The sequence below is a fragment of the Streptococcus infantis genome (assembly GCF_047463275.1).
Lineage (GTDB): Bacteria > Bacillota > Bacilli > Lactobacillales > Streptococcaceae > Streptococcus > Streptococcus infantis_AF.
In genome coordinates, this window is sequence record NZ_JASHEE010000003.1 from 286,659 (window position 1) to 344,329 (window position 57,671).

At 39.9% G+C, this 57,671-nt stretch carries 51 protein-coding genes (2 of these 51 cut by a window edge); 45 read left to right on the forward strand and 6 right to left on the reverse strand.

What is annotated here, in order from left to right; genetic code table 11:
• From QM923_RS06090 to QM923_RS06145, 12 genes are all read left to right on the forward strand, one after another.
• Positions 1–206 carry the end of a shikimate kinase gene (locus tag QM923_RS06090; RefSeq protein WP_414291227.1) on the forward strand. Its footprint begins 271 nt before the window's first position, so the window shows 206 of its 477 coding nt (coding positions 272–477); its start codon lies beyond the left edge, outside the window; its stop codon occupies positions 204–206.
• The gene (gene pheA, locus QM923_RS06095) at positions 203–1,051 is read left to right on the forward strand and encodes a prephenate dehydratase (protein ID WP_414291228.1); all 849 of its coding nucleotides are present in this window, start codon (positions 203–205) and stop codon (positions 1,049–1,051) included. The genes QM923_RS06090 and pheA overlap by 4 nt, the downstream gene beginning before the upstream one ends.
• Positions 1,048–2,367 carry an LCP family protein gene (locus QM923_RS06100; protein ID WP_414291229.1) on the forward strand — a complete coding sequence of 440 codons (1,320 nt, stop codon included), beginning with the start codon at positions 1,048–1,050 and terminating at the stop codon, positions 2,365–2,367. Before pheA ends, QM923_RS06100 begins: the two co-directional genes overlap by 4 nt.
• A 167-nt stretch (positions 2,368–2,534) precedes the next feature.
• Positions 2,535–2,939 carry a DUF1310 family protein gene (locus QM923_RS06105; RefSeq protein ID WP_414291230.1) on the forward strand — a complete coding sequence of 135 codons (405 nt, stop codon included), beginning with the start codon at positions 2,535–2,537 and terminating at the stop codon, positions 2,937–2,939.
• The gene (locus QM923_RS06110) at positions 2,932–4,155 is read left to right on the forward strand and encodes an alpha/beta hydrolase family protein (RefSeq protein ID WP_414291231.1); all 1,224 of its coding nucleotides are present in this window, start codon (positions 2,932–2,934) and stop codon (positions 4,153–4,155) included. Before QM923_RS06105 ends, QM923_RS06110 begins: the two co-directional genes overlap by 8 nt.
• Complete coding sequence (locus QM923_RS06115; RefSeq protein WP_414291232.1) at positions 4,137–4,547, forward strand: hypothetical protein; 411 nt, start codon at positions 4,137–4,139, stop codon at positions 4,545–4,547. The genes QM923_RS06110 and QM923_RS06115 overlap by 19 nt, the downstream gene beginning before the upstream one ends.
• Positions 4,548–4,550: 3 nt before the next feature.
• On the forward strand, positions 4,551–4,847 hold the full coding sequence (locus QM923_RS06120; RefSeq protein ID WP_414291233.1) for a hypothetical protein: 297 nt from the start codon (positions 4,551–4,553) through the stop codon (positions 4,845–4,847).
• 170 nt (positions 4,848–5,017) lie between these two features.
• The gene (locus QM923_RS06125) at positions 5,018–5,863 is read left to right on the forward strand and encodes a LicD family protein (RefSeq protein ID WP_414291234.1); all 846 of its coding nucleotides are present in this window, start codon (positions 5,018–5,020) and stop codon (positions 5,861–5,863) included.
• Positions 5,847–6,815: a glycosyltransferase family 2 protein gene (locus tag QM923_RS06130; protein ID WP_414291235.1), complete on the forward strand. Its 969-nt coding sequence runs from the start codon at positions 5,847–5,849 to the stop codon at positions 6,813–6,815. The genes QM923_RS06125 and QM923_RS06130 overlap by 17 nt, the downstream gene beginning before the upstream one ends.
• A 20-nt stretch (positions 6,816–6,835) precedes the next feature.
• On the forward strand, positions 6,836–8,989 hold the full coding sequence (locus tag QM923_RS06135) for a LicD family protein (RefSeq protein WP_414291236.1): 2,154 nt from the start codon (positions 6,836–6,838) through the stop codon (positions 8,987–8,989).
• Positions 8,990–9,038: 49 nt separating this feature from the next.
• Complete coding sequence (locus tag QM923_RS06140) at positions 9,039–9,851, forward strand: LicD family protein (RefSeq protein ID WP_414291237.1); 813 nt, start codon at positions 9,039–9,041, stop codon at positions 9,849–9,851.
• 39 nt (positions 9,852–9,890) lie between these two features.
• On the forward strand, positions 9,891–12,440 hold the full coding sequence (locus QM923_RS06145) for an MBL fold metallo-hydrolase (RefSeq protein ID WP_414291238.1): 2,550 nt from the start codon (positions 9,891–9,893) through the stop codon (positions 12,438–12,440).
• A 74-nt stretch (positions 12,441–12,514) separates the two neighbouring features.
• Here QM923_RS06145 and QM923_RS06150 read toward each other — a convergent pair whose 3' ends face one another.
• Positions 12,515–13,993, reverse strand: a complete 1,479-nt coding sequence (locus tag QM923_RS06150) for an oligosaccharide flippase family protein (protein WP_414291239.1) — start codon at positions 13,991–13,993, stop codon at positions 12,515–12,517.
• 124 nt (positions 13,994–14,117) lie between these two features.
• On the opposite strand from QM923_RS06150, the gene mecA reads away from it, so the two are divergent.
• The 9 genes from mecA to QM923_RS06195 all read left to right on the forward strand — a co-directional run bounded on the left by mecA (position 14,118) and on the right by QM923_RS06195 (position 22,262).
• A complete protein-coding gene (mecA, locus tag QM923_RS06155; protein WP_006148076.1) occupies positions 14,118–14,855 on the forward strand; it encodes an adaptor protein MecA in 738 nt (245 codons plus the stop codon).
• 147 nt (positions 14,856–15,002) lie between these two features.
• On the forward strand, positions 15,003–15,566 hold the full coding sequence (locus QM923_RS06160; protein ID WP_016466630.1) for a TIGR01440 family protein: 564 nt from the start codon (positions 15,003–15,005) through the stop codon (positions 15,564–15,566).
• 165 nt (positions 15,567–15,731) lie between these two features.
• Complete coding sequence (locus QM923_RS06165; protein ID WP_414291240.1) at positions 15,732–16,292, forward strand: redoxin family protein; 561 nt, start codon at positions 15,732–15,734, stop codon at positions 16,290–16,292.
• A gap of 9 nt (positions 16,293–16,301) precedes the next feature.
• The gene (gene msrB / locus QM923_RS06170; RefSeq protein WP_414291241.1) at positions 16,302–17,417 is read left to right on the forward strand and encodes a peptide-methionine (R)-S-oxide reductase MsrB; all 1,116 of its coding nucleotides are present in this window, start codon (positions 16,302–16,304) and stop codon (positions 17,415–17,417) included.
• 72 nt (positions 17,418–17,489) lie between these two features.
• Positions 17,490–19,211, forward strand: coding sequence for an aminodeoxychorismate synthase component I (gene pabB / locus QM923_RS06175; protein ID WP_414291242.1), 1,722 nt, complete (start codon positions 17,490–17,492; stop codon positions 19,209–19,211).
• On the forward strand, positions 19,212–19,829 hold the full coding sequence (locus QM923_RS06180; protein ID WP_414291243.1) for an alpha/beta fold hydrolase: 618 nt from the start codon (positions 19,212–19,214) through the stop codon (positions 19,827–19,829). It begins immediately after the preceding gene.
• 48 nt (positions 19,830–19,877) lie between these two features.
• Entirely contained in the window at positions 19,878–20,837 is a 960-nt protein-coding gene (locus QM923_RS06185) for an ROK family glucokinase (protein WP_004252294.1), read from the forward strand.
• Between the two features lie 97 nt (positions 20,838–20,934).
• A complete protein-coding gene (locus QM923_RS06190) occupies positions 20,935–21,369 on the forward strand; it encodes an HD domain-containing protein (protein ID WP_247912660.1) in 435 nt (144 codons plus the stop codon).
• A gap of 53 nt (positions 21,370–21,422) precedes the next feature.
• Complete coding sequence (locus QM923_RS06195) at positions 21,423–22,262, forward strand: thymidylate synthase (protein ID WP_247912659.1); 840 nt, start codon at positions 21,423–21,425, stop codon at positions 22,260–22,262.
• Between the two features lie 199 nt (positions 22,263–22,461).
• On the opposite strand, the gene QM923_RS06200 is transcribed toward QM923_RS06195, so the two are convergent.
• Positions 22,462–22,632, reverse strand: a complete 171-nt coding sequence (locus tag QM923_RS06200) for a DUF3042 family protein (RefSeq protein ID WP_001051780.1) — start codon at positions 22,630–22,632, stop codon at positions 22,462–22,464.
• A gap of 122 nt (positions 22,633–22,754) precedes the next feature.
• Here QM923_RS06200 and miaA point away from each other — a divergent pair, with 122 nt between their 5' ends.
• The 20 genes from miaA (at position 22,755) to pyrE (ending at position 50,274) form a co-directional block, all read left to right on the forward strand.
• On the forward strand, positions 22,755–23,639 hold the full coding sequence (gene miaA, locus QM923_RS06205) for a tRNA (adenosine(37)-N6)-dimethylallyltransferase MiaA (RefSeq protein WP_414291244.1): 885 nt from the start codon (positions 22,755–22,757) through the stop codon (positions 23,637–23,639).
• Positions 23,632–24,870: a GTPase HflX gene (gene hflX, locus QM923_RS06210; protein WP_414291245.1), complete on the forward strand. Its 1,239-nt coding sequence runs from the start codon at positions 23,632–23,634 to the stop codon at positions 24,868–24,870. Before miaA ends, hflX begins: the two co-directional genes overlap by 8 nt.
• Positions 24,863–25,486 (forward strand): cystathionine beta-lyase, encoded by a 624-nt coding sequence (locus tag QM923_RS06215; RefSeq protein ID WP_414291246.1) that lies wholly within the window; start codon positions 24,863–24,865, stop codon positions 25,484–25,486. The genes hflX and QM923_RS06215 overlap by 8 nt, the downstream gene beginning before the upstream one ends.
• 14 nt (positions 25,487–25,500) lie before the next feature.
• Complete coding sequence (rnz, locus tag QM923_RS06220) at positions 25,501–26,430, forward strand: ribonuclease Z (RefSeq protein ID WP_414291247.1); 930 nt, start codon at positions 25,501–25,503, stop codon at positions 26,428–26,430.
• Positions 26,431–26,450: 20 nt separating this feature from the next.
• On the forward strand, positions 26,451–27,206 hold the full coding sequence (locus QM923_RS06225; RefSeq protein ID WP_414291248.1) for an SDR family NAD(P)-dependent oxidoreductase: 756 nt from the start codon (positions 26,451–26,453) through the stop codon (positions 27,204–27,206).
• A 201-nt stretch (positions 27,207–27,407) separates the two neighbouring features.
• On the forward strand, positions 27,408–27,977 hold the full coding sequence (locus QM923_RS06230) for an SMI1/KNR4 family protein (protein ID WP_414291249.1): 570 nt from the start codon (positions 27,408–27,410) through the stop codon (positions 27,975–27,977).
• 18 nt (positions 27,978–27,995) lie between these two features.
• Positions 27,996–28,433 (forward strand): hypothetical protein, encoded by a 438-nt coding sequence (locus tag QM923_RS06235; RefSeq protein ID WP_414291250.1) that lies wholly within the window; start codon positions 27,996–27,998, stop codon positions 28,431–28,433.
• 2 nt (positions 28,434–28,435) lie between these two features.
• Positions 28,436–29,500 (forward strand): ankyrin repeat domain-containing protein, encoded by a 1,065-nt coding sequence (locus tag QM923_RS06240; protein WP_414291251.1) that lies wholly within the window; start codon positions 28,436–28,438, stop codon positions 29,498–29,500.
• Positions 29,501–29,544: 44 nt separating this feature from the next.
• Positions 29,545–30,132, forward strand: coding sequence for an SMI1/KNR4 family protein (locus QM923_RS06245; protein ID WP_414291283.1), 588 nt, complete (start codon positions 29,545–29,547; stop codon positions 30,130–30,132).
• Positions 30,129–30,878, forward strand: a complete 750-nt coding sequence (locus QM923_RS06250) for a hypothetical protein (RefSeq protein WP_414291252.1) — start codon at positions 30,129–30,131, stop codon at positions 30,876–30,878. Before QM923_RS06245 ends, QM923_RS06250 begins: the two co-directional genes overlap by 4 nt.
• A gap of 170 nt (positions 30,879–31,048) precedes the next feature.
• Positions 31,049–32,005, forward strand: a complete 957-nt coding sequence (locus QM923_RS06255; RefSeq protein WP_414291253.1) for a hypothetical protein — start codon at positions 31,049–31,051, stop codon at positions 32,003–32,005.
• A gap of 164 nt (positions 32,006–32,169) precedes the next feature.
• Positions 32,170–33,918 (forward strand): glycoside hydrolase family 13 protein, encoded by a 1,749-nt coding sequence (locus QM923_RS06260; RefSeq protein WP_414291254.1) that lies wholly within the window; start codon positions 32,170–32,172, stop codon positions 33,916–33,918.
• Between the two features lie 297 nt (positions 33,919–34,215).
• A complete protein-coding gene (locus tag QM923_RS06265) occupies positions 34,216–41,310 on the forward strand; it encodes an SIALI-17 repeat-containing surface protein (protein WP_414291255.1) in 7,095 nt (2,364 codons plus the stop codon).
• A 198-nt stretch (positions 41,311–41,508) separates the two neighbouring features.
• On the forward strand, positions 41,509–42,210 hold the full coding sequence (locus QM923_RS06270; RefSeq protein ID WP_414291256.1) for an ABC transporter ATP-binding protein: 702 nt from the start codon (positions 41,509–41,511) through the stop codon (positions 42,208–42,210).
• A 1-nt stretch (position 42,211) separates the two neighbouring features.
• Positions 42,212–44,917 (forward strand): ABC transporter permease, encoded by a 2,706-nt coding sequence (locus tag QM923_RS06275; RefSeq protein WP_414291257.1) that lies wholly within the window; start codon positions 42,212–42,214, stop codon positions 44,915–44,917.
• Between the two features lie 96 nt (positions 44,918–45,013).
• Positions 45,014–46,366, forward strand: coding sequence for a UDP-N-acetylmuramoyl-L-alanine--D-glutamate ligase (gene murD, locus QM923_RS06280; RefSeq protein WP_414291258.1), 1,353 nt, complete (start codon positions 45,014–45,016; stop codon positions 46,364–46,366).
• A gap of 1 nt (position 46,367) precedes the next feature.
• Positions 46,368–47,426 (forward strand): UDP-N-acetylglucosamine--N-acetylmuramyl-(pentapeptide) pyrophosphoryl-undecaprenol N-acetylglucosamine transferase, encoded by a 1,059-nt coding sequence (locus tag QM923_RS06285; RefSeq protein WP_414291259.1) that lies wholly within the window; start codon positions 46,368–46,370, stop codon positions 47,424–47,426.
• Positions 47,427–47,435: 9 nt separating this feature from the next.
• Positions 47,436–48,701, forward strand: a complete 1,266-nt coding sequence (locus QM923_RS06290; RefSeq protein WP_414291260.1) for a cell division protein FtsQ/DivIB — start codon at positions 47,436–47,438, stop codon at positions 48,699–48,701.
• 207 nt (positions 48,702–48,908) lie between these two features.
• On the forward strand, positions 48,909–49,610 hold the full coding sequence (gene pyrF / locus QM923_RS06295) for an orotidine-5'-phosphate decarboxylase (RefSeq protein WP_414291261.1): 702 nt from the start codon (positions 48,909–48,911) through the stop codon (positions 49,608–49,610).
• A 31-nt stretch (positions 49,611–49,641) separates the two neighbouring features.
• Complete coding sequence (pyrE, locus tag QM923_RS06300) at positions 49,642–50,274, forward strand: orotate phosphoribosyltransferase (RefSeq protein WP_036755409.1); 633 nt, start codon at positions 49,642–49,644, stop codon at positions 50,272–50,274.
• A gap of 63 nt (positions 50,275–50,337) precedes the next feature.
• On the opposite strand, the gene QM923_RS06305 is transcribed toward pyrE, so the two are convergent.
• Genes QM923_RS06305 through QM923_RS06320 form a run of 4 tightly spaced genes read right to left on the reverse strand, consistent with a single transcriptional unit; the run spans position 50,338 to position 53,299 of the window.
• Positions 50,338–51,204, reverse strand: coding sequence for a cysteine ABC transporter substrate-binding protein (locus tag QM923_RS06305; RefSeq protein ID WP_004252332.1), 867 nt, complete (start codon positions 51,202–51,204; stop codon positions 50,338–50,340).
• A gap of 18 nt (positions 51,205–51,222) precedes the next feature.
• Entirely contained in the window at positions 51,223–51,981 is a 759-nt protein-coding gene (locus tag QM923_RS06310) for an amino acid ABC transporter ATP-binding protein (protein ID WP_004252334.1), read from the reverse strand.
• Complete coding sequence (locus tag QM923_RS06315; protein ID WP_414291262.1) at positions 51,982–52,659, reverse strand: amino acid ABC transporter permease; 678 nt, start codon at positions 52,657–52,659, stop codon at positions 51,982–51,984.
• A complete protein-coding gene (locus QM923_RS06320) occupies positions 52,652–53,299 on the reverse strand; it encodes an amino acid ABC transporter permease (RefSeq protein WP_414291263.1) in 648 nt (215 codons plus the stop codon). Before QM923_RS06320 ends, QM923_RS06315 begins: the two co-directional genes overlap by 8 nt.
• A 207-nt stretch (positions 53,300–53,506) precedes the next feature.
• On the opposite strand from QM923_RS06320, the gene QM923_RS06325 reads away from it, so the two are divergent.
• The 4 genes from QM923_RS06325 to spxB form a co-directional block, all read left to right on the forward strand.
• On the forward strand, positions 53,507–53,902 hold the full coding sequence (locus QM923_RS06325) for a CopY/TcrY family copper transport repressor (RefSeq protein WP_414291264.1): 396 nt from the start codon (positions 53,507–53,509) through the stop codon (positions 53,900–53,902).
• A 10-nt stretch (positions 53,903–53,912) separates the two neighbouring features.
• Positions 53,913–54,284: a cupredoxin domain-containing protein gene (locus QM923_RS06330; protein ID WP_049549376.1), complete on the forward strand. Its 372-nt coding sequence runs from the start codon at positions 53,913–53,915 to the stop codon at positions 54,282–54,284.
• Positions 54,285–54,293: 9 nt separating this feature from the next.
• A complete protein-coding gene (locus tag QM923_RS06335; protein WP_414291265.1) occupies positions 54,294–56,516 on the forward strand; it encodes a heavy metal translocating P-type ATPase in 2,223 nt (740 codons plus the stop codon).
• Positions 56,517–56,847: 331 nt separating this feature from the next.
• Positions 56,848–57,671, forward strand: the 5' end (the start) of a protein-coding gene (spxB, locus tag QM923_RS06340) for a pyruvate oxidase (protein ID WP_281137907.1). Its footprint extends 952 nt past the window's final position; only the first 824 of its 1,776 coding nucleotides appear in the window; its start codon is at positions 56,848–56,850; its stop codon lies off the right edge, out of view.

Genomic DNA, 57,671 nt, shown 5'->3' on the forward strand with positions numbered 1-57,671 from the left:
ACATCTACCTAAAAACTGATTTTGAGACTCTTTACCAGCGAATTTCAGCTGATAAGGATAATCAACGTCCACTATTTTTAAAGAATAGCAAGGAAGAATTGCTTGCAATTTTTAACGAAAGACAGGATTGGTATGAGGAAGTAGCTAGTCAGATTGTAGATGTATCAAGTTTAAACCCAGAAGAAATTATAGAGGAACTGAGATGAAAATTGCCTATCTAGGCCCCAAAGGATCTTTTTCGCACCATGTGGTGCAGACGGCTTTTCCTCATGAGGAACTAGAGCCTTTTTCAAATATTACAGACGTTATCAAGGCCTATGAACAGGGATTGGTAGACTATTCGGTAGTGCCAGTTGAAAATTCTATAGAAGGTAGTGTTCATGAGACCTTGGATTATCTCTTCCACCAGGCTCGAATTCAAGCTGTGGCGGAGATTGTGCAACCAATTCATCAACAGTTGATGGCTGTGTCAGGGCAAGTTAAAATTGAGAAAATCTTTTCTCATCCGCAGGCCTTGGCTCAAGGGAAGAAATTTATCGACGAACATTTCCCGAATGCTCAATTAGAAGTCACTGCCAGTACAGCATACGCTGCGCGCTATGTTTCCGAGCATCCAGATCAGCCTTTTGCGGCCATTGCCCCCAAAAGTTCGGCTGGAGAATATGGTTTGGAATTAATTGCTCAAGATATTCAAGAAATGGAAGCCAATTTCACTCGTTTTTGGGTTTTGGGGCCTAATTTGCCACAAATCCCCTTGAATGCAGATTCTGAAAAGATGAGCCTAGCCTTGACCTTGCCAGATAATCTTCCGGGGGCATTATACAAGGCACTTTCTACCTTTGCTTGGCGTGGGATTGACTTGACGAAGATTGAGAGTCGCCCTCTAAAAACAGCTTTGGGGGAATACTTTTTTATCATTGATGTGGACTATGCTGATAAAGAACTGGTCCATTTTGCTCAAAAAGAACTAGAAACGATTGGGATCAACTATAAAGTACTAGGAGCTTACCCTATCTATACCATACAGGATAAAGGGAAGGAGAAGGAATGACTAGAGAGAATCCTCTGACACACCATGAAAAATTACGTTATGACTATCTATTAAAAAATATCCACTATCTAAATGATAAAGAAAAGAGAGAGTTTGCTTTTTTACAAGCGAAGCTGGATGGTCAACAAGAAGCACGCTCCGTTGTCCAAGAGGAAGTAGAAAATCAAGAATACACTGAAATGAATACAGGTCTTCCGAGTTATACGAATCGAAGCCGGGCTAGTCGACGTAGTAGTCTACCTCAACCAAAAGCTAAGATTCCTAAGCAGAGGGAACCAAAGAAAAAAAGAGTCTTTCATTTTAAGCGCATCCTTGCTTGGCTAGGAATGCTGTTGCTTTGTGCTGCAGTAGGAATGATTTTCATGTTCTTGAAAGGTTTCCAGTCAGCCAATCCGAATGGCTCAAGCGGGTCGAAAGATGCCAAGGCTGCCCAAGTTGAAGTTTTCAATGGTCAGGATACAAGAGATGGGGTCAATATTCTTATCTTAGGGACAGACGGCCGTATTGGACAGAATAGTTCAGAAACACGAACGGATTCTATTATGGTTCTAAATGTAAGTGGTAAGGATAAAAAGCTTAAGCTTGTAAGTTTTATGCGTGATAACCTAGTATACATTGATGGCTACAGTCAGGTTGTTGATGGTCAAAAACAAGCCGACCATAAGTTGAACTTGGCCTACGAATTGGGGGAACAAGAAGGAAAACAAGGGGCTGAAATGGTACGTAAGGTCCTTAAAGATAATTTTGACCTAGATATCAAATACTATGCTCTTGTAGATTTCCAAGCTTTTGCGACTGCCATTGACACCCTTTTCCCTGATGGGGTGACCATTGATGCTCAATTTTCAACTCTAAATGGTGTTCCGGTTACAGAAGCGACAGTTGGTGATGACTTGCATGCGACAGAAACAGAATCACCTACACAAACTATTAAAGTCGGAACACAACAAATGAATGGTTCTACTCTCCTTAACTATGCACGTTTCCGTGATGATGATGAAGGGGACTATGGCCGTACTCGTAGACAGCAACAAGTCATGACTGCTGTTTTACAGCAAATTAAGGACCCTACAAAACTATTCACAGGTTCAGAAGCACTTGGTAAAGTATTCGCCATGACATCTACAAACCTTCCTTATACCTTCTTATTGACCAACGGTTTATCCGTCCTCGAAGGAGGTCAGAACGGTATTGAGAGACTTACAGTACCGGAACTTGGAGACTGGGTAGATGACTATGACGTCTATGGAGGCCAAGCCCTTCGAGTGGATCAAAAAGCTTACCAGAATAAGCTAGCCCAAATGGGATTTAGATGATAAAAACATTAAAATCAAAGCTTGAAACATTTTATTAAATGGATGTCTCAGGCTTTGATTTTTTATCTATTCAGAAGTTTGTGTAATAATTTTAATGATTAAACTTATGCTATACTATAAGTAAATCAGTACATGATATATTTGTAAAATAACATAAAGGAGACATTATGAAGTCATTAAAAATTGTAGGAATTATATTAGCTAGTTTGTTGGTTATCGTTGGATTAAGCGTAGGAGGATATAAAGTGATGAAACAAGCAGAACATGATGAGATGGTTAGGATTGTCAAGGGTGAGGAAGCGAAGCAAATTTTTAGAAATAGATTAAAGCGAATAGATCCTAAAGCATTTGAACCAGACGGAGTTATTAAAACTTATGCGATTAATTATGACTCTATTGCTTCCAATCCAATGGGAGGTATTATGGTTTCCATATATGTCAATGACAATAAGGATTATATTTTTAGTTTCACTCTAAATAAAAACTTTAATACGAAGAAGCTTACTAGTGAAGGTGGAGTAAATGATCCTACCATAATGAAAAAAGTAGAAGAGAGAGATAAAAATGACTGATACATATACTGACTATGAGAGATTTCAAATAGCAAAAAAAGAGTATGATAAAGAGCTTGCAGTTGATAAGCCTGTTGAAATTGGTGATAAAGATAACGCTAAACCCATCGGTACAGTCCGTCAGGTGATCGAAAACGAGACAGGAATAAAGGTTTTCGTAGTTGAGAGTCCAGACCATTCTGAAGTGTCTGTTCTCTATGAAGGTTCTAAAGCGCCATTTGACGAAGGATGGGAAGTGGATTGGTTTGAAAATGATATTCCCATGGCTCATAGCATTTTGACAGGCGAAAAAGGGACAACCTCTCAATTGAAGGTATCGGCAGATATTTTAAACGACGTTTTAGTAAGATATCCAAACGCTAAAATCTCAGTTTATGGTCACTCTCTCGGCTCCATGGATGCGCAATACGCCCTAGCTAATGTTAGGGACATTTCTCGTATTTCAGGAGCTTATATCTACCAAGGGCCGAACATCTATCCGGTCTTGACGGAAGAACAGCGGAAACGAGTAGATGCGATGAAGTATCGTATTCATAATTACGTTGATGATAAGGATATGGTTCCTATAGGTTATCCTAAAAATAGAATGGATAGTGTCGGTGTTGTAGGGATTATGCATCATGTAGATTCGAAACAACAGATAGATTTTATATATTCTCAACACTTGTGGGGTGGTTATGTCTTTAATGAAGATGGTAGCCTTAAAATTAAGAATGATCGTTCATCTTTTGAAAAACGTTATTCATCTGGTCTAGATAAGGTTTACAGTGGCTTGTATAACTATGCAAAGGCTAAAGAGGCATTGGCTTCAGGAGGTTACACAAGTAATGAGGAAATCTTTTTAGACTCCGAACATGCCTTAACGATTTCATCGGGATTGCATGAAGTCGCAAATGCTGGTCATGAAGAGATTCGCTCCATAGTTCGTAAAGCTCACCAAAAAGCAGAGAAAATAGTAGCGAGTACCTATCAAGTCCCTTTTGGTTTTATTTTGTCACCTACAGAGGTGGCGACAGCCTATTCTGACGGAGGAGTATCTCGTACGACAATCGTAGATGACCTTGATCATTATTTCTATCCAAAAATAAAAAAATCAGAAAAATTGGCCGAAGATTTTCAAAGTTTAGAAAAGCAAATAGCAGATGGTGTCCAAAAGAAATTGGAAGATGATAAAGAGTTAGCAGGGAATTTTAAAGAATGGATGAAAATCAAGTAATATGGCAGGAATTAAGAACAAAGCAAAATCATTTAGATTTATTAGATGAACGGAATCGTTCTATTCGCCAACAAAGAGAAAAACAATTTGAAGACCTTCAGCAAAAACGTGACCAATTGTTGCATATGATGGAAAGCAAGCATCAGATGATGCAGCATTACCTAGGACAAGTGGACGTGGATACTACTGAGGAAAGAGCACAGCTAAACAGAATAGCTTCTCACTTTAGTCAATCGGTGTCCATGGGATTTACAAGAAATCAACGTACCTTGGAACAAAGAATTGAAAATGAAGAGATTGAGTATAGACGAGAACGACGAAAATTGGAAGATGATATAGATACATTACATCGTCAAAAGATGAAACTTGAACAAGAAAAAAGGAAGGGATAGCCCGTGTTTGAAGAAATGATTAATGACTTCTTCTCAGGTGTGAACAATAATATGACTGAGATTGAGAAGGGACTAGAACGTTTACTAATCAGCCATATTTATGCGCCAATCAAATTGAATGAGCGTAACAATTTGATGTCAGATGGTGATTTCAAAATTAAAACAGAAGCGCTAGCAACAAAGACAGCATTGGGATTGATTTCTAGTCAAATTGATACAACGATGAAAGGAGCATACTCTACAAAAGTTGTTAAAACACTCGAATCAAAAGAAAAAGAGTATGAAACAATTGTGGAATAAGCTAGCCCAAATGGGATTCAGATAAAAAAATTAATTAAAATCAAAGCTTGAAACATCTAACTAAATGGGTGTCTTAGGCTTTGATTTTTCTTAGTATCTGATGGATTTTTAGGGCTTTTTTATGGTATAATAAAACGATATAACTCGTTATTGGACAGAAGAGGAGAGACATGAGTGATTTGAAAGCGATTCAGGCTCGTAGTCTGGAAATGGCTGAATATTTCGTCGCATTTTGTAAAGAACATGATTTGTTGTGCTATCTCTGTGGTGGAGGAGCCATTGGCGCCCTTCGTAATAAGGGCTTCATCCCTTGGGATGATGATTTGGACTTCTTTATGCCACGAAAGGACTATGAAAAACTAGCAGAGTTATGGCCTCTATATGCGGATAAGCGTTACTTCCTATCAAAGAGTTCTAAAGACTATGTAGACCGTAACCTCTTTATCACCATTCGTGATAAGGAGACGACTTGTATCAAGCCTTATCAACAAGATTTGGATCTTCCCCACGGCTTGGCTTTGGATGTTCTTCCCTTGGACTACTACCCTAAAAATCCAGCAGAGCGCAAGAAACAAGTCCGCTGGGCTTTGATTTATTCTCTATTTTGTGCACAAACCATTCCAGAAAAACATGGAGCTCTCATGAAGTGGGGTAGTACCATTTTACTAGGGTTGACTCCTAAATCGCTTCGCTATCGTATCTGGAAAAAGGCTGAGAAAGAAATGACCAAGTATGGACCAGCCGAAAGTGATGGCATTACAGAATTATGTTCAGGGCCAGGATACATGAAGAAAAAGTATCCAATTCAGGCTTTTGAAGATAACATTTTCCTACCATTTGAAGGAACTCAAATGCCAATTCCGGTCGGCTATGATGCTTATCTTAGCACAGCTTTTGGTGACTATATGACGCCACCTCCAGCTGACAAGCAAGTCCCTCACCACGATGCCATCATAGCAGATATGGATAAGAGCTATACAGAATATAAGGGAGAATACAATGCAAGAAAAAATTAGTATCATTGTTCCTGTATACAACGTAGAAAATTATCTTGAACGATGTGTTGAGTCGATTTTAAAGCAGACTTATACCAATTTTGAATTGCTACTTATCAATGATGGTTCAACAGACCAGAGTGGTGACTTGTGTGATCAGCTGGCTTCTAAAAATGAGAATATCAAGGTTTTTCATCTTGAGAATGCTGGAGTCTCCAATGCTAGAAATGTAGGTATTCAAAACTCAACCGGAGAATGGATAACTTTTGTTGATAGTGATGATTTTATTACGCCAGATTATTTGGAAACTTTGATAAGCGCAGTAAAATCAGATATTTCTGTTGGTTTCTCAGTTGCTCGTGTGCATCATGTAAAAAATGGACAAGTGACAGATTTGCCTGAGTTTTCAGGTCAAGAGTCAATATGGTCTGCTGAGCAAACCATGAAAGAATTATTGATGACTACTCGAACTTCTTTTTTTCCTGTTGCAAAATTATTTAAAAAGGAATTAATTGAAGATTTTACATTTAGTACAGATTATCATTTAGCAGAAGATGCTCTATTCTTAACAGAAGTTATACTTGAAACAAAATGTACTAGTGTTTTTATAGACAAACCAATATACTATTATGATCATAGAGAGGGAAGTGCAACTACATCTGTGAATAGTCATGTTTTTGATACTATAGAAGTATATAAAATCATTATTCCTAAAGTTTATCAATGTTTCCCTCAATTAAAACCCGAATTAGTAAATAGAGAATCTTGGTCTTATATTACAGTGTACGATAAAATAATCTTCACAGATTCGACAGAATATAAAAAAGAGAAAACTCAATTGAGAAAGTGGATACTTAGTCATTTCTCGGAAATATTGAGAGATCCTTATTTTACTAGTTTTCGGAAAATAGCCATTTTGTTACTAGGAATTTCTCCATGGATTTATAGACAAATTGTAGGCTTGAATAAATAATGTTATTAAAGGAGTTGAAGATGAATTTTTCAAAAATGAATGAATGCTTTGAAAAATCAAAATTGTGGATTTCATATCTTTTTGTTTTCATTTCGATTTTAAGCATGAGTTCGTTAATTTATAAAGTCACCAATCCGATTTATAAGGGGCTTTCAGCAGTTGTTGTTCTGTCAATTTGTTTAACTTTATTTTTTAATTGGAAACGAATAGAGATAGATAAGAAGTTTCTTACCCTATTTGGTCTTTTAGTGGGAAGTCACTTTTTATCAGCGCTCATTAATAGATCTGGGCACCTGCTCGGAAATATGGTTGAAATTTTCTTTATGCTGGCTTATGTTTTATTATTTACCATGGTAAAACCTAATCAGCTAAGGAAGTTATTAGGTATGATTGCAGGAACCATACAGATTGTCTCATTTGGTTCGGCTATATTTGCTTTTGCTTTATTACTTTCAAGAGTTTTAATTCTATTTCAGATTGGAGAGAACTCTTATTATTACGGAGTAATGAATGGCCGATTATGGGGACTTGTTAACCCTAACGCCAGTGCGATTTTCTCATACATTAGTATAGTTTTTGCTATGTATTTAATACATAAGGGAAGCAAATACTCTGTTTATCTTAAAATTAATAATGTCGTTCAGTTAGTTTATTTTGCAACCATGCAAAGTAGAGGAGCTCTTTTATCAGTTCTTCTAATGCTAGTATTCTATTGTATTTTTGTTACTAGAGGAAAATTTGCCAAAAAATGGCTAACTTTTTTAGTAGCTAGTATCTTACTAACAGGTAGCAATATTGGTATTAGTTATTTAACTTCAGTATATATTTCAGCAGCCAAGGCAACTGTAATTGACTTAAATAAAGGTGAATCTTATTCTGAAACTGATTCAGATGTTGCTAAGAAAAATGGGGAGCTTCACTTGATTGAAACGACTCCAAGTGGTCGTACATATATTTGGAAAAATGCAATCAAAATGGGGAGTGCAAAACCGTTATTTGGCTATGGTGTTCGAAATGTTACCGATTATTATACAGAGTACTTTAGTAAATTCGAAATTCAGAACTCACTGATTGGTGGGAATTTCCACAATATCTTTGTTACGATTTTTGTGAGTTCCGGATTCTTGGGTCTAATTTCTTTCGTACTCATCATTGCTTATGTTGGTTTCCGATTTGTTTCTTACATGGTTAAATCAAAGAAAAATAGTGAAAAACTGGTCATGATTCTATTCTTTGGAATTTTATTTGGTCAGCTGTTTGAAAGTCAAATTATGTATTCGACTAACTTCATCAACATCATTTTTTGGTTAGTTGTGGGATATGGTCTAATGATCTGTGAGAAAGAAAAAAATGTCCGTTACGAGGAAGTAACAGATGTTTCTGAAATTCAACAAATGGAGTTAGGAATCATGGAGTATATCCATGAAGTGTGTCATAAAATTGGTGTCCAATACTTCTTGTCCTATGGCAGTTTAATTGGGGCTGTTCGTCATAAAGGTTTTATTCCTTGGGACGATGACATGGATATTTGTATGCTTCGTGAGGATTATGAAAAGCTGCAAGATTATATGATTGCACATCCAGACGAGCGCTATGAATTAATGTCTTATAAAAATAATATCAACTATGTCTATCCATTCATGAAAGTTCAAGACAATCATACCTATTTGGTTGAAGAGGATGTTCGAATTGATTCAGATATGGGAATTTATGTCGATATTTTCCCTGTTGACGGGTATGAAGATGATCAGGCATTTAAAGATAAGATGACAAAGATTATTAAAAAGCGTCAATTAAGTTGTTACACTTTTAAAGGAATTACGAATACTAAAAGTGTAGTAAATTCAATTATCCGCTATATTTCTGTTATTATCTTTTATTTCACTAATACAAATAAGTATGTTGCCCAAATTGATGAGCTTGCTAAATCTAGAAAAGTAGAAGATTATGAACTTGTAGACTATGTTATCTATAAGGATATGAATAAGCCTGTTTGGAAACGTGAATGGTTAGAACAAGTTGAAGCTGGTAGCTTTGAAGGTAAGGAATTTATGATTCCAAAACATTATCATGAAATTCTAACTTCAGATTATGGAGATTATATGCAGCTACCTCCAGTTGAGCAGAGAGTATCTCACCATGATTTCAAATTGTGGAAGATTATAGGGAAGTAATAGATTTTTGTTTAGATAAAAAAGAAGTAAAGATTAGGAGTGACAAATAATGTCAGAAAGAATCTTAAGCCTTGAAGAAATCAAGCAAATTGAGCTTGGAATTCTAGAATACTTACACCAAGTTTGTGAAAAACATGATATCAAATATTTTATCGATTTTGGAACTTTATTAGGAGCAGTTCGTCACAAAGGTTTTATTCCTTGGGATGATGATACAGACATTTCTTTAGCTAGAGATGAATTTGAAAAGTTATACGCAGTTCTAAAAAACGATAACCACCCATACTATAAGCTGATTTCTTTTAGAGAAACGAAGGGTTATCCATATAGTTATATGCGTGTTTACGATATTCGAACACGGAGAGATTCGAATCTTTTAGATCCAAGTGTTGTGCTTGGAACTTGCGTAGATGTCTTCCCGTACGATGGTCTTGTTACAGACGAACAAGATCGTAAGAAAATGAAACTCTATAAACAATTAATTCGTCTATCGTCTTTGAACTTTAAAGGAATTAAATACGAAAACGGAGGGATTAAAAATCTTCCTCGTTATATCGCGTCAGCAATATTCAGATTTACATCTCCTCAATTCTGGAATCAAAAGCTAGAACAACTTGCCTTAAAATACAGTGTTGAAAATTCTACAGACTTAGTTTGTTCAACTTATGACTCATACTATCCAGCTGGTATTAAAAAAGAATGGTTGTATGATACAATTGATATGGCATATGAAAATCTAATCCTAAAGGTACCAAGAAGATACCACGAAGTTCTTGTCTATGAATTTGGGGAAGATTATATGACTCCACCTCCTGTTGACCAACAGATACCAGGAAATGAGAAGAATTATTGGATTGATTAACGAAAGAGTATAGAATTAGTAGAGAAAGCTGAATGCCTTATGAAAAGTTTAAAAAAATCAATATTACTTAGTGCCTTGCTTCTATCTGCAACAATAATTCATGCACAAACAGTAAATGCAGATACTATCTCAGCAGGTGCAGGGAATCGAATCCATTTTATCAATACCAAAGCTAACTCTGGAAGTGATGCTATTTTACTAGAAAGTAATGGTCACTATGCTTTGATTGATATGGGAGAGGATTATGACTTTCCGGATGGAACGGATACACGTTATCCAAATCGATGGGGAATTTCTACTAACAATTATCAAGTATTAGAAGATCGTTTAATTCGTCATCTTGATCAGTTAGGAGTAAAGAAATTAGACTTTATACTAGGGACTCATGTTCATAGTGATCACATAGGTGGAGCAGATGAAATTCTTAATCGCTATCAAGTCGATAAGTTCTATTTGAAAAAATATTCGGATCAACGAATTACAAGCACTTGGGGATTGTGGGATAATCTTTTCAATTACGATAATGCTCTTCGTGCTGCACAGAATAAGGGTGTTACATTAATTCAAGATATCAAAGATCAGGATAGTCATTTCAAATTTGGTGACATGGATATTCAGCTTTATAATTATAAAAATGAATATGATTCTGATGGGAACTTAAAAAGGGTTCTTGATGATAATTCCAATTCCATTGTTGCAGTAGTAACTGTAGCAGGAAAAAGAATTTATCTTGGTGGTGACTTAGATAATGCTGAAGGAGCAGAAGATAAGTTAGGTCCTGTGATTGGCAAAGTAGATATGATGAAATGGAATCACCACTACGATGCCAAGATTTCTAATACAATTGGTTTCATAGATCACCTTTCTCCTAGTATGGTCATTCAAACGACTGGAGGTGACATTAACGTTGCTTCAACGAGAGATTATCTCCAAAAGAAAAATATTCAAGTGATTCATGCATCAAGTAAAACTCAGGATGCAACTGTATTTGATATTAGTGATAAAGGCTTTACAAATGTTTCAGGAGATTTTCCGAATATTCCTACTGTTGATGAGAAATGGTATCAAGAAGATGGTCATTGGAAATATCGCTTGAAAGATGGTCAGATGGCTATTGGTTGGCAAGATATTGCTGGTGCTACATATTTCTTTAACGGAAAAGGTCAAATGCAGAGTGGTCGTTGGCTCCGTATCACTGACGAATGGAACGGAGAACCAAAATTTAATGACTACTACCTAAACAATAATGGCAAAATGCAGACGGGTGGATGGTTCTATCATGATAATACTTGGTACTATATCCAGTCAAACGGTGCAAGACGTTACAATGAACTAGCTGAAATTGGTGGTCAAAAATATCTCTTTGATAAAGATGGTAAAATGCTGACTGGCTTACAAGTCTTTAATGGCAAGAAGATGCTCTTTGCAAGTAGTGGCGCTCTTCAAACAGAAGGTAGCGCATCTAGTTGGCAAAAGCAAGGTTCAAGCTGGTATTATTATGATGAAGATGGTATTCGAACAGTTGGTAAAAAGAATATCAACGGCACTACCTATTACTTTAATCAAAATGGTATCATGCAAACTGGTTGGGCCTTAATTGAGGGTCATTGGAACTATTTTGCTAGTTCCGGAGCTATGAAAACTGGCTGGGTCAAGGATAAAGATACTTGGTACTACTTAGATAAAGAAGGTGTGATGTTAACAGGCCTTCAAGAGATTAATGGTTCTCGCTATTATCTCAATGCAAGTGGCGCTATGCAGACTGGTTGGAAATGGCTCGATAACCATTATTACTACTTCGTAAGCAGTGGAGCCATGAAGACAGGTTGGCTCAAAGATAAGGACATCTGGTATTATCTAGATAAAGACGGTGTCATGTTAACAGGCCTTCAAGAGATTAATGGTTCTCGTTATTATCTCAATGCAAGCGGAGCTATGCAGACCGGTTGGAAATGGCTAGATAACCATTATTATTACTTCACAAGCAGTGGAGCGATGAAGACTGGCTGGTTAAAAGATAAGGACACGTGGTACTATCTAGATAAAGAAGGTGTGATGCTAACAGGCCTTCAAGAGATTGATGATTCCCGTTATTACCTTAACACAAGCGGAGCTATGCAAACTGGTTGGAAATGGTTCAATAACCATTATTACTACTTCACAGGAAGTGGTGCCATGAAGACTGGTTGGTTCAAAGACAAAGGTCTTTGGTACTATCTCGACAAGGAAGGTATTATGCTAACAGGCCTTCAAGAGATAAATGGAGCCCGCTATTATCTCAATGCAAGTGGTGCTATGGAAACTGGTTGGCAACAACTGAATGGTAACTGGTACTATTTCCAAACAAATGGTTCTCTATTGAGAAATGGTACAACACCTGATGGCTATAAGGTTAATAGAGATGGAATTTGGACGACTGCTACAACCGAGGAAACAACTCAGGAACATACGGTAGCAAATAGTCAGGGGAATATTTTCGAAACAACAGAAGTAGAGAGAACTCAACAAACAGAAAGCTCATCTGTTACGTCTGAGGAAAAAAATCAATCTACTGAACCTAAGACACAAACGATCCAAGAAAAGAATTAAGTTTCTAAATGAATTTTAATTAAAATTTTCTATAATAAAAACACCTATAAAGCTTAAGCTTTATAGGTGTTTTGTTAACTTCGTTTGATTTTAGCGCGAACTAGATCTATTGCATAGTGAAGGGTTTTATCCTTAATGATAAAGAGAGCGAAAGCATAGTAGATAGCACAACCGGCAATTGTAGATACCACCATACTGAGCATAGCCATATTCACTGTGTATGAATGAACTTGGAAGAGCATTTTACAGATATAGTAAATTGGGATAAACCCTAATGAAACAATTGTGTAGCGAGCTAATGTTTCAAAGATTTCTTTCAAATCCAAGAGTTTATGTTTCTGAATAAAGCGGATTTCAAGTAGAACTACGATTGCCTCGGCAATAATCGTTGTTCCGATGTAGTAGGCAGGTGTAAAGATGTTGTTGAAAAGGAGTAGAGAGTTTAGGATGACATTGACACCGCCACCGATAAAGTAGAAAGCTGTTAATCGGTTTTCGTGGTCATTGATAAAGATAATTTGCTTTCCAAGGATTAATTCGATAGCCCAAATAATGGTTCGAAAGGCAAAGACACTTGTTACAATTCCTGCTTCTAAGTATTTCTCAGAAGAGTAGATAACAGTCGCATAGGTTCCTAAAATCATAATCCCGATGCTAGTTGGAATCATGAGGAAGAAAAAGAGAGATGCACCTTGATTGACCAGATATTTATATGAAGTGTAATCTTTTTTTCCTAAGTAGTAACCAAGTCGAGGAATGCTGACATTGATAGCTCCACTCAGGACACTAGCAATCAGCATAACAATACTTGAAGCAATAGTGTAGTAGGAGATGTAATTCTCATCAGGTCCTTTGGTAATGAACATACGGTCTAGCAAGGTGTAAAGCATATTGGCATTTGCTAGAAGCAGCATGGTCAGAAGAGGCTTAGATGCTTTGATGAGTTCAATGACTTCAATCTTGACAAAGGAAACCTCTCGTTTAATCCATAGGAAGCTGAGTAGATAGTTGATAATGGTTGTTGCACTCATGATTGTAGCATAGGGAACAATATCATCAGGTGTCTTAACGAAGGCGAAGATAGCTACTAACATTCCAATACGGATAACCAGTGTTTTATATAGGATGAAAGAATAATTCTCATAGGCTTCATTCATCCATTCAATATTGAGAAATTGGAAGAGCGCCTGGATTCCGAGGATATAGTAAAGGATTTTCAGATTGACAATACTGGTGTCGAAATAAATAAAGAGGAAGTAGATACCAGTTGTTAGAACTGAAGTAATTACTGAGATATAGAACAACTTAGAAAAGACATAATTGATCTTATTCTTATCATCCTTAACCTTACTGATAGCTCGAATCCCATAATTGTAAATCCCAAAGGCAGCAAGTGGAATGACAAAGCTCGCCCAGGTGTTAGCTGTATTAAAGTAACCATAATTTGATTTACTAAGAATCCGCGTTAGATAGGGATTGGTAATCAGGGGAAAAACGATGTTTAAAATATTGACCAGCAAGCTAGCCAAAGCATTAACTTTTATATTTTTCATGAAACTTTCTTTCTTACATTCTAAAATAGATACTAGTATTATATCACATTCCAACGCCATTCTTTTGATAAAATCATTTAAATCTTGTATAATAGATAGAACTGAAAGTATGAGGTTACGAACTATGAAAATGAAACAAATCAGTGATACGACTTTAAAAATCACGATGTCTTTAGAAGATTTGATGGATCGTGGAATGGAAATCGCAGACTTTCTCGTTCCACAAGAAAAAACAGAAGAGTTCTTCTATGCCATTCTGGATGAGTTAGAGATGCCAGACAGTTTCCTGGATACAGGTATGCTTAGCTTCCGAGTGACACCGAAGCCTGATAAGGTTGATGTCTTTGTAACCAAGTCTAAGATTGACCAAAATTTGGATTTTGAGGATCTGGCAGACCTTCCTGACATGGATGAACTAGCAAAAATGTCTCCAGATGAGTTCTTGAAAACATTGGAAAAAACCATGGCAGAGAAAACTAAAGAAGACATTGAAGCTATTCAATCTCTAGAGCAGGTTGAAAAAGAAGAGGAAGCAGCGATTGATGAAATTGCTGAGGTGGATGAAGGGAAAAGAGAACCTTATATCTACTACATCCTACGCTTTGACGACTTAACTAGTTTGGTTTCTTTTGCGAAAACAGTTGATTACCAAATGGAGACTTCAGAACTTTACAAAATGAACGACCAATACTATCTAACAGTTTTGGTTGATGTAGAAGATCATCCAAGTCTTTATCCAGCGTGGTTATTGGCTCGCATGCGTGAATTTGCCGATGATAGTGATATCAGCCGTTCAGTTCTCCAAGAATACGGTCAAGTTATCATTAATCATGATGCTGTTCAAGGACTCCAAAAAGTATAATGATGGTTATAAATGAGACAGAGATAGAAATTCTCTGTCTTTTTTGATTTAGAAAATATAAACAGTCGTTTGGAAGCGAAACTATGTTCCCAGCTTGATAAAATGATGAAAAAACGATATCATAGAAGGAAATAAGCGAGGTAAAGTATGGACCAAGGACATTTACAAAAAGAGGTAGAGGAAATCCTAGAAGATGTATTAGCAAAAGCTTCTCTCCATGAGGGAGCTCTCTTTGTTTTGGGCTTATCTTCTAGTGAGGTGATAGGAGGACACATCGGGAAAGATTCTAGTCAAGAAATTGGGGAATTAATTGTTCAAAAGATCTTAGAAATCTTGTCAGCGAGAGGAATTCATCTAGCAGTTCAGGGATGTGAACATGTCAATCGGGCCTTGGTAGTAGAACGAGAGGTTGCAATCAAATACAATCTTGAGATTGTTAGTGTTCTTCCGACACTGAACGCTGGAGGATCAGGGCAATTGGCGGCCTTTCGCTATATGAAAGACCCAGTTGAGGTCGAATTTATCAAGGCAGATGCAGGACTCGATATTGGAGATACGGCTATAGGGATGCATATCAAACATGTTCAAGTACCGATACGTCCAGTTTTGAGATCAATCGGCCAAGCCCATGTAACTGCCCTCGCTAGTCGTCCGAAACTGATTGGAGGGGCGCGTGCTCAATATCCTCAAGATTTTATAAGAAAAATATAGATAAAAAGTTGAAAGCTCTCGTCTGCTAAGCAGGTGGGAGTTTTTTGTGTCCCAAAAGATGCCTTATTTTCCAAACAGATTTCAAGTATTTTTAGGGTGATAGGTATATAATAGAGCTATAATACAATATCTATATTCATATGATGAGTGAGAAAGGTGATGAAAATGAAGAAATGGCAAGCAACTGTATTGGTCTGCGCTAGTCTACTCTGTCTGTCAGCTTGTAAAAATCAGATGGGGAACCAGGCTGATAAGCAAAATGAAGACAAACAAGCGCAAGTTAGTTCTCAGGTAACAAAAAAAGGAGAAGAAGTTCCAAACTTTGAACTCACGGGAGTTGATGGTAAAACGTATCGTCTATCAGATTACAAAGGCAAAAAAGTCTATCTCAAATTTTGGGCATCTTGGTGCTCTATTTGTCTAGCCAGCCTCCCTGATACTGATGAACTGGCAAAAGAAGCTGGTGATGACTATGTCGTTTTGACAGTCGTTTCTCCTGGTCAAAAAGGGGAGCAGTCAGAAGAAGCCTTTAAAAAATGGTATCAGGGTTTGGACTATAAAAATCTCCCTGTTCTTCTAGACCCGTCAGGACAACTTTTAGCGAGTTACGGAGTTCGTTCTTATCCGACTCAGGCCTTTATTGATAAAGAAGGTAAACTAGTTAAGACCCAGCCAGGCTTTATGGACAAGGAAATTATTTTAGAGAATTTAAAGACTATGAATTAGAGGCTACTCATGAATGATAAATTAAAAACAATACTCTTAATTGGAGTGATCATTTGCATCATCATCGGAGTTTTGTTTCTTTTGGAAAAAAGAAGTGCTAGCTACACTGATACCACTCAAATCGAGAAGGCAGCAGTTAGTCAAGGACAAAAGGCCAAGAAAAAAACTGAGCCAAGTAAAGATGCTGACCTACATGAAATTTATCTAGCGGGAGGCTGTTTCTGGGGAGTTGAAGAGTATTTTTCAAGAGTAGCAGGTGTGACAGATGCTGTTTCTGGCTATGCGAATGGTAGAGGAGAAACAACCCAGTATGAATTGATCGGCCAAACAGGCCATGCTGAGACAGTTCATGTGACCTACGATGCCAATCAAATTTCTTTAAAAGAAATCTTGCTCCATTATTTCCGCATTATCAATCCAACTAGTAAAAATAAGCAGGGAAATGATGTGGGGACTCAGTACAGAACGGGAGTCTACTATAAGGACGATCAGGACCTAGAAGTCATCAATCAAGTCTTTGAGCAAGTTGCTCAAAAGTATGACCAGCCTCTAGCGGTTGAAAAGGAAGCCTTAAGAAATTTTATCGTGGCTGAGGACTATCACCAAGATTATCTCCAGAAAAATCCAAATGGATATTGCCATATCAATGTCAATCAAGCTGCCTATCCTGTCATTGATGCCAGTAAATATCCAAAACCGAGTGACGATGAATTGAAAAAACTTCTCTCTCCTGAGGAGTATGCAGTGACTCAAAACGGTCAAACAGAACGCGCCTTTTCAAATCGTTACTGGGATAAATTTGAAGCAGGTATTTATGTGGATGTAGCAACTGGTGAACCACTCTTTTCTTCGAAAGATAAATTTGAATCAGGTTGTGGTTGGCCAAGCTTTACCCAGCCTATCAGTCCAGATGTTGCGACCTACAAGGAAGACAAGTCTTATAATATGGTCAGAACAGAAGTCAGAAGCCGAACTGGTGATTCCCACTTAGGACATGTCTTTACAGACGGACCTCAGGACAAGGGAGGGCTTCGCTATTGTATTAACAGCCTGTCTATCCGTTTTATTCCAAAGGATCAAATGGAAGAAAAGGGTTATGGTTATTTGTTAGATTATGTTGAGTAAGTTTTCTCAACCATATTAGTTAAAAAGCCAGATCTCCTGTTTGGGGTCTGGTTTTTATGGTATACTTAGGATATGCATAGAAAAACAGTGATTGATTTTAGAGCTTTGGGCGAGAGATACACCTTTACCCAGCCTATTAAAGAGTTAAAAACCAGAGATTTAGCAGAAGTAGCAGACTTGCTGGCACAAGTGGAAAGCTACCAAGAACAGGGCTATTATGTAGTTGGTTATGTTAGTTATGAAGCAGCACCTGCTTTTGAGGAAAAATTAGCGGTTCACGAGGGTCCCTTGTTAGGAGAGTATCTCCTCTATTTCACTATTCATGACAGCGTTGAAACATCCAGCATTCCTCTGACTTATGAGGAGGTGGATTTGCCATCAAACTGGCAGGAAGTAACATCTGCTGAGGACTATGAAAAGGCGATTGCCCAAATTCACCATCATTTAAGACAAGGAGATACCTATCAGGTCAATTATACTGTCCAACTCAAGCAGGACTTGTCTGCCAATCCTTTTGCTATCTATAATCGTATGGTGGTGGAGCAGGAAGCGGGCTATAATGCTTACGTAGAGCATGATGATATGGCAGTGATTTCCATGAGTCCAGAACTCTTTTTTGAACAAAATGATCGTGAATTGACGACTCGCCCTATGAAGGGCACAACTAAACGTGGTTTGAATAACGATGACGACTTGAAAGAGGCGGCTTGGTTGGAACAGGATCCCAAAAATCGTTCAGAAAACATGATGATAGTGGACCTCTTGCGAAATGACATGAATCGTATTTCTGAGGTTGGTAGTGAGCATGTGGAGCGTTTATGCCAAGTAGAGCAGTATTCTACAGTTTGGCAGATGACTTCGACTATCAAGAGTCAGTTACGACCAGATGTTGATTTAGAAGAAATCTTCCGTTCACTCTTTCCATGTGGCTCCATCACAGGAGCTCCCAAGATAGCGACCATGGAAATTATCAAGAACTTGGAACCACAAGCTAGAGGAGTTTACTGTGGAACTGTTGGCCTCTTACTTCCCAATGGACGACGAATTTTCAATGTGGCTATTCGAACCATTCAACTGCATGGAGGGCAAGCCATCTATGGTGTCGGAGGTGGCATCACTTGGGATAGTACTTGGGAGTCAGAATACCGTGAAGTCCAGCAAAAAGCAGCGGTTCTTTACCGCAAACAGCCTCGTTTTCAGCTGATTACGACAGGGAAAATCAGCCAGAAAAAATTGCTCTTTGAAAAGCAACATCTAGAAAGATTGCGAAAGGCTAGTCGTTATTTTGCCTTTCCATTTGACCAAGAAGTTTTAAGACAAAAGTTAGAGAAGGAGTGCCAGGCTTGTGACCTTCATCAAGACTACCGTTTGCGAATCAGTCTCAGCAAATCTGGAGAGATTGAAATTGAACGACAAGTATTGACACCACTTAGCTCTAACTTTTGTCAGGCCAAACTTTGTCTACAGGAAGCGGATTTGGAGCAGTCCTTTACCTACTTTAAGACGACATACCGACCACATTTGACAGTGGGAGAGCAGGAAATCATCTATCACACTGCTGATGGGAAATTGCTTGAAACCTCTATTGGGAATCTGGTCTTAAAAATGAATAGCAAGCTCTATACACCTCCTAGTCAGCTAGGCCTGTTACCAGGGATTTATCGCCAGCATTTACTTGAAATCGGGCAGGTAGAAGAGAAGGTCTTAACCATAGAAGATTTGAAGCAAGCAGAGGTTATTTATGGCTGTAATGCGGTTAGGGGCTTGTATGAGTTGTCAGTAAGGGAGAACTAAATGAAACTAATATTTTTGCATGGCTTAGGTCAGTCAGCTGATAGCTGGAAAGAAGTTCAGGATTTTCTTGCAGATTATCCCTCTGAAGCCCTAGAGTTATTTCCTTCCGGAGTTGCTAGCTATCAAGAAGCTAAGGAGCGCATTTATCAGCAGTTGTCAGAGGAGATAGAACCTTTTGTCTTAATCGGTTTGTCCTTAGGGGCTGCACTTACATTGGAGCTTTCAAGTTACGATTTGCCAAATCTTCAGGCCTTGATTTTGTCAGGTTGCCCACTGAAACTAGCTGGTAACATTCCTTTTTATATTCAGTTGCTGATATTTAAACTACTCCCCAAAAGGATATTTGAGAAACAGGGAGCAGATAAAGCTCTTATGGTTGGAGTTTCTGAGGAATTAAAAACACTTGATTTAAGAGAGATTGCACGGAATTGTCCCTATCCAACTATGTTAATCTGTGGTAGCCAGGATAAGCCTAATCTAAAGTCTATGAAAGGTCTGCAACAACTGATGCCAGATTCTCAGTTTCAAATTATTCCTCATGGCCCTCATATCTTGAATAGAGCCAAACCAGAAGAATTTGCAGAAATAACTAGAAGTTTTCTTGAATTGCTGAAATAAGTTTGATAAAATAATATGGAAGTTGATATTATCATAAAGGAGAAAAAGATGAGTCAAAAGATTATTGGGATTGACCTTGGTGGGACATCTGTTAAGTTTGCAATTTTAACTCAAGAAGGAGAAATCCAAGAAAAATGGTCTATCAAGACCAACATTTTGGACGAAGGAAGCCACATTGTAGATGATATGATTGAGTCTATTCAACATCGTTTTGAATTGCTTGGATTGGCTGCGACTGATTTTCAAGGGATTGGTATGGGTTCACCTGGTGTAGTTGATCGTGAAAATGGAACTGTTATTGGTGCCTACAACCTCAACTGGAAAACTCTTCAACCGATCAAAGAGAAAATGGAAAAAGCCTTGGGTATTCCATTCTTTATCGACAATGACGCTAACGTAGCTGCTCTTGGTGAGCGTTGGATGGGTGCTGGTGAAAACCAACCAGACGTTGTCTTTATGACTCTGGGTACAGGTGTTGGTGGCGGTATCGTGGCAGAAGGTAAATTGCTTCACGGTGTTGCTGGTGCTGCTGGTGAGCTTGGTCACATCACTGTTGACTTTGACCAACCAATCCCATGTACTTGTGGTAAAAAAGGCTGTCTTGAGACAGTAGCTTCAGCAACAGGTATTGTCAACTTGACTCGTCGTTATGCAGATGAGTATGAAGGAGATGCAGAGTTGAAACGCTTGATTGATGACGGAGAAGAAGTAACTGCTAAAACTGTCTTTGATTTGGCAAAAGAAGGGGACGACCTAGCTTTAATCGTTTACCGTAACTTCTCACGCTACTTGGGTATTGCATGTGCCAACATTGGTTCTATCCTAAATCCATCAACAATTGTTATCGGTGGTGGAGTTTCAGCTGCCGGAGAATTCCTTCTACAAGGTGTTCAAAAGGTTTATGACGAAAATACCTTCCCACAAGTTCGTACAACAACAAAATTAGCTCTTGCAACTCTAGGAAATGACGCTGGAGTGATTGGAGCAGCATCTCTTGTCTTGCAATAAAGCACATGAATCAAGAGCTTGGTTATTGATCAAGCTCTTTTTAAGTTGAAGTTGTTAGAATAAAGTAATAACTCAATAATGATAGGAGGAATTTTGGATGAATACTACAGAACAATCCATGGTTGATTTAGCCTTGTCTATTGCTAGGCAAGCTCATGAAGGGCAACTGGATAAGGCAGGAGTAGATTATATAGAACATCCAATCTATGTAGCAAGCCAAGTTGATACTGAAGAAGAAAAAGCAGTGGCTCTGCTACATGATGTTATAGAGGATAGTCCTGTTTCAGCTGAAGAACTATTACAAGCTGGTTTACCAGAAACAGTAGTTACTGCTGTTCAGGTTTTGACAAAGAAAAAGGAGCAAGATTATCAAACATATCTAGAAACTGTGAAGAAAAATCCTCTTGCAAGAGTAGTAAAATTAGCTGATCTAAAACACAATTCAGATTTATCGAGATTGTCTTCTATTACTGAAAAGGATAGGGAAAGATTGAAGAAATATAAAAAAGCTATTGATTTTCTGAGCAGGTAGAAAAAAACTTTTTATGTTATACTAGTTAAGAATAAACGTTGAGGAGAGAGTAAATGACAAAAGCAGATAAGATTTTTAAAGAAAATATTGAGCGAATTCTCAATGAAGGTGTCTTTTCAGAACAAGCTCGTCCCAAGTATAAGGATGGAACAGTAGCTAACTCCAAGTACATTACAGGTGCTTTTGCGGAGTATGATTTGTCAAAGGGTGAATTTCCCATCACAACCCTACGTCCAATTGCTATCAAATCAGCTATAAAAGAACTACTTTGGATCTACCAAGACCAGACAAATAGCCTAGAAGTTCTCAATGATAAGTACAATGTTCACTACTGGAATGATTGGGAAGTTGGAGATACAGGAACAATCGGTGAGCGTTACGGGGCTGTTGTTAAAAAGCACGACATCATCAATAAAATCCTCAAACAGTTGGAAGCTAATCCTTGGAACCGTCGCAATATCATCTCTCTCTGGGATTACCAAGCTTTTGAGCAAACAGACGGTCTTCTTCCATGTGCCTTTCAGACTATGTTTGATGTCCGTCGTGTAGATGGGGACATCTATCTGGATGCAACCTTGACCCAGCGTTCTAACGATATGCTGGTGGCCCACCATATCAATGCCATGCAGTATGTGGCTCTTCAGATGATGATTGCTAAACACTTTGGTTGGAAAGTTGGGAAATTCTTCTACTTTATCAACAACCTTCACATCTATGACAATCAATTTGAACAAGCTCAGGAATTGCTTCGTCGTGAGCCTTCAAATTGCCAACCACGTTTGGTCTTGAATGTACCAGACAAGACTAATTTCTTTGATATTAAAGCAGAGGATTTTGAGCTGGTTGATTATGATCCAATCAAGCCACAATTGAAGTTTGACCTAGCTATTTAATACTCTTCGAAAATCTCTTCAAACCACGTCAGCGTCGCCTTACCGTAGATATATGTAACTGACTTCGTCAGTCATATCTACAACCTCAAAGCAGTGCTTTGAGCAACCTGCGGCTAGCTTCCTAGTTTGCTCTTTGATTTTCATTGAGTATAAAAGAATAGAAAAAAAGAAGTTGGAAATTCCAACTTCTTTTTGTGTATTAGCGTGATACGCGACGGCGAGCTGCTTTTTTACGATTTTCTTCGATGAAAGCTGCTTTTTGTTCTTCTGGTTCAATCACTTTCTTTTTGAATGCGTATACTGCACCTGCAACAGCAGCAACAGTTCCTGCAACACCTGTTACGAGACCTTTAGCAAATCCTTTAGCCATGAGTCTTCCTCCTTTTATTTATAAATCAGACGGAAATAGCTTAAGATATAGCATTTTTCTGCCTGTCTATTTTGTGATATAATAATAATAACGAAAAAATGGGAATTTTTCAAGGAAAAACGATGAAAAGCAAAATAATTGTGATTGTTGGCCCAACAGCTGTTGGAAAGACTGCCCTAGCCATTGAAGTTGCTCAGCGATTCAATGGTGAAGTAGTCAGTGGGGATAGCCAACAAGTATACCGAGGACTGGATATTGGAACAGCCAAGGCAAGTCCGGAGGAGCAGGCAACTGTCCCTCATCACTTGATTGATGTGAGAGATGTAACCGAGTCTTACTCGGCTTTTGATTTTGTTTCAGAAGCAAAGGTAGCCATCGAGGATATTCAAAATCGCGGTAAACTTGCTATAATAGCTGGTGGGACAGGACTTTATATTCAGAGTCTACTAGAGGGATATCATCTTGGTGGAGAGACACCACATGAGGAAATTTTAGCCTACCGAGCTAGCTTAGAACCTGTTTCGGATGAGGAGTTAGTTCATCTGGTAGAGCAAGCAGGTCTTGAAATTCCCCAGTTTAACCGTCGTCGTGCTATTCGTGCCTTGGAGATTGCTCATTTTGGTCAAGATTTGGAAAATCAAGAAAGTTTATATGATCCGCTGATTATTTGCTTAGATGATGAGCGTAGTCAGCTTTATGAGCGTATCAATCACAGAGTGGACCTGATGTTTGAAGCTGGACTTCTAGACGAAGCTAAGTGGTTGTTTGACCATTATCCAGATGTGCAGGCTGCTAAAGGAATAGGTTACAAGGAACTCTTCCCCTATTTTCGTGGAGAGCAGAGTTTGGAGGAGGCTAGCGATAGTCTCAAGCAAGCGACTCGCCGATTTGCCAAGCGCCAGCTAACCTGGTTCCGCAATCGCATGCAGGTGACCTTTTATCAGATAGGAGAATCTGGTGTAAAAGACCGTATTTTAAACCAGATTGAGGAGTTTTTAAATGATTGAAACGGAGAAAAAAGAGGAACGAGTCCTACTTATTGGAGTTGAACTCCAGGGCATGGATAATTTTGACCTCTCCATGGAAGAGCTGGCTAGTTTAGCCAAGACAGCTGGGGCTGTTGTAGTAGATAGCTACAGACAAAAACGAGAAAAATACGACTCTAAGACCTTTGTCGGTTCTGGTAAGTTGGAAGAAATTGCTCAAATGGTGGACGCAGAAGAAATCACGACTGTCATCGTCAATAACCGTCTGACACCTCGACAAAATGTCAATTTAGAGGAAGTCTTAGGTGTCAAGGTCATTGACCGTATGCAGTTGATTTTAGATATCTTTGCTATGAGAGCTCGAAGCCATGAAGGTAAGCTACAAGTTCATCTTGCACAACTTAAGTATCTCTTGCCTCGGTTGGTTGGTCAGGGGATTATGCTCAGCCGTCAGGCAGGGGGAATTGGTTCCCGTGGTCCAGGTGAAAGTCAGCTGGAGCTTAACCGTCGTAGTGTTCGCAACCAGATTACAGATATCGAACGTCAACTCAAGGTGGTTGAGAAAAATCGAGCGACAGTTCGAGAAAAACGGTTGGAGTCAAGTACCTTTAAGATTGGTTTGATCGGTTACACCAATGCTGGTAAGTCAACTATTATGAATACTTTGACCAGCAAGACCCAGTATGAGGCAGATGAGCTTTTTGCGACTCTGGATGCGACGACTAAGAGCATCCATCTTGGCGGCAATCTACAGGTAACCTTGACAGATACCGTTGGATTTATCCAAGACCTACCGACAGAGTTGGTGTCGAGTTTTAAATCAACCCTAGAAGAAAGCAAGTATGTAGATCTCCTGGTCCATGTCATCGATGCTAGCAATCCTTACCATGAGGAACATGAAAAAACGGTCCTCTCCATCATGAAAGATTTGGACATGGAGGATATTCCTCGCTTAACCCTTTATAATAAAGCAGATTTGGTGGAGGATTTCACACCTACTCAAACGCCTTATGCATTGATTTCTGCCAAGTCTGAGAATAGTCGCGAACAGTTGCAGGCTTTACTGCTAGATAAGATCAAGGAAATTTTTGAAGTATTTACCCTGCGCGTGCCTTTTTCTAAATCTTACAAGATTCATGATTTAGAAAGTGTTGCGATTCTTGAAGAACGTGACTACCAAGATGATGGAGAAGTCATCAGAGGCTACATTGCAGAGAGAAACAAATGGAGATTAGAGGAATTTTATGACTGATATCAAAACATTAGCTCTCAGATATGGTGGCTATACAAGTCTAGACAAGGTCTATCTGGACCAACTTTTAGCTGGTAGGTCTGAAGAGGAGCAACTAGCTCTCATTACACCTCCACCCAGCGTAGTGAATGCCTACTTTGCCGAGCTCTACCAGAAAAAAAGTCCCCAAGCTGCGACCGATTATTTTGCGGAAGTCAGTAAAGAACTAAATCTTTACAATGTTGAACCAAGTTTCACGGAAGAAAGCAAGCCCTTTATTCGCCTCAATCTATCTGGTAAATCCTTTGGCTTTTGCTACGAGAAAGAAGGTCTTGGTCGCATTTTCTCAGAGAACGAGGAAGCAATTACGGATGAATTACTCTTTGAGATAGCGCAAATTTTTCCCCATCAGCTAGTTTTTGTGGAGTCTGGTAAGATTTACATGAAGGCGATTGGTGAAGAGGAAGTAGTCAGCCTGGAAAATCTCACAGCTTTGACAGATTTGGAAAGCTTGGCAGATGGTCGCAAACGTCTCAAAGGCTATAGTCAAGAGGATTTGCTACAAGAAGCTAAAGCCTTTTCTGGCAAGTTTTATTATCGCTCGGAAAACCGCACTGCTATGTTATATATTGATTAATTAGAAAGTATCGAATGGATATTCAATTTTTAGGAACGGGGGCTGGTCAGCCCTCTAAAGCCCGCAATGTTTCAAGTCTCGCCCTGAAACTCTTGGACGAGATTAACGAAGTTTGGCTCTTTGACTGTGGCGAAGGAACGCAAAATCGCATTCTGGAAACCACTATTCGACCACGTAAGGTCAGCAAGATCTTTATCACACACTTGCATGGAGATCATATTTTTGGTTTGCCTGGTTTTCTTTCTAGCCGTGCCTTTCAAGCCAATGAAGAGCAGACAGATTTAGAAATCTATGGTCCCCAAGGCATCAAATCTTTTGTCTTGACCAGTCTACGAGTGTCAGGTTCACGCCTGCCCTATAAGATTCATTTCCATGAGTTTGATCAAGATTCACTTGGGAAAATTCTTGAAACGGATAAGTTTACAGTATATGCGGAAGAGTTGGATCATACTATTTTCTGTGTTGGTTATCGTGTCATGCAAAAGGATTTAGAAGGGACCTTGGATGCTGAAAAGCTCAAGGCTGCCGGCGTACCATTTGGACCGCTTTTTGGTAAAATCAAAAACGGGCAGGATGTAGTCCTAGAAGACGGCACCGAGATTAAGGCAGCAGACTATATCTCAGCCCCACGCCCTGGTAAGATTATTACAATTTTAGGGGATACTCGAAAAACAGATGCCAGTGTGCGTCTGGCTGTCAATGCAGATGTCCTTGTCCATGAATCGACTTATGGCAAGGGTGATGAAAAAATTGCTCGCAATCACGGTCACTCAACCAATATGCAGGCTGCTCAGGTGGCAACAGAAGCGGGAGCCAAACGACTCTTGCTCAACCATATCAGCGCCCGTTTTCTTTCAAAAGATATCAGCCAGCTTAAGAAAGATGCTGCAACAATTTTTGAAAATGTCCATGTGGTCAAAGACTTGGAAGAAGTGGAAATCTAGAATCTCGAGAAAGGAAAAGTATGTCTACGATTCTCATTACAGGTGCTAGCGGGGGTCTAGCCCAAGAAATGGTCAAACTCTTGCCAGATGACCAACTCATCTTACTCGGCAGAGATAAGGAAAAATTAGCCCAACTATACGGAAATCATCCTCAGGCAGAATTGATTGAAATTGATATTACCGACGCTCAAGCCTTAGAAGAACTAGTTGCTGAGCTCTATCAGCGTTATGGTAAGATTGATGTCTTGATTAACAACGCTGGTTACGGAATTTTTGAAGATTTTGACAAGATTTCTGATCAAGACATTCATCAAATGTTTGAAGTCAACACCTTTGCTCTCATGAATCTATCACGTTTGCTTGCAGCTCGTATGAAGGCGACTCGAAAAGGCCATATCATCAATATCGTCAGCATGGCAGGATTGATAGCGACTAGCAAGTCTAGCCTATACTCAGCGACTAAGTTTGCGGCTATCGGTTTTTCAAATGCTCTTCGCCTTGAGCTCATGCCCTATGGTGTCTATGTGACGACTGTTAATCCGGGACCTATCCGTACAGGATTTTTTGACCAGGCAGACCCAGATGGGACCTACCTCAAATCGGTCGACCGTTTTCTATTGGAACCAGATGCTGTCGCGCATAAGATTGTTAAGACTATCGGAAAAAACAAACGCGAGCTCAATCTCCCAGCCTTGCTCAATCTAGCCCACAAATTTTATACCCTCTTTCCCAAGTTAGCCGATAAGTTGGCTGGGGAGACTTTTAATTATAAATGAGAAAGCTGTTCCCTTGTGGAATGGCTTTTTGTTTTAATTCGGAGAAGTTGTTCGTCAAAAATAATCCCTGAAAATACTGGTAGTTTATCCCTATTTGATAGCTTTGTAGTATAATTGTGATAAGGATGATCATCAGAAAAAAGAAGATCCGAACTAGCTAGTTTGCCTAGAAAATGGACTATTTATAGTCGGAGGTTGACAATGGAATTATTGACAATTGACCAAATCATTTCCATTACCCAAGAAGAAACACAAGGGCTTGACCCTGAGATAAGAGAAGGAATTGTCCTGAATAAAACAGATTTGCCAGTGTCCGAATTGGATCGTTTGAAAAGCCAACTTCAAATCCAAGATTTGGATCCGATTTTTAGGAAAAATATTCTGGCCTATAACTGGGGGCAGATAGGTTTTTTAAGTTACCAGTTTGGATATGGGGACGACACTAGTCTTACTTGGCTGATCAATCGCAATTTGGAATACCATGATTACTCGACTCTACAAGAAAGTGGCTTGATCATCATTTCAAATGGAGATCCCTACACTATTTTGCTGGATTGTCAATCTGGGACTGTCTATGCTCTTGATGCAGAGATGACCTATGATGAAAAAATATGGCTGGCACCAGATTTTCTAGCATTTGTTAGAGCCATGGGAACGGCTCAATCTGCAGTTTGGAAGGGTTGTGAAAGTGACTTCATCCACTTGATGACTAGAAAAGGCCATGCGTCCAGTTTGATATTTTGGCAGAGTCTGGTCGGATTTTATGATTGAAAATAGAAGGTGCAGGACATGGAATTTATAGTAGCTGAGGAGGGAATTCCTCAAAATATCGGATGTCAGGGAGCCTTGATTACCTATTATGGCAGTGAGATAGAATTTCATTATGAAACCGTTCCACCACACGGTGATGAGATTTTTTCTGCCAAGTTGCCTTTGTTAGGGCTTGATCTGCCCTTTTGGATCTATGGGAGAAATCTCATATTCTTAGACGCTTACTACCTTTTAGCCGAAACTGTTAAGAAAGGAACGTGGGATCCGATAACCAGTATGCTCATCAACATTCATATGGGGGAATACGCCAGCCTAGACCACTGGTACAATCATATATCTATTGAGCAAAACGGTCTTGAGTTGAAAAATGATTATGATGGACAAGTCCTGACTTTGAAAACTGTTGACAATCTTCATTGGCTTTCCCTAGATGCTGAATCAGAAGAAAGGAACTAAATATGGCAAAGAAAAGAGTTACATTACCAAAAGAGTTTAAGGATTTAATGGATGAAGGAAATATTGAAGCCCTTAAAGCAGTCTATGATCGTTGTGAATTAACCGCTCATGATGGAAGATTTAGCTTATGTACACCTCTGCATATGGGAGGAGTCCCGGATGAATTGGTTATCTGGCTTGTCGAACAGGGCTTGGATATCAATATCCCTGATTATTATGGAGCGACTCCCTTGTACCGTCAAGCAATCTTGGGGAGAGATACAGTAAAACTCTTGTGTGAATTGGGGGCAGACATTGAAAAGCCCAATACCTATGGTGATACCCCTCTACATATGGCAGCTGAATTTTTTCATCCTAGAACAGTCAAATTTTTAATTGACAAGGGAGCAAATGTCAATGCTAAAAATGATATGGGAAGAACCCCACTAGCTTCAGTCTTGATGGTTTGTCGGGGGATTTATATTGCCCAAACTGCTGAAATCGCATCTATGCTTCTGGATGCTGGTGCTAAGAAAACCTCTAAAATGAAGGAAAGAGTTGAGCAAATCGGCAAGGATTTTGAATTTCATCGAGAAAGTATCCATCCTGACTACATAGAGGCTGCAGATAAAGGATTAACAAAACTCTATGAGCTCTTTGATGTCAAGCCTGTAGAAAAACGCCTAACCCATGATGGAGTTTCACCAATTTTCGTAAAAGAAGGTAACTGGGAGGAACAATATGAGGAACTTTGGTCCTTCTTAATCCCTTCGAGTGGAGCAGCCAAAACTGTTCAGGGAGAAGTTATCCGTATACCAGGTCGAGTTCGAGATGAACTGGATCGCAATGGTGGGGTCAACTGGGACAGGGACTATAGAAAAATGCTTCAGGCTCTCCCTCAATACTTGTCTCTAGGAATCCCTCTTTCAGAACAGGAATTAGCAGAGACTAAAGAGCTTATTGCTCAGGTTTATGGGAAAGATTTTGATGATGAGCCTCGCTTAGATCGCCTCTGCCAATTGGCTCTTGCTTGGATTGAGCAAAATCCTGAACCCCTTCCCCTAGAAGAACCAAGTTATAAGCGGTAAAAGGAATTTGAAGCTAGTTAAAATAAAGAAGTCATGGTGAAATGATGCAACTAATTGACCAAGTTAAAAAAATAGAAACTTATATTTGTGAGTATTTTGAAGACTGGGATTTGGATGATCCTGTAGAGGAAGGATATCTGGAAGATTATCAGGATATTTCTGGTGCTTCTGAGGAAGAGCTTCAAGCCTTTGAGGAAATATTTGGTATTCGTCTACCTAGTGACTTCAAAGAGCTTTATAGCTATAAAAATGGGAGTAAATACCTCTCTATTTTACCTTGTGTGATTGACCAGAGAGATCTGAATTTTTCTCTCATGAGTCTACAGGAAATTGAGACTTGTAAAAAGTACTTTCAAAATAGAGATGCTCTGTTAACCGAATTTCCCGACTATTTTTCTAGTCAAGACCTGGAAAATATGCGTGATAGCAGGATTAAGCCCTATCTTTTTAATAAAAAATGGCTTCCTTTTGCTCAGTATTGTGACTCTTGTTATCTTATGCTGGATTTTGATCCAGACCAGGAGGGTCAGGAAGGACAGGTTATTTGCTACATCCATGATCCTGAACAGGTAATCTATGCAGCAGAGAGCCTTACAAATTTGATTGAAGGGATAATGGAAGAAATCATATGAATGGACAAATGTATCAGATAGCCTGTATCGTGGCAGCAGCTAGGAAGGCTTTAAAAAGTGGTAAAGAAATATGCTATAAGCCTGAAAAATATACAAATAAGTTGAGCTTTCAAATTTTGCTGTCAGAAAATGGGGAAGCTACAGAACTTTCAGTATTTGATTGGTTTGAAAACCTTAAGGAAAAAGGTTTGAAGGACTTAAAATTATTTTGCCCTATTTCAGTTGAAGACAGAGGTATTTTAGGCTTCTCTAATACAACACAAAGTTCAATTCTCTGTTTTTATAAAGATGGGAAGGCAAGTTATTTCCTACCAAATTGGGACATTGCTTCCGCAGGTAGGGGCTGGGATGTTACCTACACCGAGTATGAATGGGAAAGGTCTTCTCAAGACATTCCCCACTATGAAAATAATATGGAGGAATTTAAGGACGTCTTGGCTCGTATAGAAGATCTAGCAATTAAAATTGAGTGTGAGAACTTTGCAAAAGTCTTTCACTCTGCTAGAAACCATCTACTTGATCGTGATGCTACTAAGGTGCTAGAGGAGCCTCAAATTCCGCCACAAAATCAAAAAATATTTAGAGCCGCAAGTGCAGCGGATGTCTTTGGAGCAATGGGCTCCTGGAATGATGAACCAGGATGGCTGGCGCAAGATAAGGGACTGGGTCAAGCATACGATGAACTTTCAGATCAATTGCTAAGAAATATTCGATTAGCTATTCTATTTGCCATCAATGAATGGTGATTGTTTCTACTCTTCAAAAATCAAATTCAAACCACGTCAGCTTCGCCTTGCCGTATATGTGTTACTGACTTCGTCAGTTCTATCCACAACCTCAAAACGGTGTTTTGAGCAACCTTTGGCTAGCTTCCTAGTTTGCTCTTTGATTTTCATTGAGTATTAGGAGGAAGAAAATGAGGAAGCTAAAGTTAAGCCTATTGAACAAATGGGAACTAGACAAGGACTACAATAGTGTTTTCAATTCTGTCATGTTACAGGATGGTAGAGCCTTTGTCTTGACCAGTAAGAAGGAAGCTTTCAATCGCTACTGTCTACTTGAAGTATCGCCTTTGGGTGTGAAGGAGATAGATGCTTGGGATTGTGACCATGTTTGGCAGGAAGAGCCTCTACTCTATACAGATGGACAAAATATTGGCATCATCAAGGCTGGCAAGGAAATAGTCTATTATACTGGTGATTTTTCTCATCCAGAAATCATTGTCATAAAGGATCCGCAAAGTATACTTCCTAAAAAGGCTCAAGAGAGATATTTTCAAATCGTATCAGATAGCGACCAGATACCCGTGTGTTTTGAAGATCAAGTTTATACAAATCAGGCAAGAAACCTTGCCCTTTTAGAATTTGATAGAGAGAAAAAGCAGGCGAAGTGGGCCACTTATTCGCATATTGATAAAAAAGAGTTAAACCACCACGACACGAGCTCAGATGCTTGTCCTAAAATCGATAGTCTGAAATATTGGCAGCAAGAGCTCTATGCCTTTACCTCTGGAGAAAGTCAAACCTCTGTCAATAAATGGGGCATGGACTATTATGCCCTTGTTAAAATATCTAGTGATGGTCGTATTATCGAAAAGTTATTAGAATCTGAACATTTAAAGGCTTTAGGCAAAAAAGCTGGTGTCAATGGACTCTTTACGGATTCGCCTTATCTTATCCTGAGCCCCCTATTTCAGAATGATGACTGGAAGGGCAAACAAAAGCTATTTTCTCTGGCAACAAGAGAATGGTGCGATATAGCGTTGCCTAGAGGAATGAGTAAACACAAGCTTCAAAATATGAGAGACGACTTTTGTTTAACCTTCCTTTACGATAGAGGCTTAAAAGAACTTGCCCTTTGTCAGATTGACTAGGCTGTGAGGCTGATTCTGGGGTATGAGGGATTAGTCTGCAGAATTTATTTTGAGCTGTTTTTTGTGAAATTTGACCCAGTATTGCAAATTGAATCTTAAAATAGTATACTAGAACTAGCAATTATGAAAACGTTTTGCTTTTCATTAATTTTAGGAGACAAGACATGGAATTAACAGCCATTTATCATAGACCAGAATCAGAGTATGCTTATCTTTACAAAGAAGGTCGGCTACATATCCGAATTAGAACCAAGATAAATGATGTCCAGAAGGTTATCTTACACTATGGAGATCCCTTTATTTTCATTGAGGATAAGTATGAAGCCAAGAAAGAAATGACCAAAGTAACCTCAGATGCCCTATTTGACTATTGGCAGGTTACGGTATCGGTTGACTTTGCACGGATTCAGTATCTCTTTGAGCTCCTTGATGAGGAAGGTCAGGGTGTTTTTTACGGTGATAAGGGTTGCGTAGAACATACTCAAGAAAACTTGGATGCGGAAGGAAATGGCTTTAAGCTTCCTTATATTCACGAAATCGACGGATGTCAGGTTCCTGACTGGGTTTCAAATACCGTTTGGTACCAGATTTTTCCAGAACGCTTTGCCAATGGGAATCCTAAATTGACTCCTGATGGAGCTCGAGAGTGGGATGCTGGCATTGCACCTAATATTGATGATTTTTTTGGTGGAGATTTACAAGGAATTATCGACCATCTAGACTATCTTAAAGGCTTAGGAATCACAGGACTTTATCTATGTCCGATTTTTGAAGCAACGACCAATCACAAGTATGATACGACGGATTATTTTGAAATCGACCGTCACTTTGGAGACAAGGAAGTCTTTCGTAATCTAGTCGAGGAAGCCCATAAACGGGGCATTAAGGTCATGCTTGATGCGGTGTTTAATCATATCGGCTACCAGTCAGCCCAATGGCAGGATGTCTTAAAAAACGGAGAAAATTCTCCTTATAAAGATTGGTTCCATATCCAAGAATTTCCAATTACAGAAGATAAGCTTAAGAAAGCGAGAGAACTCCCTTATCATACCTTTGCCTTTGCTAGTTACATGCCTAAGTTAAATACAGCCAATCCTGAGGTTAAAGCTTATCTTTTAAGTGTTGCGACCTACTGGATTGAGAATTTTGATATCGATGCTTGGCGCTTGGACGTTGCAAATGAAATTGACCACCAGTTTTGGAGAGATTTTAGAAAGGCAGTTCTCTCTAAAAAGCCTGATTTGTATATTCTAGGTGAAATCTGGCATACGTCTCAACCTTGGCTAAAAGGTGATGAGTTCCATGCAGTTATGAACTACCCACTCTCTGAAAGTATCAAGGATTATTTCTTGCGTCAGTGTAAAAAGACAGAGCAGTTTATTTCAGAAATCAATAGCCAGTCGATGTACTACAAGCAACAAATCTCAGAGGTGATGTTTAACCTTTTAGATTCTCATGATACAGAGCGTATCCTTACAACTGCAAAAGGAAATATCCAGCATGTCAAGGCTGCCCTAACTTTCCTCTATCTTCAAAAAGGGACCCCTTGTATCTATTACGGAACAGAGCTAGCACTAATTGGTGGACCAGACCCTGATTGCCGTCGTGTCATGCCTTGGGATCGTGTTTCTGAAGACAATGACATGCTGAATTTCATGAAGAAATTAATCAAGGTCCGTAAGGAAGTTGCAAGCATTATTCAGCATGGAAATTATCACTTGGAAGAAGTGGAACCAGATGTTATTGCCTTGAGATGGAACTACCAAGGGAAAGAAGTTCAGGCCATCTTTAATCAGTCTTCTGAGAAATATACTTTAGACAGAGATTCAGTTGACTTAGCGAGCCATTGCCAGTTTGAAGATGGTCAGCAAGTCATCTTACCAGATGGATTTGTCATTACTGTTTCGAAATAAAGCAATCACCTGCAACAAGTATCTAGTTACAAAAAATGAAGGGATTATGTGACTTTAGATGCATAAAAAAACAAGAAGCTGTCCTCTAGTAGGACAGTTTTTTGGTGAATTTCACTAAATGTACATTCAGATTTTTATAGTTTTCTACAAAATATAGAAAAAACAATCAAAAGTATGATTTTTACAGTCATAGTATTGAAGTTTCCTATATTATTTTATAAAATAGAAGTAATCATTACAAAAAAAGTATAGCGCTTTCAATAAAAATGGAAGCGGTTACTTAACAAGGAGAACCCTATGGGAAAAGATTATTGGAATCGCAAAAGTATCTATAGCATCCGTAAATTTACGGTCGGAACGTGCTCGGTACTTATCGGGACTTGCTCTATTTTATTTGGAGCAAATCTAGCTAGTGCAAGTACTGTATCTGCGGATGAAACTCCAGTCGCTGTTGCTACAGAAAAAGTGGAGAAAGAAACTCCTAAAGAGGAAGCTGTAGATTCAAAAGCTTCTGAACAACCTGTAACAACAGAAACTGTTAACAGTGAAGCAGTAGAAACTAATCATGAAGTAGAGAAAAAAGTGGAAGCCCCAACTACTGAGACTACTCCTGAGAAAAAAGAAACCTCTGATGTAGAAAAGCAAGCTCCAGCTGTGACTCAGGATCAATCTGCTCAAACAGAAAAACCAGAGCTCAAACCTGCAACTAATGATGAGGTAAAACAGTTGATTGAGGATAGAAAAGAAGAATTCAACCAAAACTGGCATTTCAAGCTCAATGCCAATGCTAAAGATGCAGTCAAGCCAGATGCCGATGTTTCTAGTTGGAAGAAATTAGACCTTCCTCATGACTGGAGTATCTACAATGACTTTGACCATGACTCACCTGCCCAAAACGAAGGTGGGCAACTCAATGGTGGTGATGCTTGGTATCGTAAGACTTTTAAACTCGATGAAGAAGACCTCAATAAGAATGTTCGTATCACATTTGATGGGGTTTACATGGATTCTCAGGTTTATGTAAATGGTCAGCTTGTTGGTCACTATCCAAATGGTTACAACCAATTCTCATATGACATCACTGACTATCTCCATAAAGACGGTCGCGAGAATGTCGTAGCAGTGCATGCCATCAACAAACAACCAAGTAGCCGTTGGTACTCAGGAAGTGGGATTTACCGTGATGTTACCCTTCAAGTCACAGATAAGGTCCATACTGAGAAAAATGGAACAACTATCTTAACACCAGATCTTGAAAAACAACAGAATGGCAAGGTTGATACTCATGTAACAAGTAAGATTGTCAATACTGATGATAAAGATCATGAAATTCTTGCTGAGTATCAAATCATTGAACGTAATGGTCAAGCTGTAACGGATCTAGTTCGTACCGCTAGTCAAGTATTGAAAGCTCATCAATCAGCCAGCTTGAATGCTATTTTACAAGTTGATAAACCAAAACTTTGGACAGTTAATAGCGACAAACCAGCTCTTTACGAATTGGTGACACGTGTTTATCGTGATGGTCAATTGGTCGATGCTAAAAAAGATTTGTTTGGTTACCGTTACTACAACTGGACACCAAATGAAGGCTTCTCTTTGAATGGTGAACGCATTAAATTCCATGGGGTTTCTCTTCACCATGACCATGGAGCTCTTGGAGCTGAAGAAAACTATAAGGCAGAATACCGTCGTCTGAAACAAATGAAGGATATGGGTGTAAACTCTATCCGTACAACTCACAACCCAGCTAGTGAGCAAACTTTACAAATCGCTGCTGAGCTTGGTTTGTTGGTCCAAGAAGAAGCCTTCGATACTTGGTATGGTGGTAAGAAACAGTATGACTACGGTCGCTTCTTTGATAAAGATGCTACTCACCCAGATGCTAAGAAAGGTGAAAAATGGTCTGATTTTGACCTTCGTACCATGGTTGAGCGAGGAAAGAACAACCCTGCTATCGTTATGTGGTCTATCGGTAATGAAATCGGTGAAGCAGACGGAAAACCTCGTTCTCTAGCAACTGTTAAACGCTTGGTTCAAGTTATTAAGGCTGTTGATAAGACACGCTATGTCACTATGGGAGCAGATAAGTTCCGCTTTGGTGATGGTAGTGGTGACCATGAAAAGATTGCCAATGAACTTGATGCCGTTGGATTTAACTATTCAGAAGACAACTACAAGAAACTTCGTGCGAAACATCCAAATTGGTTGATTTACGGTTCTGAAACTTCCTCAGCTACTCGTACACGTGGAAGTTATTTCCGTCCAGAACGTGAATTGGTCCACAGCAATCAGGCTTACCGTCATTACGAGCAATCAGACTACGGTAATGACCGTGTTGGTTGGGGTAAAACAGCTACAGCATCTTGGACTTTTGACCGTGACAATGCAGGTTACGCAGGTCAGTTCATCTGGACAGGTACGGACTATATCGGTGAACCTACTCCATGGCACAACCAAAACCAAACTCCAGTTAAGAGTTCTTACTTTGGTATCGTAGATACAGCTGGTATTCCAAAGAATGATTACTACTTGTACCAAAGCCAATGGGTTTCTGCTCAGAAGAAACCAATGGTTCACTTGCTTCCTCACTGGAACTGGGAAAATCCTACTCTAAAAGCGAATGTAGCGGATGCAGATGGTAATATTCCAGTCCGTGCCTATTCTAACGCTGTAAGTGTAGAACTATTCTTGAATGGTAATACTCTAGGCAAGAAGACATTTACTAAAAAACAAACAAGTGATGGACGCACTTACCAAGAAGGTGCCAACGCTAATGAACTTTACCTTGAATGGAAGGTTGCTTTTGAACCAGGTACATTAGAAGCAGTAGCTCGTGACGAAGCTGGTAATATCGTTGCTCGTGATAAGATTGTGACTGCTGGAGAACCTGCAGGGGTTCGTTTGGTCAAAGAAGACCATGCTATCGCAGCTGACGGAAAAGACCTCACTTATATCTATTACGAAATTGTTGACAGTAAAGGTAACGTAGTTCCTACAGCCAATAATCTTGTTCGCTTCCAGTTGCATGGACAAGGTCAAATTGTCGGTGTGGATAACGGGGAACAAGCCAGCCGTGAACGTTACAAAGAACAAGCAGATGGTTCATGGATTCGCAAAGCCTTTAATGGTAAGGGTGTTGTGATTGTCAAATCAACTGAGCAAGCAGGTAAATTCACCTTGACTGCCCACTCTGATTTCTTGAAATCTGGTCAAACAACTATCTTCACAGGTAAGAAAGACCAAGAGGAAAAAACTGTTTTAGGTACAGAGGTTCCTAAAGTTCGTACAGTAATCGGTCAAGCAGCGAAAATGCCTTTAAAAGTAGGATTTATCTACAGTGATGGTAGTCGTGCAAAACTTCCAGTAGAATGGTCCGCAGTTGATGTCAACCAACCTGGTATTTTTACTGTTAAAGGTGTGGCAGAAGGAAGAGATGTAGAAGCGCGTGTTGAAGTCTTGGCACTCGAAGCAGAATTACCTGTAGTTAAGAGAATTGCACCAAGTACAGATCTGAGTACGGTTGATCCATCTGTTAGCTATGTATTGTCAGATGGTACTCTAGGAAGCTATGACGTTGATAGGTGGGAAGTTGCAGCTGAAGATCAAGCTAAATTAACTATCCCAGGCTCTCGTATTCAAGCCAAAGGAATTTCAGGTGATGATGAAATCGCTGCGACCTTTGTAGTCGCAGAAGGTCAAGCGGCTTCACCAGTAGTACCGACTGTAACTGTTGCAGACCAGCCTGTAGAAGGGCTCTCAACTGACCAACCGGTTCTATACCATAAACTTGCTTATGGAACTGCTTTACCTGAAGTTAAAGCTTTAGCTGAAAATGCGCAAGTTACTGTTATTCAAGCTAACGAAGCAAATGGTATGCGTGCTAGTATTTATGTTCAACCAAATGATGGTGGAGCACTTCAGACTTATGCTATCCAATTCTTACAAGAAGCTCCTCAGATTGAACGTTTAAGCCTAGAAGTTGAAAATGCAGACGCACTGAAAGAAGACCAAACAGTTGGTATCAAAGTCTTGGCTCATTATCAAGATGGAACTCAGGCCGTATTAAAAGCTGACAAGGTAACCTTCTCAACATCAGGTGAAGGAGACGTAGCTGTTCGTAAAGGTATGCTTGAATTGCATAAACCTGGTCAAGTAACTTTGAAAGCTCAATTTGAAGGAGCAGAAGGTCAGATTGACTTGAACATTCAGGCAAATACTGAAAATAAAGTTGTCCAGGCCATTCGTCCAGTAAGTGTCGTGACAGGTTTGAACCAAGAACCAAGTCTACCTGATACAGTAACGGTAGAGTACGATAAAGGTTTTCCAAAAGTTCACAAGGTAACTTGGCAAGCAGTTGCTAAGGAAGACCTTGCTAAATACCACAGCTTTGATGTTCTAGGTAAAGTAGAAGGAATTGAAAACGAAGCTCATGCTAAAGTTTCTGTAGAAGGTATCATTGCAGTCGAAGAAGTGACTACAACAACTCCAGTTTCAGAAGCTCCTCAATTACCAGAAAGTGTTCGTACTTACCACTCAAACGGCCAAGTATCTTCAGCTAAAGTGACTTGGGATGCTATTGATCCAAGCCAGTATGCACAAGAAGGTAGCTTTACAGTGACAGGGCATGTAGAAGGGACTCAGTTACCAACAAAACTTCATGTTCGTGTATCTACTCAGACAGAAACTGGTGCAAACATTTCTGATCAGTGGACAGGTTCAGAGTTACCACTTGCCTTTGCATCAGACTCAAATCCAAGTGACTCAGTAGCCAATGTCAATGACAAACTAATCTCATTTAATGATCAACCAGCTAACCGTTGGACAAACTGGAACCGTACAAGTGAAGCATCAGTGGGAATCCTCTTTGGTGATTCTGGTATCCTGTCTAAACGTTCGGTTGACAATCTCAATGTTGCCTTCCACGAAGACCACGGTGTTGGTGCACCTAAGTCTTATGTCATCGAATACTATGTAGGAAAAGATGTTCCAACAGTTCCTAAAAATCCAAGCTTTGTAGCTAGTGAAGACCACGTCTTTAACGATGACAATAACTGGAAACAAGTGACAAATCTTAAAGCTCCAAATCAAGTGAGAGCTGGAGAAATGACTCACTTTAGCTTTGATAAAGTCAATACCTATGCGGTTCGTATCCGTATGGTTCGACCAGATGGTAAATGGGGTACTTCCATTACAGAAATTCAAATCTTCTCTAAACAAGTAGCTGCAGCTAAGAAAGCTCAAGCTCAAATTCAAGTAGATGGAAAAGATTTGCCAAACTTTAACCCTGGCTTGACTGACTATTATCTAGAAGCTAAAGAAGGCCAAGCACCAACTGTAACAGCAAGTGTATCAGATAATGGTATTGCTACAGTGATTCCAAGCGTTCGTGAAGGGGATCCAGTTCGTGTTGTCGTTAAGGCTGAAAACGGAGATATTCTAGGTGAATACCGTCTCCACTTTACAAATGATAAAGACTTGCTAGCAAGTAAACCTGTTGTTGCTGTGAAATCATCACGCTTAGTTGCTAAGGGGCAAAACCTAGACTTACCAGCCAAAGTTCCTGTTTACTTCACAGGTAAAGATGGCTATGAAGTCAAAGACTTGGCAGTTGAATGGGATGAAGTTCCAGCTGAGAATCTAGCGAATGCAGGTGAATTTAAAGTTCGTGGTCGCGTTTTAGGTACTGATTTAACTACCGAAGTAGCAGTGCGTGTGACTGATAAACTCGGTGAAAACCTATCAGACAACCCAGACTTCGATGACGATAGCAACCGTTCATTTGCTTCTGCAACTAACGATATTGATCCAAACTCTCATGACCGTGTGGACTATGTTAACGATGGTTCTGATGATGAAACCCGTCGTTGGACCAACTGGTCTCCAACTCCATCTGATAATCCAGAAGTTTCAGTAGGGGTTATCTTTAGAGAAGCTGGCAAGATTGTTGAACGTACAGTTGCTGAAGGAAGCATTCGATTCTTCTCAGACGGTGGTACAGATGCACCTTCTAAACTAGTCTTAGAGCGCTATGTGGGACCAGAATTTGATTCACCAGAATACTACTCTAACTACCAACCATACGATCCAGAACATCCATTTAACACTCCTTCTAACTGGGAGAAAGTTGAATACCGTGCGGATCAAGAGATTCAAGCAGGTACAGATATCCATGTAACCTTTGCCCCAGTTAAAGCTAAGGCTATGAGATGGCGCATGGATAGAAAAGCTGATACTAAGGGTGTAGCTATTACAGAAATGGCCTTCATTGCTCCAAGTGAGGAACCTAAGGATAGTACAGCTGCAAAACTTCTTGTGGATGGTAAAGAGATTGCTGACTTCTCTGAAGATCGTGTGGATTACCAAGTAACCTACAGTGGCAATCGTCCTCAAGTAACAGTTGAAGCTGGAGAAAACGTAGCAGCAACTATTGTTGATAGTGGTGATGATAAACTTCCAGTCTTGATTCATCTTGTTTCAGAAAGTGGTAAACATATTAAGGAATACCGCATTCAATTGACTAAGGCAGATGCTGAAAGCGCCAAGACAGAACCAGCTGTACACGAAGTTCCAGAGTTCACAGGCGGTGTGAATGGAGAAGAACCAGCAGTTCACGAAATTCCAGAATACACTGGAGGCGTGAATGGAGAAGAAGCAGCAGTTCACGAAATTCCAGAGTTCACAGGCGGTGTGAATGGAGTTGAAGCAGCAGTTCACGAAGTACCAGAACATACTGGAGGCGTGAATGGAGAAGAACCAGCTATACATGAAGTTCCAGAATTCAAGGGTGGGGTTAATGCTGTTGAAGCAGCTGTTCATGAAGTTCCAGAGTACATTGAAGAAAATGAAGCAGCTGATAAAATCCAACCACCAGTAGTAGAAGTCCCAGAATTTACAGGTGGAGTAAATGGTGTCGAAGCAGCTGTTCATGAAGTTCCAGAGTACACTGAAGCTATTGGCACAGCAGGTGACGAAGCAGCTCCAGTAGTAGAAGTCCCAGAATTCAAGGGTGGCGTTAACGCAGTCGAAGCAGCAGTTCATGAAGTTCCGGAATACACTGGTGGTGTGAATGCAGTCGAAGCAGCGGTTAACGATGTGCCAGAGTACAAAGGTGGTGCCAATGCAGTCGAAGCAGCGGTGAACGAAGTCCCAGAATATACTGGTGGCGTGAACGCAGCCGAAGCAGCGGTCAATGAAGTACCGGAGTACAAAGATGAGCAGTCGATTGTAGCCCTTGCTATGTCACAAGACAAGACTTATCAGGCACCTGCAAGCCGTCAACATATTCTCCCTGAAACAGGTACTAAGGAAAATGCAACCCTTGCAACAGCAGGTGTAGTGGGAGCGCTTCTTGGTCTCTTTGCAATGGGAAGGAAGAAAGACGAAGAATAAAATAATCTGACAGTATTTAGATTATAGAGATTGGACAAGAAAACAATCTCAACTATAAAAAGTGGACAAACTAGTTTCAAGAAATAGAACTAGATTTTGTCCGCTTTTTTATGTTTTATATTTAGGGCTTAACTTTCTTTCTATTATTAAAAGAGTTATAATAAGGGTGAAATAAGGGGTAGGAAAGGAGGAGATAAGATGTCCTATATTGAAATGAAACATAGCTATAAGAGGTATCATACTGGAGATACAGAAATCATAGCCAATCGAGATGTCAACTTCGAGATTGAAAAGGGAGAACTGGTCATTATCCTTGGTTCATCTGGAGCAGGAAAGTCAACCGTTTTAAATATTCTAGGTGGAATGGATACTAATGATGAAGGACAAGTCTGGATTGATGGGACTAACATTTCTGACTATACCTCTCATCAGAGAACCAACTATCGTAGAAATGACGTTGGTTTTGTCTTTCAGTTTTATAACTTGGTTGCTAACTTGACTGCCAAGGAAAATGTCGAGTTGGCATCAGAAATTGTCTCAGATGCCTTAGACCCTGAGCAAGTTCTAAAGGACGTAGGTCTAGGCCATCGTCTCAATAATTTTCCAGCTCAGCTATCAGGTGGTGAACAACAACGGGTAGCAATAGCTCGAGCTGTGGCTAAAAATCCCAAAATTCTCCTCTGTGATGAGCCAACGGGAGCTTTGGACTACCAGACTGGTAAGCAGGTTCTGAAGATTCTTCAAGATATGTCACGTAAAAAAGGGGCTACCGTTATCATCGTGACCCATAATGCTTCTCTAGCTCCTATAGCTGATCGCGTGATTCAGATGCATGATGCCAGTGTCAAGAGCGTTGTTATCAATCCTCAACCACAGGATATTGATGATTTGGAGTACTGATATGAAAAGGAAGATATATTGGAAAGATCTGCTCCAGTCTTTCACAGGTTCAAAAGGGCGATTTCTATCCATCCTAACTTTGATGATGTTAGGTTCTTTGGCCCTAGTCGGTCTCAAAGTGGCCAGTCCCAATATGGAGCGAACAGCTTGGATTTTTCTAAAAAATACCAATGCGGCAGATGTGACCGTCATAGGAGATTATGGGCTTGATCAGGCAGACCAGGCAGAATTGCAAACTCTATCAGGAGCAGATGTCGAGTTTGGTTATATGACAGATTTGACTCTGGCAAATAGTGAAGATGCCATACGAATCTTTTCAAATACTGATAAGATTTCAAAATTTCAAGTAACCCAAGGACAATTGCCTGAAAAAGAAGATGAATTGGCCTTGGCGGATTTTTGGAAAGATCGCTATCAGATTGGTCAAGTTATTCATCTGAGCCAAAAGAATGCTAGCAATTCTCAGTTGAAGCGAGATAGTTATACTATTACAGGCTTTATCCACTCTCCAGATATTTTTTCAAAGACGGATATGGGGAGTTCAGCCAGTGGTAATGGGAACTTAGCAGCCTATGGAGTTGTAACAAAAGATAACTTTAAGAGCTCTGTTTACACGATTGCCCGCCTGCGTTTTAACAGTCTGACAGATGTCAATCCTTTTTCCGTTGATTATGAGAAAAAGCTGGAGGAAGAAGAAGCGACTCTCAAGGAACTAGTTGCTGATAATGGTCAAGCTCGACTAGAGAAAATGAAGAAAGACGCTCAAAAATCACTTGATGAAGGAAAGAAGCAACTGGACGAGGCAGAGACCAACCTGGTAGCTGGCAAGAAACGTCTACAGGAAACCGATACTCAGCTTCAAGGTCAAGAGGTACAGTTAAGCCAATTTCCAGAACCACAGCAGAGCCAAATTTCGAGCCAGATAGAACAAGCTAAAGAACAACTGAAACAAGAAAAGGAAAAACTAAGTCAAGCTGAGACAGATTTTGCTAAGGAAAAGGCTAAATGGCAGGCCAGTCAGGATGAAGTAAACGCTCTAGCAGAGCCAACCTATCATGTCTACAATCGAAAAAGTTCTCCAACTGGTCAAGGCTATCTTATGTATAGTAACTCAGCCATGAGTATTCGTGCCGTGGGAAATATCTTTCCAGTTGTTCTCTATGCCGTCGCAGCTATGGTTACCTTTACGACTATGACACGTTTTGTGGATGAGGAAAGGACCAATGCAGGGATTTTCAAAGCTCTAGGCTACCATAGCAAGGACATCATTGCTAAGTTTGTGATTTATGGTCTAGTTGCTGGAACGCTTGGAACTCTTCTAGGAATTCTAATTGGCCATTATGTTTTAGCACCCACAATCTCGCATATCATCACCGAGCGTATGATTGTTGGTGAGAATCAGCAGTATTTCTACTGGACCTATAGTTGCTTAGCTCTGGGGGTGAGCTTAGTAGCTAGTGTCCTACCTGCCTACCTTGTATCTCGTAGAGAATTACATGAAGAAGCCGCACAATTATTATTACCTAAGCCTCCAGTCAAAGGTTCTAAAATTCTCCTAGAACGCATCACATTTATCTGGTCTCGTTTGAGCTTTACCCAAAAGGTTACTGCCCGCAATATTTTCCGTTACAAACAACGCATGCTGATGACCATATTTGGAGTTGCAGGTTCAGTAGCCCTCCTCTTTGCAGGACTTGGTATTCAATCCTCTGTGGTAGGAGTTGCTGATAGGCAGTTTAAGGATCTGCAACAATATCAGATGATTCTCTCTGTCAATTCTCGAGCTTCAGATTCTGATAAGGCCAAACTAGAAGAAAAATTGCAGAGTGATGAAGTTGAAAACTATCGTTTAATTTCTTTCAAACAGGTTGAGGAAAAGTATACAGGCAAGGCTGGAGTTCAAACTGTGACTATCATGGTAACGGATAAGGATGACCTGGCTCCCTTTGTTCAATTAGAAAAAAATGGTGAAAAACTGGACTTATCAGATGGAGTTATCCTGACAGAAAAATTAGCCCAGTTGGCAGGTGTTTCAGTTGGTGATAACTTTACAATCGATGGGAAAACCTTAAAAGTTGGCGCTATTACCGAGCACTATGTAGGTCACTTTGTCTATATGAATCAAAAGACCTATGAAGCCATTTATGGGCAAGCAGCCAAGATGAATACTTATCTTGTCCAACTCAAGGATAAAAGTGAAGGCAATACTGAAAGAGTTGCGGGAGAATTTATGGAGCTAGCTACTGTCAATGGCCTCGTTCAAAACGCCTCCACCATTCAGCTCTTTGAAAGTTTTGCTAATTCTCTGAATCATACCATGGCGATTTTGGTGCTGGTATCGGTGCTACTAGCTATTGTGATTCTCTATAATTTGACCAATATCAATGTTGCTGAACGAATTCGTGAACTCTCAACCATCAAGGTTCTTGGTTTTCATAACAAAGAAGTGACCCTTTACATCTATCGGGAAACCATCATATTGTCACTAATTGGAATGATTGTAGGATTGGTATCAGGCTTTTATCTCCATCAATTTCTCATTCAGATGATCGCACCCGGTACCTTCCGTTTTCAACCGAAGGTCGGCTGGGAAGTTTATCTCATTCCAGTTCTAGCTGTCAGTGTCATTTTGACCATCCTAGGAGTTTTTGTCAATCATTATCTCCGAAAGGTTGATATGTTAGAAGCCCTCAAGTCGGTAGAATAGGTTTTTTATAACAAAAAACAAATAAGAAAGCCCTTTGTGGCTTTTTTATTTTCATAAAAATGGTAAAATAGTAAGAGTAGAAATGGAGTTCTAGATATGAAACGAATTGATCAATTTGAAAATAAGAAAGTATTAGTCCTAGGTTTAGCCAAATCAGGTGAGTCTGCAGCTCGTCTCTTGGACAAGTTGGGTGCCATTGTAACGGTTAATGATGGCAAGCCTTTTGAGGAAAATCCAGCAGCACAAAGTCTTTTGGAAGATGGTATCAAGGTTGTAACTGGTGGTCATCCCTTGGAATTGTTGGATGAAGATTTTGCCCTCATGGTGAAAAACCCTGGTATTCCTTATAGCAATCCTATGATTGAAAAAGCTCTAGAAAAAGGCATTCCAGTTTTGACTGAGGTTGAGTTGGCCTACTTGATTTCTGAAGCACCAATCATCGGTATTACAGGTTCAAACGGTAAGACAACGACCACAACCATGATTGGTGAAGTTCTGACTGCTGCAGGACAAAATGGACTCTTATCAGGTAACATCGGTTATCCTGCAAGTCAAGTGGCCCAAACTGCGACAGATAAGGACACCCTTGTCATGGAACTTTCTTCTTTCCAATTAATGGGAATCCAGGAATTCCATCCTGAAATTGCTGTTATCACCAACCTGATGCCAACACATATTGACTATCACGGTTCTTTTGAAGCCTATGTGGCAGCCAAGTGGAATATCCAAAGCAATATGACAGTAGCTGATTACCTAGTATTGAACTTCAACCAGGAATTAGCTAAAGAACTTGCGGCAAAGACAAATGCGACTGTGGTTCCATTCTCAACACTTGAAAAGGTTGACGGAGCTTATCTTGAAGATGGTCTTCTCTACTTCCGTGGTGAAAAAGTCATGGCAGCTGATGAAATCGGTGTTCCAGGTAGCCACAATGTTGAAAATGCTCTTGCAACCATTGCCGTTTGTAAACTGCGTGGCGTTGATAATGAAACCATCAAGGAAACCTTGTCAGCCTTTGGTGGAGTCAAACACCGTCTCCAGTTTGTAGACCAAATCAATGGCGTTAAATTCTACAACGATAGCAAGTCAACCAATATCTTGGCGACTCAAAAAGCCTTGTCAGGATTTGATAATAGAAAGGTTATCTTGATTGCTGGTGGGTTGGACCGTGGCAATGAGTTTGACGAATTGGTTCCTGATATTACTGGACTTAAGAAAATGGTCATCCTCGGTCAATCTGCAGAACGTGTCAAACGTGCAGCGGATAAGGCTGGTGTGCCTTATGTTGACGCGACTGATATTGCAGATGCAACTCGCAAGGCTTCGGAACTTTCGGAAGAGGGAGATGTTGTTCTCCTCAGTCCTGCCAATGCGAGCTGGGATATGTATGCTAACTTTGAAGTACGTGGAGATCTTTTCATCGACACTGTAGCGGAGTTAAAGGGATAATATGAAAAAAATTGTATTTACTGGTGGGGGAACGGTTGGACACGTTACCCTCAACCTTTTGTTAATGCCTAAGTTCATCGAAGATGGCTGGGAAGTCCACTATATTGGTGATAAAAATGGGATTGAGCATCATGAAATTCTCAAGTCAGGTTTAGATGTTACCTTCCATTCGATTGCTACAGGGAAACTACGCCGTTATTTCTCATTGCAAAATATGGTTGACGTCTTTAAGGTTGCTTTTGGAATTCTTCAATCGCTCTTTATCATGCTTCGAGTTCGTCCACAAGCCCTCTTTTCTAAGGGTGGATTTGTATCTGTTCCGCCTGTTATCGCAGCGCGAGTATGTAGAGTAACAGTCTTCATCCACGAGTCTGATCTCTCTATGGGATTGGCCAATAAAATTGCCTATAAGTTTGCGACTAAGATGTACTCTACTTTCGAGCAAGCGTCTAGTCTCACTAAGGTAGAACATGTAGGAGCTGTGACCAAGGTTTCTGGTGCAGTTATGGAAGAACCTGAAGAAATGGTGGATATCCGAACTTCTTTCAACGACAAGTTACCAACTCTTCTCTTTGTTGGAGGTTCTGCTGGTGCGCGAGTCTTTAACCAACTAGTAACAGACCATAAGGAAGAGCTGACTAGTCGCTATAATATCATCAACCTGACAGGTGATGCTAGTTTAAATGAACTAAGTTCAAATCTCTACCGTGTTGACTATGCGACGGAACTCTATCAACCACTCATGAATATGGCTGATGTGGTCATCACTCGTGGTGGTGCCAATACGATTTTTGAACTCCTTGCTATGGCTAAATTGCACGTCATTGTGCCACTGGGTCGTGAAGCCAGCCGCGGAGACCAGATTGAAAATGCAGCCTATTTTGTGAAGAAAGGCTATGCTGAGGAGTTGCAAGAGAGCGATTTGAATTTGTCAACTTTAGAAGAAAAAGTAAATCTACTCTTGACCAACAAAGAGATTTACCAAAACAAGATGAAGAATTCTCAGGAATTAAAATCTGTGGCAGATTTTTATGAGCTACTCAAAAAAGATTTATCATAAGGAAAATTGATGTCAAAGGATAAAAAGAACCAGCACACTCAAGGCAAGGAATTGTCAGAGTGGCAAAAACGAAATCAAGAATATCTTCAAAAAAAAGCTGAAGAAGAGGCGAAACGTGCCGAAGAAGAAGCTCGTGAAAAAGAAGAACAAGTATCAGAGTCTTCTGAAAGCGCTCAAGAAGCGTCAGAATGGCAAAAACAACACCAGGAGTATTTGAGCCAAAGAACGGAAGAAAACTCTATGAGTTCTGAAGAAGTGGATGAAGAATCCGAAAAATCTGAAGAGAAGGATTCGGATACTAGCGGTGAGACTTCAAATGAAGAGAAAGATTCGGAGGAAACTCCTCAAGAAGACTCTAAGAGTCAGGATCAAGTAGAGAAAGAAAAAGCTGACGAAAAGGTTAAGAAACAGAAAAAGGTAAAAACCAAGAGTAAACCTCCAAAACCGGCCATTCCTTCTATACATATCTGGCGAGCAGTTACGATCCTCGTCCCAAGTTTTATAATCTTATTCTTGTCCATTTATCTTCTAAGTCCTCTAGCTACAATAAAACATATTGAGGTTACGGGTAACGTTCAGACAAGTGCAGACCAAGTCGAAGAAGCGTCTGGCATTCGTGACAGTGACTATACAATCAGCTTGCTCTTAAATAAAGATAAGCATGCGGAAATGGTCAAATCAAATCACTGGATTGAATCCGCTAAGATAACTTATCAATTTCCAGTTCACTTCACCATTGAAGTGAAGGAATTTGAGATTGTAGCCTACTCTGTTTCTGGAGATAGCTATTACCCAATATTATCTAGTGGAAGTATTGAATCAACAGCTGTTAATGCTGATAACTTACCTGAGAAATACATATCTGTTTTGTTTAACGATGAGGAACAGATTAAAACCTTAATTTCTCAGCTAAATGAAGTTAGTCCAGAAATTAAGCAAGAGATTGAGAAGATTGAACTTGCACCAAGTAAGGTAACAAGTGACCTTCTAAAGATTACCATGTATGACACAGACGAGATTTTGGTGCCATTATCAGAACTAGGGAAGAAGTTACCTTACTATAGTAAGATAAAACCACAGTTGACAGTTCCTAGCGGTATTGACATGGAGGTCGGTATCTATAGCTATAGTCTAGTGGATAAGGCTCTGGATGACGAAAGAGTCAAAGCCAAAGAAGAGGAAAAGAAGAAGCAGGAAGAAGAGAAGAAAAAACAAGCTGAGCAAGGAAATCAAGATCAAACAACACAGACGACTCAAACAACACAGAGTCGCTAAATTTCAGATGATTCGTTCAGTTACTGGTTTTTACTTGACAAGTACCGCTTTAAATAATAGAATAGTAAAAAACCTTTAAAGCAGTCCAGAGAGGCAGCTAAGGTTAGACGGTGAAAGGGTGGAGACTACCCATTTTTCGTGGAACCTTGCTGTAGGCAGGTTCCTTTTTTCATGCTCTCTAGCTAACAAAGGTAAAAGGAGAAAAGTATGCGCGAAGCTCGTCCAGTCATTGCTCTTGATTTTCCACGTTTTGAGGCAGTCAAGCAATTTTTAGCTCTTTTTCCAGCAGGAGAGAGCCTCTATCTAAAGGTAGGTATGGAACTCTATTATGCTACAGGGCCTGAGATTGTTTCTTATCTAAAAGGTTTGGGACATAGTGTCTTTCTGGATCTCAAACTCCATGATATTCCAAATACGGTCAAATCAGCCATGAAGGTCTTGTCTCATCTGGGCGTTGATATGACCAATGTTCATGCAGCAGGTGGCGTTGAGATGATGAAGGCTGCGCGTGAAGGCCTTGGGAAAGAAGCCAAATTGATTGCTGTCACTCAGTTAACTTCAACCTCTGAGGAGCAAATGAGAGAGTTTCAAAATATTCAAACCAGTCTTCAAGAATCGGTTATTCACTATGCCAAGAAAACTGCTGAAGCAGGTTTAGATGGAGTGGTTTGTTCAGCTCAAGAAGTCAAGCTTATCAAAGAAGCAACAAGCAAAGATTTTATCTGCCTGACACCCGGCATTCGTCCATCAGGCGCTGCAGTAGGAGATCAAAAACGTGTCATGACACCAGCAGATGCCTATCATATTGGTAGTGACTATATCGTTGTCGGACGCCCAATCACTCAAGCCCCTGATCCAGTAGCAGCTTATCACGCTATCAAGGATGAATGGACACAAGACTGGAAATGAGAATAAAGTAAAAAATACAAAGGAGAATCCCATGACACTTGCTAAAGACATTGCTAGCCATCTATTGAAAATTCAAGCCGTATACCTCAAACCAGAAGAGCCCTTCACTTGGGCATCAGGCATTAAGTCACCGATTTATACGGATAATCGTGTGACGCTTGCATATCCAGAGACACGTACCTTAATTGAGAATGGTTTTGTAGAAGCCATCAAGGCAGAATTCCCAGAGGTAGAAGTGATTGCAGGAACAGCGACTGCAGGTATCCCACACGGTGCCATTATAGCTGACAAGATGAACCTGCCATTTGCTTACATCCGTAGCAAACCAAAAGACCATGGGGCTGGAAACCAAATCGAAGGCCGTGTAGCTCAAGGACAAAAGATGGTCGTTGTGGAAGATTTGATTTCAACAGGGGGATCAGTTCTCGAAGCTGTAGCTGCAGCAAAACGTGAAGGTGCAGACGTATTAGGTGTCGTAGCAATTTTTAGCTATCAATTACCAAAAGCAGATAAAAACTTTGCGGATGCTGGTGTCAAACTAGTGACTCTTTCAAACTACAGCGAGCTCATCCACCTAGCCCAAGAAGAAGGCTACATCACACCAGAAGGACTTGACCTCTTAAAACGCTTTAAAGAAGACCAAGAAAATTGGCAAAATGCTTAAGGTATATAAAAATCAGGTAACCCTTAGGGTTACCTGATTTCTTTTTGTTACATTTATTAGATGTTAGTCAACTTTTCCACCTTCAACAACCAGGTCATCTGCTTTAGCCGCATCACCGTATGTTGGGTGAAGTGTTTTTTCATAGGCCTTGTGGAAGAAGTTTTCTTTACCTAATTTTTCGATTTCTTGGTTGATGTAGTCAAGCAGTTCTTGATTACCTTTTTGAACTGCGGGTGCAATGGTATCTGGGTTACCTAGAGAAGAAATTCCTACCTCATATCCTTTATTTTCAAGCGCCCAAGCTAGAACTTCAGTATTGTCAGTAGAGAAGGCATCTCCACGTCCATCAAGAAGGGCTTGGTAGGCATCGCTATATTGATCGTATTTTTGGAGTTTTACTTCTGGGTGATTTTTCTCAAAGTAAGTTTCAGCAGTAGTTCCTTTTGTAACGATTAAGGTTTTGCCTTCAAGTTCTTTAACGTCCTTGATGACTTTATCTTTTGGTGACACAACACCGAGAGAAACTTTCATGTAAGGAAGGGCAAAGTCAACTTGTTTCTTACGTTCGTCAGTAACTGTAAAGTTAGCCAGGGTGATATCAACCTTGTTTGAAATCAAGTATTCAGCACGGTTGGCAGCATCGACAGAAACGTATTTGACCTTTACACCAAGGTCTTGTGCTAATTGGTTACCTAGTTCGATGTCATAACCTTGGTAAGAACCGTCGTTGTCAACATAACCAAATGGTTTTTTGTCTCCAAATACCGCGATTCGAAGTTCACCACTTTTCTTAATTTCATCAATAGTACGAGCTTTGGCAGTTGCCTTTGTAGATGAAGCATCAGAGCTTCCACCTGAACTACAAGCTGTGACGAAGATAAGCGCAAATGCTAGAGCAAAAACAGTTAGAATTGGTTTAAGTAGTTTCATAATAATCTCCTTTATTGATTATAGATATGAGCCAAACTGGCTAAAGTCAAAGACGTTTAAAAATTCTTGTGCTCGTTTCGTTTGTGGATTTGTGAAGAATTCTTGAGCAGTTCCTTCTTCAGCAATCTTCCCCTGGTCAAGGAAGATAATGCGATCCGCAATTGCTTGGGCAAACTGCATTTCATGGGTTACCAGTATCATGGTACGCCCTTCTTGTGCCAAGTCATTGATAAGCTCCAGGACCTCACGTACCATTTCTGGATCCAGTGAAGCAGTTACTTCGTCAAAGAGGATAATTTCTGGATGCATGAGAAGGGCACGAACAATGGCTACCCGTTGCTTTTGTCCTCCTGATAATTGACGAGCGAAGCTATGTTTTTTGTCTAGAAGTCCGACACGTTCCAGTAGTTGCAGAGCTTCTTCCGTTACTTCTTTTTTGTCTCTCCCCTGAGCCTTGATAGGCCCTAGGATGAGGTTTTGGAGGACATCTAGGTGAGGAAAGAGTTCATAACTTTGAAAGACCATACCGATCTTTTGGCGAACCAGGTGAAAATCTTTTTTATTTTCAACGATGGACTGACCATCAAGCAGGATATCTCCTCCTTGAATACTTTCTAAGCCATTGAGGCAACGAAGTAGCGTACTTTTACCACAACCAGATGGTCCTAGGATGACGACGACTTCTCCCTTTTTAATATCTAGGGAAAGTCCTTGGAGGATGGGATTGTCTCCGAAGGATTTTTTGAGTTCCTTGATTTCTAAAATAGTTTCAGACATTTAGTTCCTCCAATGTTTTTCTAGATGAGTAGATAGTTTGGAAATAGGGAAGCAAACTGCGAAATACAAGACTAGGATGGTTCCATATATCCAAAAGGAAGCGGTTGGGATGGTTAAGCGATTGCTATCAATGATTTGTTGTCCAACCTTGGTAACCTCAACAACTCCAATCAAAACAACCAAGGAAGTCGTTTTGATCATACGAGTGACAAGATTGATGGCTTGCGGTAGAAGCCTTCTCAAAACTTGAGGGATAATGATATGGTAGTAGAGTTGTACTTTAGTTAATCCAAGCGCTTGTCCGCTCTCAAACTGATGTTTAGGGAGGGAAGTGATAGCGCCACGAACCAAGTCACCCATCTCAGCTGTTCCCCAGAGGGTGAAAACGATAATAGCAGAAGTTTCCCCAGAGATATTGATGTTAAAGTTTCGAGCTAAGCCAAAGTAAACGATAAAAAGGAGCACTAGCTGCGGCATAATCCGGATAAATTCTAGATATAAGCGTGTCAATAAGCGAATCACTCTAGAATGAGAGGTCATGATAATTCCCATAACCGTTCCGAAAATCATGGATAAGAAAACAGACAGGATAGAAATCCCAATTGTGACTCCCAATCCCTGTAAAATTCTCAGGAGATTATTTCCCTGAAAGAGTACTTGCATTCCCGAATCATGCATGACGGAGCCTCCTTTCTATCCAACTAAAGACTAGTGAAATAGGTAGAAGCATGATAAGGTAAGCAACCACCAACATAGCTAGTGCGATATCTGTTTCATAGTAGAGTCCAATCAAATCCTTAGCAACATACATTAGGTCAGCAAGGGCGACTGCCGAAAAGACAGATGTTTCTTTGATGAGGAAAATAACATTTGCGCTAAAGGATGGTAGAGCCACTGCAGTCGCTTGTGGAAGAATCACGTAGCGAAAGACCTGAAAAGGTGTAAGCCCAATGGCTAAACCAATTTCATGCTGGGTTTGACTGACGGCTTCTAGCCCGCTTCGGAAGGATTCTGCCATGTAGGAACCACCTAAGAAAATGAGTCCAACCGTTGCACAGACTTCTGAAGAGAGAACAATTCCTATTCGAGGTAGACCGAAGTAGAGAAAGAAAAGTTGTATCAAAAGGGGTGTATTTCGTGACAATTCTATATAGGCTGTAGCCAGTTGGGAGAAAACAGGAACTCGATAATGTCGGATGACGCTGACGATGAGCCCCAGCAAAAAAGAACCTAGAATTCCCCAGACTGCAATATGCAAGGTCAGAAAAAAAGCCTTTTGATAGAGTGGTAGATATTGTTCAACAATGGACCAATCCAAAAGTAGAACCTCCTATCTAGGAAAATAATACAGTTATTGTAGCATTAAAATAGAGCTTTGAATAATATGTATTTTTTATCACAATGATAGACAAAATCTATTGGAAAGGAAAATTTTAAAATTTTTAGGAAATTTAGTTGACAAATGTAGATTTTAAGAGTATACTGATAATTGTAATTGACAAATGTAGATTTTGGAGGTATGCTGATGCAGATTTCGGATGCAGAATGGCAGGTCATGAAGATTATCTGGATGCAGGGAGAACAGACTAGTACTGATCTCATCAAAGTATTAGAGAAAAGGTTTAGCTGGTCTAAGTCCACGATTCAGACACTCTTGGCTCGTTTGGTGGAGAAGGAATGTTTGACTCGGGAAAAACAGGGCAAGTCCTTTATCTATTCAGCCCTGTTGACACAGGAAGATAGCAAGAAGTTACTTGTCCAGGATATCAAAGACAAGGTTTGTTCCCGCAGGATCAAGCAGTTACTTGCTGATTTGATCAAAGAATGTGACTTTACCCTAGCTGACTTGGAAGGCTTGGAAGAAGTGATTTCAAAGAAAAAAGCAAGTGCTGTAACAGAAGTAAAATGTAATTGTATGTAAAGGAGACGCTATGTTAAATCTATTTGTATCTATTATTGTTCTAGGAATGATTGCTTTTATCCTCTTTTGGTTTTTCAAAAAACCGCAAGAAGATGCTAAGAGAGCCCAGCAAAAAAATGGCTATCAGGAAATCCGTGTGGAGGTCATGGGGGGCTACACTCCAGGTACCATTATCCTCAAAAAATCGCAACCTGCTCGTATTATTTTTGATAGAAAAGACCCTTCACCTTGCTTGGATCAAATCGTTTTTCCAGACTTTGGAGTGCATGCAGATCTGCCTATGGGAGACCAATATGTGGTTGAAATCACACCTGAAGAAGCAGGTGAGTATGGTTTCTCTTGTGGCATGAATATGATGCACGGTAAGATGATTGTAGAATAGGAGAATGATATGACTGAAATTGTAAAAGCAAGCCTTGAAAATGGCGTTCAAAAAATCCGTATCACGGCAGACAAAGGCTACCATCCAGCCCACATTCAACTGCAAAAAGGGATTCCTGCTGAGATTACCTTTCATCGTGTGACACCTTCAAACTGTTATAAAGAGATTCTCTTCGAAGAAGAAGGGATTCTAGAACCAATCGCTCAAGACGAGGAAAAAGTCATTCGCTTTACTCCTCAATACTTGGGCGAGCATGAATTTTCATGCGGCATGAAGATGCAAAAGGGGACCTACACCGTTGTTGAAAAAACTAAAAAGTCTCTCAGTCTTTTTCAGCGTTTTTGGATTACTAGTATCTTTACTGTGCCTCTTGTGATTCTCATGATTGGGATGTCTACAGGAGGAATTAGTCACCAAGTCATGCGTTGGGGCACCTTTTTAGCCACAACACCCATTATGCTGGTAGCTGGAGTTCCATATATCAGAAGCGCCTGGGCTAGTTTTAAAAAGCACAATTCCAACATGGATACCTTGGTTGCTCTGGGAACCCTAGTGGCCTATTTCTATAGCTTAGTTGCCCTCTTCACTGGTCTGCCCGTTTACTTTGAAAGTGCTGCATTTATCCTCTTCTTCATTCTTTTGGGAGCAGTTTTTGAGGAAAAAATGCGAAAAAATACTTCGCAGGCAGTCGAAAAATTATTAGACCTACAAGCAAAAACAGCAGAGGTTTTGCGTGATGATGTTTATGTTCAAATCCCTCTAGAACAAGTCAAAGTTGGGGATCTCATTCGCGTTCGACCAGGTGAAAAAATTGCCGTTGATGGTACTGTGTTAGAAGGTGAAACGAGTATTGATGAATCAATGGTGACTGGGGAAAGTATTCCAGTCGATAAATCAGTTGGAGATGCTGTTATTGGGTCAACTATCAATAATAGTGGTACGATCATCTTTAGAGCTGAAAAAGTGGGCTCTGAGACTATGCTGGCTCAGATTGTGGACTTTGTGAAAAAAGCGCAAACGAGTCGTGCTCCTATTCAAGATTTGACAGATAAGATTTCAGGGATTTTTGTACCAGCAGTTGTCATTTTAGGACTTCTTACTTTTTGGATCTGGTTTGTTTTCCTAGGAGAAAGCTTTGTGACGTCGCTCCTCTATGGAGTTGCTGTTTTGATTATTGCCTGTCCTTGTGCACTAGGACTCGCGACACCGACAGCACTCATGGTTGGAACAGGACGAAGTGCCAAGATGGGGATTCTTCTCAAAAATGGTACAGTTTTACAGGAAATCCAAAAAGTCCAAACAGTTGTTTTTGATAAGACAGGAACCTTGACCGAAGGGAAGCCAGTAGTGACAGATGTTATTGGTGATGAAAGAGAAGTGCTAAGTTTGGCTGCTTCACTGGAAGATGTATCTCAACACCCGCTAGCTCAAGCTATTGTTAATCGTGCATCTGAACTAGGAATTAGCCTTTACCCTGTTGAAAACTTCCAAGCCTTACATGGAAAAGGTGTGACTGGGGATATTAATGGTAAACAAGTCTTGCTTGGGAATGCCAAACTTTTAGATGATCTTGCTATTCCACATGATTATCAAGAACGATTTGATTTGCTTGAGAAAGAAGCAAAAACAGTTGTCTTCCTATCCGTGGATGGTCAGTTAAAAGGCTTAATTGCCTTGCAGGATGTCCCTAAGGAAAATGCTCGAGAAGCTATTGCCAAATTGAAAAAACGTGGCCTTAGAACGGTCATGCTTACTGGAGATAATGCTGGAGTAGCCCATGCGATTGCAGAGCAAATTGGAATCGAAGAAGTGATTGCAAATGTCTTGCCAGAGGAAAAGGCACATGAAATTCACAAACTTCAAAAGAATGGCAAATTGGCCTTTGTTGGAGATGGTATCAATGATGCGCCGGCCCTCAGTGTAGCGGATGTCGGAATTGCCATGGGCTCTGGGACAGATATTGCCATTGAATCAGCAGATCTTGTCCTTACAACCAATAATTTACTAGGATTGGCACGTGCTTTTGATATGAGTAAGAAGACCTTTAATCGTATTCTACTCAATCTTTTCTGGGCTTCTATCTATAACCTCATTGGTATTCCGATTGCAGCAGGAGTGTTTTCTGGTCTTGGTTTGGTACTCAATCCAGAACTTGCAGGATTGGCCATGGCCTTTAGTTCAGTATCTGTTTTAATCAGCTCTCTTATGCTTAATTTTACTAAAGTCGATTAATACTCTTCGAAAATCTCTTCAAACCACGTCAGCTTTATCTGCAACCTCAAAGCTGTGCTTTGAGCAACCTGCGGCTAGCTTCCTAGTTTGCTCTTTGATTTTCATTGAGTATAAAAAGGCGGTCTTAACCGCTTTTTTCTATTCTAAAACAGATTTTCAAAACGCTTCCAAACTGTACTGTAATAGAGAATGAAAGTTTCTGAGCACATTCTTATGAATCTGAAATCAAATGTGATAAATTAGGATTGTAAATTTACTGAATCGTTTTCAAATAACATATAAAAGCGTTTTTTGTAAATATATGAAATTATTTTGAAGGAGAGTTATCATTATGACTCAAGGGAAAATTACTGCATCTGCAGCAATGCTCAACGTATTGAAAACATGGGGCGTAGACACTATCTACGGTATCCCATCAGGAACACTCAGCTCATTGATGGACGCTTTGGCTGAAGACAAAGATATCCGTTTCTTGCAAGTTCGTCACGAAGAAACAGGTGCTCTTGCAGCGGTTATGCAAGCTAAATTTGGCGGATCTATCGGTGTTGCAGTTGGTTCAGGTGGACCTGGTGCAACTCACTTGATCAACGGTGTTTACGATGCAGCTATGGATAACACTCCATTCCTTGCTATCCTTGGATCACGTCCAGTTAACGAATTGAACATGGATGCCTTCCAAGAGCTTAACCAAAACCCAATGTACAACGGTATCGCTGTTTACAACAAACGTGTAGCTTACGCAGAGCAATTGCCAAAAGTGATTGACGAAGCTTGCCGTGCTGCCGTTTCTAAAAAAGGTCCAGCTGTCGTTGAAATTCCAGTAAACTTTGGTTTCCAAGAAATCGACGAAAACTCATACTACGGTTCAGGTTCATACGAGCGTTCATTCATCGCTCCTGCTTTGAACGAAGTTGAAATCGACAAAGCTGTTGAAATTTTGAACAACGCTGAACGTCCAGTTATCTACGCTGGTTACGGTGGTGTTAAAGCTGGTGAAGTAATCACTGAATTGTCACGTAAAATCAAAGCACCAATCATCACAACTGGTAAAAACTTCGAAGCGTTCGAATGGAACTACGAAGGTTTGACAGGTTCTGCTTACCGTGTTGGTTGGAAACCAGCTAACGAAGTGGTCTTTGAAGCAGACACAGTTCT

Bases quoted from the DNA above. Each gene is read 5' to 3' on its own strand.
- pheA (WP_414291228.1), top strand. From the start codon at position 203: ATGAAAATTGCCTATCTAGGCCCCAAAGGATCTTTTTCGCACCATGTG.
- QM923_RS06100 (WP_414291229.1), top strand. From the start codon at position 1,048: ATGACTAGAGAGAATCCTCTGACACACCATGAAAAATTACGTTATGAC.
- QM923_RS06105 (WP_414291230.1), top strand. From the start codon at position 2,535: ATGAAGTCATTAAAAATTGTAGGAATTATATTAGCTAGTTTGTTGGTT.
- QM923_RS06110 (WP_414291231.1), top strand. From the start codon at position 2,932: ATGACTGATACATATACTGACTATGAGAGATTTCAAATAGCAAAAAAA.
- QM923_RS06115 (WP_414291232.1), top strand. From the start codon at position 4,137: ATGGATGAAAATCAAGTAATATGGCAGGAATTAAGAACAAAGCAAAAT.
- QM923_RS06125 (WP_414291234.1), top strand. From the start codon at position 5,018: ATGAGTGATTTGAAAGCGATTCAGGCTCGTAGTCTGGAAATGGCTGAA.
- QM923_RS06130 (WP_414291235.1), top strand. From the start codon at position 5,847: ATGCAAGAAAAAATTAGTATCATTGTTCCTGTATACAACGTAGAAAAT.
- QM923_RS06135 (WP_414291236.1), top strand. From the start codon at position 6,836: ATGAATTTTTCAAAAATGAATGAATGCTTTGAAAAATCAAAATTGTGG.
- QM923_RS06140 (WP_414291237.1), top strand. From the start codon at position 9,039: ATGTCAGAAAGAATCTTAAGCCTTGAAGAAATCAAGCAAATTGAGCTT.
- QM923_RS06145 (WP_414291238.1), top strand. From the start codon at position 9,891: ATGAAAAGTTTAAAAAAATCAATATTACTTAGTGCCTTGCTTCTATCT.
- QM923_RS06150 (WP_414291239.1), bottom strand. From the start codon at position 13,993: ATGAAAAATATAAAAGTTAATGCTTTGGCTAGCTTGCTGGTCAATATT.
- mecA (WP_006148076.1), top strand. From the start codon at position 14,118: ATGAAAATGAAACAAATCAGTGATACGACTTTAAAAATCACGATGTCT.
- QM923_RS06160 (WP_016466630.1), top strand. From the start codon at position 15,003: ATGGACCAAGGACATTTACAAAAAGAGGTAGAGGAAATCCTAGAAGAT.
- QM923_RS06165 (WP_414291240.1), top strand. From the start codon at position 15,732: ATGAAGAAATGGCAAGCAACTGTATTGGTCTGCGCTAGTCTACTCTGT.
- msrB (WP_414291241.1), top strand. From the start codon at position 16,302: ATGAATGATAAATTAAAAACAATACTCTTAATTGGAGTGATCATTTGC.
- pabB (WP_414291242.1), top strand. From the start codon at position 17,490: ATGCATAGAAAAACAGTGATTGATTTTAGAGCTTTGGGCGAGAGATAC.
- QM923_RS06180 (WP_414291243.1), top strand. From the start codon at position 19,212: ATGAAACTAATATTTTTGCATGGCTTAGGTCAGTCAGCTGATAGCTGG.
- QM923_RS06185 (WP_004252294.1), top strand. From the start codon at position 19,878: ATGAGTCAAAAGATTATTGGGATTGACCTTGGTGGGACATCTGTTAAG.
- QM923_RS06190 (WP_247912660.1), top strand. From the start codon at position 20,935: ATGAATACTACAGAACAATCCATGGTTGATTTAGCCTTGTCTATTGCT.
- QM923_RS06195 (WP_247912659.1), top strand. From the start codon at position 21,423: ATGACAAAAGCAGATAAGATTTTTAAAGAAAATATTGAGCGAATTCTC.
- QM923_RS06200 (WP_001051780.1), bottom strand. From the start codon at position 22,632: ATGGCTAAAGGATTTGCTAAAGGTCTCGTAACAGGTGTTGCAGGAACT.
- miaA (WP_414291244.1), top strand. From the start codon at position 22,755: ATGAAAAGCAAAATAATTGTGATTGTTGGCCCAACAGCTGTTGGAAAG.
- hflX (WP_414291245.1), top strand. From the start codon at position 23,632: ATGATTGAAACGGAGAAAAAAGAGGAACGAGTCCTACTTATTGGAGTT.
- QM923_RS06215 (WP_414291246.1), top strand. From the start codon at position 24,863: ATGACTGATATCAAAACATTAGCTCTCAGATATGGTGGCTATACAAGT.
- rnz (WP_414291247.1), top strand. From the start codon at position 25,501: ATGGATATTCAATTTTTAGGAACGGGGGCTGGTCAGCCCTCTAAAGCC.
- QM923_RS06225 (WP_414291248.1), top strand. From the start codon at position 26,451: ATGTCTACGATTCTCATTACAGGTGCTAGCGGGGGTCTAGCCCAAGAA.
- QM923_RS06230 (WP_414291249.1), top strand. From the start codon at position 27,408: ATGGAATTATTGACAATTGACCAAATCATTTCCATTACCCAAGAAGAA.
- QM923_RS06235 (WP_414291250.1), top strand. From the start codon at position 27,996: ATGGAATTTATAGTAGCTGAGGAGGGAATTCCTCAAAATATCGGATGT.
- QM923_RS06240 (WP_414291251.1), top strand. From the start codon at position 28,436: ATGGCAAAGAAAAGAGTTACATTACCAAAAGAGTTTAAGGATTTAATG.
- QM923_RS06245 (WP_414291283.1), top strand. From the start codon at position 29,545: ATGCAACTAATTGACCAAGTTAAAAAAATAGAAACTTATATTTGTGAG.
- QM923_RS06250 (WP_414291252.1), top strand. From the start codon at position 30,129: ATGAATGGACAAATGTATCAGATAGCCTGTATCGTGGCAGCAGCTAGG.
- QM923_RS06255 (WP_414291253.1), top strand. From the start codon at position 31,049: ATGAGGAAGCTAAAGTTAAGCCTATTGAACAAATGGGAACTAGACAAG.
- QM923_RS06260 (WP_414291254.1), top strand. From the start codon at position 32,170: ATGGAATTAACAGCCATTTATCATAGACCAGAATCAGAGTATGCTTAT.
- QM923_RS06265 (WP_414291255.1), top strand. From the start codon at position 34,216: ATGGGAAAAGATTATTGGAATCGCAAAAGTATCTATAGCATCCGTAAA.
- QM923_RS06270 (WP_414291256.1), top strand. From the start codon at position 41,509: ATGTCCTATATTGAAATGAAACATAGCTATAAGAGGTATCATACTGGA.
- QM923_RS06275 (WP_414291257.1), top strand. From the start codon at position 42,212: ATGAAAAGGAAGATATATTGGAAAGATCTGCTCCAGTCTTTCACAGGT.
- murD (WP_414291258.1), top strand. From the start codon at position 45,014: ATGAAACGAATTGATCAATTTGAAAATAAGAAAGTATTAGTCCTAGGT.
- QM923_RS06285 (WP_414291259.1), top strand. From the start codon at position 46,368: ATGAAAAAAATTGTATTTACTGGTGGGGGAACGGTTGGACACGTTACC.
- QM923_RS06290 (WP_414291260.1), top strand. From the start codon at position 47,436: ATGTCAAAGGATAAAAAGAACCAGCACACTCAAGGCAAGGAATTGTCA.
- pyrF (WP_414291261.1), top strand. From the start codon at position 48,909: ATGCGCGAAGCTCGTCCAGTCATTGCTCTTGATTTTCCACGTTTTGAG.
- pyrE (WP_036755409.1), top strand. From the start codon at position 49,642: ATGACACTTGCTAAAGACATTGCTAGCCATCTATTGAAAATTCAAGCC.
- QM923_RS06305 (WP_004252332.1), bottom strand. From the start codon at position 51,204: ATGAAACTACTTAAACCAATTCTAACTGTTTTTGCTCTAGCATTTGCG.
- QM923_RS06310 (WP_004252334.1), bottom strand. From the start codon at position 51,981: ATGTCTGAAACTATTTTAGAAATCAAGGAACTCAAAAAATCCTTCGGA.
- QM923_RS06315 (WP_414291262.1), bottom strand. From the start codon at position 52,659: ATGCATGATTCGGGAATGCAAGTACTCTTTCAGGGAAATAATCTCCTG.
- QM923_RS06325 (WP_414291264.1), top strand. From the start codon at position 53,507: ATGCAGATTTCGGATGCAGAATGGCAGGTCATGAAGATTATCTGGATG.
- QM923_RS06330 (WP_049549376.1), top strand. From the start codon at position 53,913: ATGTTAAATCTATTTGTATCTATTATTGTTCTAGGAATGATTGCTTTT.
- QM923_RS06335 (WP_414291265.1), top strand. From the start codon at position 54,294: ATGACTGAAATTGTAAAAGCAAGCCTTGAAAATGGCGTTCAAAAAATC.